The following is a 53,939-nucleotide window of genomic DNA, read 5'->3' as shown; positions in this document are numbered from 1 at the left end:
GCGCCGGCCAGCTCGAGTTCGAACTGGGCGAGAACAGCTGGCTGACCGCGCCGGCCGATGCCGAACTGCTGTTCGAGCTGCCGCTGGAGCGGCGCTGGCAGACCGCCGCCGGGCGCATCGGCGTGGACCTGTTCCGGCTCACCGACTACAGCGGGCATGCCTGAGTCCGGTGCGCCCGCGTCCGGCACCGACGCGCCCGGCGCGATCCGCCGCGACGGCACCGTGCTCGGTTTCGACGTCGGCAACCGCCGCATCGGCGTGGCGGTGGGCAGCAGCTTCGGCAGCGGCGCGCGCGCGCTGGCGGTGGTCGACGTGCATCCGCAGGGCCCGGACTGGCCGGCGCTGGACCGCCTGCACGCCGAGTGGCGCCCGCACGGCCTGGTGGTCGGCGACCCGCTGACCCTGGACGGCGCCGACCAGCCCAACCGCAAGCGCGCCCATGCCTTCGCCCGCGAACTCGGCGCCCGCTACAAGCTGCCGGTGGTGCTGGTCGACGAGCGTTCCAGCTCGGTGGAGGCCGCCAAGCGCTTCGCCGTGGACCGCGCCCAAGGCCGCAAGCGCCGCCGCGACGCCGCCGCGCTGGACGCGGTGGCCGCCGCGGTGATCATCGAGCGCTGGCTGGCCGCGCCCGACGACGCCACCCCGATTTCCTGATTCCCTCCCGGACCACGCCATGACCGCCACGCAACTCGATTCGAACGGGCGCCTGCGCCACCTGCTGACCCTGGAAGGCCTGCCGCGCGCGACCCTGCTGCAACTGCTGGACCGCGCCGGGCAGATCCGCGACGCGGCGGTGGGCCGGGTCGGCAAGCGCAACGTGCTGGCCGGCACCGCGGTGTGCACGCTGTTCTTCGAGCCGTCCACGCGCACCCGCAGCTCGTTCCAGCTGGCCGCGCAACGGCTCGGCGCGGACGTGCTGAACTTCGACGCGTCGACCTCGTCCACGCGCAAGGGCGAGACCGCGCGCGACACGCTGAAGAACCTGGAAGCGATGGGCGTGCGCGGCTTCGTCGTGCGCCATCCGGAGGACGGCGCGGTCGAGCGCCTGGCCGAGGCCGCCGGCGAGGGCACCGCGCTGATCAACGCCGGCGACGGCCGCAGCGCGCATCCCACCCAGGGTCTGCTCGACATGCTGACCCTGCGCCACGCCAAGGGCGGCGACTTCTCCAAGCTCAAGCTGGTCATCGTCGGCGACGTCAAGCACTCGCGCGTGGCGCGTTCGGACCTGCATGCGCTGCGCACGCTGGGCGCCGGCGAAGTGCGCGTGTGCGGGCCGCAGGCGCTGCTGCCCGACGACGACACCCTGGCCGGGTGCGTGGTCGGCGACGACTTCGACGCCATGCTCGAGGGCGTGGACGCGGTGATGATGCTGCGCCTGCAGCGCGAGCGCATGGAAGAGGGCCTGGTGGCGTCGCTGGAGGGCTACCACGCGCAGTACGGCCTCACCGCCGAGCGCCTGCGCCGCGCCGCGCCGGAGGCGGTGGTGCTGCATCCGGGCCCGATCAACCGCGGCGTGGAGATCACCGACGAAGTGGCCGACGGCCCGCAGTCGTGCGTGCTGCGCCAGGTCGCCAACGGCGTGGCGGTGCGCATGGCGGTGCTGGAGACGCTGCTCGGCTGAGCCGCGCTGCGCCGACCGGACCGGCGCCAGCTCGGTCTCATCGATCGCCTGCGCCGCGCCGCGCGATCCGGCAGCCCGGGCCGCATCGCGCCGAAGACGGTCGCGCCGGCATCGGCGCGGTGCGCTCGGGCGCGACGTCGCCCCGGCCGCTCCTGCCGTGCAGGCGCTTGCGTCCCCGTGCAGGCGCGGCGATAGTGCCGCGCCGCGTGCGCCCGCATGCAGGAGAAGGATCGTGCCACCCATTGCCAGCGCCACGCCGTTGCGCGTCGCGCGCCGCGCCGTTGCGCGCGCGGCCCCCTCCCTGCGCGGACGCCTGCCGCAGCGCTGGCATGCAGGCGCGTACAGCGCCCTCGCGCTGTGCCTGTTGGCCGCCGCGCCGCTCGCCGATGCCTGGCACCCGCAGTACCCGCCCTGGGCGGGTACTGCGGGCGCGGCATGCACCGTCGCGGCGCTGCAGCCGGCCGCTGGCGGCGAACGGGCCTGGGATGGGGTCACCTCGTACCGCCACGCCGGCTTGCGCCTGCAGCTCGATTTCACCGACATGCCGGCGCTGCAGCTGTTCGATGCGCACGACCGCGCGCTGACCGCGCCGGTCGCCCTGGGCGGCGCGCAGATGGGCTTCCATGGCGTGGAGGCGGTGGACCTCAACGGCGACCGGCGGCCGGACTTCATCGTCACCCTCGGCAGCGGCGGGGTCGGCCTGGCCGGCGGCAATGCCTGGCGCCGGGTGCTGCTGTCCGATGGCAGCGGCTATCGCTCGATCGAGGTGGAGACGCACGAGCCCACCGCCGACGATTACCGCGTGCTGCCGCATCGCGCCGGCTGCGGACTGCTGCAGCTGGTGCCGGTGTGGGGCGACGCCTCGTCGACCCGCGACCGCAAGCCGCACCTGTTCTGGGTCTACCGCATGCTGCGCTTCGAGCGTGGCCGCGCCGCCTATGCCGACGCGCAGCTGCCGGGCTTGCCCAAGTGGATCCTGTACACCGCGCGGCCGCACAACAGCCGCGCCAGCGGCCTGCTCGGCCCGGCGCAGAAGCGCCAGCTGTGGTCGGCGCGCGAGCACGGCAGGATCACGCCGGCGCCGGTGGACCCGTAGCGGCGGGTGCAGTGCCTGTGCGTGGCTGCGCTGCGGTGTGCTGCACGCGCAGCATCGACGCCGCGCACGCTGCGGCGGCAATGACGCGCGGCTGTCCCGGCCGTGCCTGCGCCACGCACGCCCAACGCGCGCGATGGCGGCCGAGGCACGGCTGCCGCACGCGTCCGGCCGATGCGCTGCGATCGAAGCGATACGCCCGCGCGCGGCTGTCTGCGGCTGTCGTTGTCTGTCCCCGGCTGTCCGTTCGTGTCCGTTTTTCGTGTCCCGCGCGCCGATCGTAGGATCGGATCTAGCTTCCGGATTTCGTCGATTGCGTCGCCGCACGGCGCGGGCGAAGACTGCGCCCGGCCCCCACGCCCCCGTGCGTTCGCCAGCGCCTTTCGCGCGGCGCGACGCGCCTTTCGCTGCAAGATGGGAGAGTCCGATGAAGATCCAGCCCGTTACAGGCATGCTCGCCTTGGCCGCGTTGTGCTGTGCCGCTCCGGCCATCGCCGGCCCGGTCGGCTACGGCGCCGCCACCACCGGCGGCGGCAACGCCATCCCGGTCAATGTCGCCACGATGGACGCGATGCAGGCGGCGATCGACAACTACTCCGGCACCGGCGGCCTGGTGCTGAACTACACCGGCCAGTTCAACTTCGCCAGCATCGGCAATGTCTGCGCGCAGTGGCAATTGCCGGCCAGGACCGTGCAGATCAAGAACAAGAGCAACATCACCATCCAGGGCGCCCACGGTTCGTCGGCGAACTTCGGCCTGTGGGTGGTGGGCAACGCGCACAACATCATCATCCGCAACATGACCATCGGCCTGCTTCCCGGCGGCGAGGGTGCGGACTCGATCTCGCTGGAGGGCAACTCCACCGGCGAGCCGTCGAACATCTGGGTCGACCACAACACGCTGTTCGCGTCGCTGACCAAGTGCGCAGGCGCCGGCGATGCGTCGTTCGACGGCGGCATCGACATGAAGAAGGGCGTCCATCACGTCACCGTGTCGTACAACTACGTGCACGACTACCAGAAGGTGGCGCTCAACGGCTACAGCGACAACGACACCAAGAACGCCGCCGCCCGCACCACGTACCACCACAACCGCTTCGAGAACGTGGAGTCGCGCCTGCCGCTGCAGCGCCGCGGCCTGAGCCACATCTACAACAACTACTTCAACAACGTGCTCACCTCCGGCATCAACGTGCGCATGGGCGGCGTGGCGCTGATCGAAGCCAACTACTTCGAGAACGTAAAAAACCCGGTGACCTCGCGCGACAGCACCGCGATCGGCTACTGGGACCTGATCAACAACCACGTCGGCGGCGGCATCACCTGGAGCGTGCCCGAGAGCACCAGCAAGCCCTACGCCAACGCGACCACCTGGATCTCGTCGAAGGCGTTCCCGGAACCGCTCGGCTACCTGTACACCGCGATCCCGGCGGCGCAGGTCAAGGCCAAGGTGATCGCCACGGCAGGGGCGGGGACCCATCTGGCGGAGTAGCCGAACGGCTGGACGCGCCCGCTGGGCAGGCTCGGCGGATCCGGGGCCGGTCCGCGCGGACGCACGGGGTTGGTCGCTGCATGGCGATGCGACCGTCCGCGTCCGCCATCCGCGGCGAGGCTGCGCGGCGCAGGCCGCGCAGTGGGCCGGCGGCCGCCGGCTGGCGGGCAGGGATCCGTCGGCGACGGCGCTATGCTGTGGCGGTCTGTCCCATCGCGCGTCGGCGGCGCATGCCCATGAGCCTGCATACCTGGTGGTTGTTCTTCGCGACGGTGTTCGTGCTCTCCGGCACGCCCGGGCCGAACATGCTGCACGTGATGACGCGCAGCGTGAGCTACGGCGTGAGGCGCAGCGTGGCGGCGATGGCCGGTTGCCTGGTCGCCGTGGTGCTGGTGCTGGCCGCGTCCGCCGCCGGGCTCGGTGCGTTGCTGGCGACCTCGCCGCGGCTGTTCGAAGCGCTGCGCTACGTGGGCGTGGCCTACCTCATCTGGCTGGGGATCAAGGCCTGGCGCAACCACGAGGCGCCGCTGGACGTGGGCGCGGCGGCGCTGGCGCCGGCGGTGTCGCGCGCGCGGCTGTTTCGCGGCGGGCTGCTGATCGGGCTGAGCAATCCCAAGCTGCTGCTGTTCGCGGCGGCGTTCCTGCCGCAGTTCGTCGACCCGGCGCTGCCGCAGTGGCCGCAGTTCGCGCTGCTGGTGGCGACCTTCGCGCTGTGCGAGCTGTTCTGGTATGCGATGTACGGACTGGGCGGGCACCGGCTGCGCGTCTACCTGGCGCGTCCGGCGCTGCGGCGGCTGTTCGACCGCCTCACCGGGGCGATCTTCGTCGGCTTCGGGGTGCTGCTGCTGCGCTTCCGCCCGCACTAGCGGCGGGCCGGACCGGCAGCGCACGCCGCGCGCCGACGCGGTATCGTGTCGCGTTCTCCGACTGCCGACCCTGCCGATGTCGCCAACGCCCGTGCCCCTCGAAGTGAGCCGTTCCTCCTCGCCGCAGCTGGGGCATGCGCTCAAGCCGCGCCAGCTGATCATGATGGGCCTGGGCAGCGCGATCGGCGCCGGGCTGTTCCTGGGCTCGGGCGTGGGGGTGCAGGCGGCCGGCCCGGCGGTGCTGATCTCCTACCTGGTGGCCGGCGCGCTGGTGATCATCGTGATGAACGCGCTGGGCGAGATGGCCGCGGCCAAGCCGGCCAGCGGCGCGTTCTCGGTGTACGCCGCCGATGCGATGGGCGCCACCGCCGGGGCGACGGTGGGATGGCTGTGGTGGCTGCAACTGGTGGTCGTGATCGCCGCCGAGGCGGTGGGCGCGGCCGGCCTGCTGGCCACGGTCTGGCCGGCGTTGCCGGTGCCGCTGACCGCGGTCGTGTTCATGGCCGCGTTCACCGCGATCAACCTGCTCGGCGTGCGCAGCTTCGGCGAATTCGAATTCTGGTTCGCGATCCTCAAGGTGGTGGCGATCGTCGCCTTCATCCTGATCGGGGTGGCGCTGCTGGCCGGCTGGCTGCCGGGCGTGGCCTCGCCGGGGCTGTCCAATTTCACCGGCAACGGCGGTTTCGCGCCCAAGGGCATCGCCGGGATCGGCGCGGCGCTGCTGGTGGTGGTGTTCGCCTTCGGCGGCACCGAGATCGTGGCGGTGGCGGCGGCCGAGACCGCCGACCCGGAGCGCAGCATCGCGCGCGCGATCCGCACCGTGGCCTGGCGCATCCTGGTGTTCTACATCGGCTCGCTGAGCGTGATCATCGCGGTGGTGCCGTGGCAGAGCCAAGCGCTGAGCTCGCCGTTCGCCGCGGTGCTGCAGGCGGCCAGCATCCCCGGCGCGGCCACCGGCATCACCCTGATCGCGGTGATCGCGCTGTTGTCGGCGCTCAACGCCAATCTCTACGGCGCCTCGCGGATGATCTTTTCGCTGGGCCAGCGTGGCGAGGCGCCGCGCGCGCTGGGCCTGACCAACCGCCGCCAGGTGCCGGTGCCGGCGGTGCTGGCCAGCGTGCTGTTCGGTTTCGTCGCCGCGGTGCTGGAGCTGGTCTATCCCGGCCGCGTGCTGCCGGTGCTGCTGAACGTGGTCGGCGCCACCTGCCTGCTGGTGTGGACGATCTCGCTGTTGTCGCAGCTGATCCTGCGCGCGCGCGCCGATCGCGCCGGCACGCCGCTGCCGTTCCGCATGCGCGGCTACCCGGTGCTGACCGTGCTGGCGCTGGCGATCCTGGTGCTGATCTTCGGCCTGCTGGTGTCCTCGGCCGATACGCGCACGCAGTTCCTGTCGATGGCCGCGCTGACCGCGGCGATCGCGCTGGTCAGCGGCGTGGCGCGGCGGCTGCGCGGGTAGGGCAGGGCGCTGCGCTCCTACACAGGCGCGGTGGCGGCTCAGCCCAGCAGCAGGCGCGCGCCCAGCGCCGCCAGCAGCGCCGGCGGCATCACCACCAGGCCGATCTTCAGGAAACGCCAGAAGCCCACGTCCTCGCCTTCGCGGCGGATCGCGGTCAGCCACAGGATGGTGGCCAGCGAGCCGGTGATCGACAGGTTCGGGCCCAGGTCCACGCCGATCAGCAGCGCGTCGACCACCAGTTGCGGCGGATGCGCCTGGGCGATCGTGGTGCTGGCGATCAGCCCGGCCGGCAGGTTGTTGGTCAGGTTGGTCCCGAACGCCAGCAGCGTGCCGGCGAGGGCGGCGGTGGCCTGCGGCGAATGGCCGGCGGCGTCGGCCAGCCAGCGCGCGAGCATGCCGATCACCCCGGTGCGCGCCAGCGCCTCGACCAGCACGAACAGCCCGCCCACCAGCGGCAGCACCGTCCACGACACCGCCCTGGCCAACGGCAGCGGCGATTGCCGGCCGCCCACGCATACCGCCGCCAGCGTAGCCAGGCCGGCCAGGCAGGTGGGCAGGCCCAGGTCCAGGCCCAGCGCGGAGACGCCGACCAGCAGCGCCGCGGTGGCGAGGATGCCGGCCAGCGCGAAGGCGCCGCCGCGGCCGAGCGGTACCGCGTCCACGCGCTCGGCGCAGCGCCCGGCCAGGTCCTTGCGCTCGGCCCAGCGCAGCATGACGAAGGTGACGCCGATGGCCAGCAGCGACGGCAGCGCGAACGCGGCCAACCACGCGCCCAGCGTCGGCATCGTGCCGCCGTACAGCACCAGGTTGGCGGGGTTGGAGATCGGCAGCACGAAGCTGGCGGCATTGGCGATCAGCGCGCAGGCGAACAGCAGCGGCAGCGGCTTGGCCCGGGCCTTGCGCGCGGCGGCATAGACCGCCGGGGTCAGCACCACCGCGGTGGCGTCGTTGGACAGGAACGCGGTGACCACGACGCCGACCGCGAACACCAGCGCGAACAGGCGCCGCGGCGAGCCCTTGGCCAGGTTCACCGCATGCATCGCCACCCAGTCGAACAGGCCTTCGGCGCGCGCGGTCTCCGACAGCAGCATCATCCCGATCAGGAACAGGTAGACGTCGTGGCCCTTCAGCACCGCCTGCCAGGCCTCGGTGCCCGGCATCAGGCCGAGCGCCATCAGCAGCAGCGCGCCGGCCACCGCCCACAGCGCCTCGGGCAGCTTGAACGGCCGCGCGATCACCCCGGCGGTGGCCAGCGCGCAGATGCTCCAGATGGCGAGGTTCGCCGCGTGCGCGCCTGGCATCGTCTAGGTGGCCGCGCGCCGCGGCACGCCGGCGCCACGCGGCGCGGCATTCGCTGCACGCGCGCGATGGAACTCGAGCGTCGGCGCGAAGGTGCCGCGGCCATCGCCGGCGCGCGCGTGCGCGGTGCTCGCGCCGCATGCCGTCAGGCCGCTGATCCGGGCCGGACGTGGTGATCTCGCCGCAGGAAAGAAGTGCATGGGCAGCGTGCGGTCCGCGCAGCGGCGGCGTCTGGAAAGACGCAAGAATACCAAGCCGGTCGCGCCGGCGAGACACCGACGGGCACGCGCGAGGAGGCGCTGTCGGAGGCCGGGCCCGCATGCGGCATCGAGCGGTGCCGGCGATGGGCCAGGCGCTGCGGCCGGTCATTGCGCCTGCCAAGAAGGGCCGCACGCCCGGGCGTGCGCTTCGGCTCCGATCCCTCCGGTGGCGGGCGTGGCCACGTGCCCGGGCCAGGCCGGGCCGGCCGGGCCTGGAGCGGTTCTCCGCGTGCTGGCCGCGGACGAATCGATGCGTCGTTTCCACAGACGCTTCGGGATGCGGCTGGATGCATCGCGGGAGGGGCTTCAGTCCCGAAGCGTGCGAGGCGATGGAGCATTCCGTTGCGTCCCGTCGCGACCGAAGCCGTTCCCGCAGGAGCCGCTTCGGACGGCGTCGGTGTACCGCTGGGTGCACCGCAGTGCCGTGGCCGCGATCGGACGGCGCTGCGCGCGACCCACCCCTGTAGGAGCGGCTTCAGCCGCGACCGGCGCTACCGAGGATGCCGGTCGCGGCTGAAGCCGCTCCTACAGGAAGCAGCGAGGCCGGCGTGCGCTATCGCCCTACAGCCATGCCCACCACGGCCAGCGCAGGCGCACGGCGGCCATCACACGGGCGACCACGTAGACCAGGAACGCCACCCCGGCGGCGGCGAACAGGCGGCCGACAGGCGAGAGGGGACGGGAACGCACGTAGGGCTTCGGCCCGGCGACGCCTTAGCCCGGCTGTTTCGGCACATGCGTGGCCAGCCAGCGCTCCACGAACGCGGCCGGCGTCGTGCGTGGCGGCAGCGGCAGGCCCGCGCTGCGCACGAACCCGGCCGCCGCCTGCGCCAAGGCCTGTTTCGCGCGCCGCGCCGCCTGCTGCGCGGCGGCCTGCCGCTGCCGCAGCTGCACGAGGTGCAGCGACGGGCGCCCCGGCGGCGCGAACTTCTGGTCGCGGCGCAGCGCGTCTTCGGACAGCGTGGTGGCCTGCGCGGCCAGCTGCATCGCCTGCCTGGCCTTGAGCAGCTGCAACAGCCAGCGGCCGGTTTCGGTGAGTTCGCGCGGCGCACCGGCGCCGGCGCCCGACGCGCGGCTCAGCAACGACGCCGGCGCGCTGCCGGCGAGCGTGGCGATGGTTTCGTCGCAGCTTTCGAGCCGCGCGATCAGGTCCGTGTCGATAGGAGCGGTCATGGGCATGCCTGGCGAAAACGCGACTGTACCCAGGTTGCGCAGCAGGCGCGCGGCGGACGGCATGCAGGCGGGCGCAAGCGGGACGCCGCGTCGGCCGCCGATGCGTGCGGCCGGGTCACGGCTGCTTGTCCCGCGCTTCCAGCCGGGCGATGTAGTCCAGTTCGTGGAGCGCGGTGCGGTTGCCCGGTTCAAGCTGCAGCGAGCGCTGGAAGCTGGCGCGGGCGCCGGCAAGGTCCTGCTGGTCGATCAGCATCGAGCCGATGCCGCGCAGCGCCAGGGGCTGCACCGCTCGCGCGAGCGGATAGGTCTCGCTCAGCTGCAGCGCGTGCCGATAGCTGGCGATGGCCTCGTCGGTACGGCCCAGCTTGGCCAGCACGTAGCCGCGCTCGGTGTAGGCGGGGGCGAAGTACGGCCCCAGCGCGATCGCCTGCTCCAGCCAGTCCAGCGCCTGCGGCCACTGCTGCTTCGCCGCGGCGGCATAGCCGCGCATCTGCAACGCGGTGACGCAACTGACGTCGATCCATTCGGTGGGCTGGCCATCGGCATGCGCGGCAAGATAGTCCTCGTACTCCCGGGTGTCGGCCACGCTGACCGCGCGCAGGCCCGGCCGCTGGTGCGCGCGGCAGTAGCTGGTTACGCGGTCCAGCAGCCGCGCGTCGTCGCCCTGGCCCTTGTCCAGCCGGACCAGCAGCTCGACCAGCTCCTTGCGGTACTCGTGGCCCGGACGCTTGGCCGCGGCACCGGCCAGATAGCTGCCCACCTGCGCGCTGGTCGCTTGCGCCAGCAACCCCGACAGCAGCAGCGCGCCGACGCGCGCCGCGGCCTTCCATCGCGTATTCCCGTGCATGCGCTTCCCCCGATGCAACGACCTGCGCGCATCATTTGGCCGATCGGCGGCGGGCTGTCAAGCCGGGCGCGGCGAACGCCGGCAGCGCAAGCGGCTCAGTTCTGGCCGGAGGCGGCGGCGGGCGCGCGCTTCTGCGCGAACAGCCACTGCCACATCTGCGGGTCGCGGTAGGTGGCGTCCCAGGCGTTGTGGTTGCCGTCGGGATACTCGGTGTAGCGGATATCGGCGCGCAGTTGCTTGAACGCGCGGTAGATCTTGCGGTCGTCGTGCGGCAGCACCACGTCGTCCTTCGCGCCATGGAACATCCACACCGGCACGTGCTGCAGCCGCTGCGCCAGCGCGCCGTAGGGGTCGGGCAGGTCGGCCACCGGCGTCACCACCAGGTATTCGCGGTCCTCGCGCGGCGACAGGATCGCGCCGCACACCGGCACCAGCGCGGCGAAGCGCTGCGGTTGCAGCAGCGCGATCTCCCAGGTGCCGTAGCCGCCCATCGACATGCCGGTGAGATAGGTGCGCTGCGCGTCGCCGCCGAATTCGGCGCTGGCCGCGTCCAGCGCCTGCAGCGCCACCGTCGCGTTGCTGCCGTTCCATTCCTGGTCCTCCGGCACCTGCGGCATCACCACCAGCGCCGGGAAGTCGGCCAGATGGCGGCGCAGGTACGGCCCCAGCCCGGCGCCGGCCTGCTGCGCGCCGTCGCTGCCGCGTTCGCCCGAACCGTGCAGGAACAGCACCACCGGCAGCGGCCGCTGGCGATGCGCCGGCGCCGGCACGAACACCTGGTAGCGGTACACGCGCCCGTCGAGGATGAGCTGGCGGGCGACGAAGTGGCCGCTGGCCGGATCGCGGGGCAGGCTGGCGCAGCCAAGCATCGATGCGCAGAGCAGCAGCATCAGCAACGAACGCAGGAACATGGGCGACCCTCGGTCTCGGGGGCCCCAGTATCGGCCGGCGCACGCCGGTCCGGCACCTTGCAGCGCGGGATCGGCCGCGGTCCGGACATGCGCCAGTCAGCCTCGCCGCGCGCCTACAGCAGCACCAGCGTGGCCAGCCCGAGGAAGCTGAGGAAGCCCATCACGTCGGTCAGCGTGGTCAGGATCACCCCGCCGGCCAGCGCCGGGTCGAACCCGAGCCGCTTCAGGGTCAGCGGCACCAGCACGCCGCCGAGCGCGGCGGTGAGCAGGTTGATGGTCAGCGCCGAGCCGATCACCAGCGACAGCAGCGGCTGGCCGAACCACAGCAGCACGATCAGGCCCAGGCCGATGCCCAGCGCCAGGCCATTGATCAGCGCCACCGCCAGTTCCTTGCGCAGCAGCACGGTGACGTTGGACGCGCCGATCTGGCCCAACGCCAGGCCGCGCACCATCAGCGCCAGCACCTGGGTGCCGGCATTGCCGCCCATGCCGGCGACGATCGGCATCAGCGCGGCCAATGCCACCAGCTTGGAGATGGTGCCCTCGAACTGGCTGACCACGCTGGAGGCGATGAACGCGGTGCCCAGGTTGATGGTCAGCCACAGCAGGCGGCGCCGGAACGCGCGCCGCACCGGGCTGAACATGTCCTCGTCCTCGTCCAGGCCGGCGGCGCTGAACGCCTGGTGCTCGGCCTGCTCGCGGATGATGTCGACCACGTCGTCGATGGTGATGCGGCCGAGCAGGATGTTGTTGTCGTCCACCACCGGCGCGGAGATCCAGTCGTGGTCGGAGAACTGGCGCGCCACTTCGTCGGCGCCTTCGCCCACGTCGATGGCCGGCTGCTGGTCGTCGATCAGCCGGTTGATCGGGGTGGAATCCTCGTGCGTCACCAGCGCGGCCAGCGACACGCGGCCCAGGTACTGGTGGCGGCGGCTGACCACGAACAGGTGGTCGGTGTGGTCGGGCAGCTCGCCGCGCAGGCGCAGGTAGCGCAGCACCACGTCGACGTTGACGTCGGCGCGCACGGTGACCACGTCCGGGTTCATCAAGCGGCCGGCGCTGTCCTCGGGATAGGACAGCACCTGCTCCAGGCGTTCGCGGTTCTCGCGGTCCATCGACCGCAGCACCTCGTCGATGACCGTGTCGGGCAGGTCCTCGACCAGGTTGGCCAGGTCGTCGATGTCCAGGTCTTCGACCGCGGCGATGATCTCGTCCGGGTCCATGTCCGCGAGCAGGCTCTCGCGCACCTCGTCGCCGACGTGGACCAGCACCTCGCCGTCGTCTTCCGGGTCGACCAGGCCCCACACCACCACGCGCTTGCCCGGCGGCAGCGACTCGAGCAGGTTGCCGATCTCCGCCGGCGCCAGCGTGTTGACCAGGCGCCGCACCGGGCCCAGGCGCCCGCTGTCCAGCGCGTCGGACAGCAAACGCAGCTGTCGCGCGGTCTTGTCGTGGCGGACGGCATCGGCCATGCGCTGCTCCCAGAAGTAGAGGGCCGCGCTCCGAAGGCTCGCGGTCGGTCAGATGTTCATCGCGACATTATCGCCTGCATGTTGCGGGAAGCACAGCGGCGATGGAGCCGGGACTGGGGACCAGGGACCGGGGACCCGGAAGAGCAAAAGCAAAAACGGAGTTGCCGATCGCGTTGGGCGACCGGCGTTTCGTTTGGCAGTGCGGCGCGCGTGGATGACGGAGATAGTGTCGTAGTGCAGAGGACGCACGCACTCGCGATCAAGCCCCCGGGTCCCTGGTCCCCGGTCCCCCGGTCCCGGCTCAACCAGCCAACCAGCGCTCGATCCCCTTCCGATCGCGCGCCTGCAGCAGCTTCGCGCCGCGCGCGCGCAGCGCCTGCAGGTCGGTGTCGCGGATCGCGCGGCGCACTTCCAGCATCGTCGCCGGGTGCAGGCTGAACTCGCTCAGGCCCAGCGCCAGCAGCAGCGGGGTCAGCAGCGGGTCGCCGGCGATTTCGCCGCAAACCGCCACCGGCTTGCCGTGCGCCTGGCCGAGCGCGATCACCTGCGCGATCAGCCGCAGCACCGCCGGGTGCAGCGGCGAATACAGCTCGCCCAGCGCCTCGTTGTTGCGATCGACCGCGAGCAGGTACTGCACCAGGTCGTTGGTGCCGATCGACAGGAAATCGATGTCCTCGATGAAGGTGTCCAGCGCGATCGCCGCGGCCGGCACCTCGATCATCGCGCCGACCTGCACCTGTTCGGCGATGGCGTGGCCCTCGCGGCGCAGCTGCGCGGCGATACGCTTGAGGTGGCGGCGCATCGCCATGATCTCCTCGCGCAGCCCGACCATCGGGATCAGCACCCGCACCGGGCCGTAGCCGGAGGCGCGCAGGATCGCGCGCAGCTGCGTGTCCGAGACCTTCGGCCGTGCCAGCGACAGGCGCACGCCGCGCAGGCCCAGCGCCGGATTCTGTTCGTTGCTCAGGGTCAGGCCGGTGCGGTCGGCCTTGTCCGCGCCCAGGTCCAGCGTGCGGATCGTCACCGGGCGTCCGCTCATGCCCAGCACCGCGTCGCGGTAGGTACGGAACTGCTCTTCCTCGTCCGGCAGCGCGTCGCGCTGCAGGAACAGGAACTCGGTGCGGTACAGGCCCAGGCCGTCGGCGCCCATCGCATGCGCGCGGGCGATGTCCTCGCGCGACTCGGCGTTGGCCAGCAGGGTGATGTCCACCCCGTCGCGGGTGCGGCTTGGCTTGGAGCGCAGCCGGCCCAGGCCGCGCTGCACCTTGGCCAGGTCGCGCACGCGGGCGCGGTAGTCGTGCAGATCGTCCGGCGTCGGGTCGACGATCACCGCGCCCTGCGCGCCGTCGACGATCAGCACGTCGCCGTCGTTGATCTTCTGCAGGGCGTCGGCCACGCCGACCACCAGCGGCAGGTGCAGGCTGCGCGCCAGGATCGCGCTGTGCGACAGCGCGCTGCCGGCGCTGGTGACGATGCCGACCACGCCCTGCGCCTGCAACTGCGCCAGTTCCGACGGGGCCACGTTCTCGCACACCAGGATCTCGCCGGCCAGGCCGGCGCTGTCGGGCTGGCGCTTCTGCAGGTAGGCATGGATGCGCCCGATCACATGGTCCAGGTCGTCCATGCGGCTCTTCAGGTAGGCGTCTTCCATGTCGTCGAACACGGTCGCCAGCCGGTCGCGCTGCAGGCGCAGCGCGTAGTCGGCGCTGTAGCGGCCGGTGCGGATCAATTCGTCCAGGCCGTGCAGCAGCTCCGGGTCGTCGAGCAGCAGCGCGTGCAGGTCGAGGAACTCGCCGACCTCCTTGGCCAGCGCGCCGTGCAGGCGCTGGCGCAGGCCGTGCATCTCCTCGCGCGCGGCGTTCACCGCCAGGTGCAGCCGCTCCAGCTCCCCGGCGACCTGCGCCGCGTCGATGCGCTGCTCGGCCACGTCCAGCGCATGCGGCAGGCGCACGCGGGCGCGGCCGAGCGCATTGCCGCGCGATGCGCCGTGGCCGGCGATGCGCAGCATCGTCACCGCGCGCGTCCGCCGCGGCGGGGTGCGGCCGTCGTCAGCGGGCGCCAACGACGCATGCTCAGCTGTCCTCGTCGAAGCGGCGTTCGAACAGCGCGGCCACCGCGTCCAGCGCCTGCGCCTCGTCGGCGCCGTCCACGCGCACGGTCACCGGCGTGCCCTGCGCGGCGGCCAGCAGCATCACGCCCATGATGCTCTTGGCGTTGACCTCGCGGCCCTTGGCCGCCAGCGTGGCGTTGCAGCGGAACGAGGACAGCGTCTGCACCAGCTTGGCGGTCGCCCGGGCGTGCAGGCCCAGGCGGTTGGACACGATGAGTTCACGTTCAAGCATCGTCGATCACCACTCCATTGCGTGAGCCTGCGGCCGCGGTCGCAGGCAGTTGGTCCAGGCCCTGTTCGGGATAGTTCATCACCCGCAGCAGCATCGGCAGGCTCAGCGCGGAGACGCGGCGCACCGGCGTGCCCAGCCGCGCCAGCCGCGCGGCCAGGTTGCTGGGGCTGGCGCCGTACAGGTCGGTGATCACCAGCACGCCGTCGCCGCCGTCGACCCGGCGCAGCGCCGCGGACGCCTGCGGCAGCAATGCGTCCAGCTCGCTGTCGAACGGGACCTCGAACGCTTCGGTCTTCAGCGGCAGCTGCCGCAGCAATCCGGTGGCCACGCTCAACAACGCCGCGCCGATACCGGGGTGAGTGATCAGGAGAATGCCACAGGCCATGGGGGAACGTTAACAGGTCGTGCAGGGCGCAGGGAATGGTGAAGCGGGGACCAGGGACCAGGGACCGGGGACCGGGGACCCGATCGCGAGCGCAAGCAATCGCGGCGCCGAGACGCTCTTGCCGCATCACCCGCCTCGAGTGTCGCTTTGGCTTTCCGGGTCCCTGGTCCCCGGTCCCCGGTCCCGGCTCTCAGTCCAGCTCCCGATGAAACGTCGCCACCTCCGGCCAGCCCTGGTCGCGCGAGCGTTGCGCCAGTCGCTCGGCCAGGTACACCGAGCGGTGCTTGCCGCCGGTGCAGCCGAAGGCGATGGTGACGTAGCTGCGGGTGTCGTTGCGCAGCCGCGGCAGCCAGGTGTCGAGCAGGTCGGTGATCTGCGCGGCGTACTGCTGCACGTCCGGCTGCGCGTCCAGGTATTCGCGCACGCCGCCGTCGCGGCCCGACAGCGGCCGCAGTTCCGGGTCCCAGTGCGGGTTCGGCAACACCCGCGCATCGAACACGAAGTCGGCCTCGGCCGGCACCCCGCGCTTGTAGGCGAAGGATTCGAACAGCAGCGACAGGGTCTTGTCCTGGTCGTGGCCCAGCGCGAACTCGGTGGTGACCCGGCGGCGCAGCTGGTGCACGTTGAGCGCGCTGGTGTCGATCACCGCATCGGCGGCCAGGCGCAGCGGCGCGGTGATCTCGCGTTCGCGCACGATCGCCTCGGGCAGGGACAGGCCCTGCCGCGACAGCGGATGGCGCCGGCGGGTGTCGGCGTAGCGCTTGATCAGCGCCTCGTCGGTGGCGTCGAAGTACAGCAGTCGCGCGTCCAGGCCCAGCTGCGACACCGCTTCGCGCCAGCGCGGCAGCTGCGCCAGGTCGCTGTGGCGGCTGCGCACGTCGATGCCCACGGCCAGCTTGCTTGGGCCGTTGCCCTCGCGCAGCAGGCTCTTGACGAACTCCGGCAGCAGTTCCACCGGCAGGTTGTCGACGCAGTAGTAGTCCAGGTCCTCGAAGGTCTTCAGCGCCACCGACTTGCCCGAGCCGGACAGGCCGCTGACGATGATCAGGATCGAGGTGTTGGCCACGCTGCTCATGGGCTGCGCCGCTCCAGCAGGTTGCTGTGGCGGGCGATGAACATCGCCGCCGGGTCGATGCCCTTGGTGCGCAGGATGTGCAGGCGCGTGGCGGCCTCGGTCAGCACCGCCAGGTTGCGGCCCGGCATCACCGGCAGGGTGATCAGCGGCACGTCCAGGTCCAGCACGTGGCGGGTGCCGGAGTCGCCGGTCAGGCGTTCGTAGCCATGCGGGGTGGGTTCGGTCATGGGCCGGGTCAGGTGCACGATCAGGCGAAGGTACTTGTTCTTCTTTACCGCGGTGTCACCGAACATGTCGCGCACGTTGAGCACGCCCAGGCCGCGCACCTCCAGCAGGTCCTGCAGCAGCTCCGGGCAGGTGCCGTCGAGCATGTCCGGCGCGATCTGGGTGAACTCGGGCGCATCGTCGGCGACCAGGCGGTGGCCGCGGCTGAGCAGCTCCAGCGCCAGCTCGCTCTTGCCCGAGCCGGCTTCGCCGGTGATCAGCACGCCGATCGAGTAGATCTCCATGAACACCCCGTGCAGGGTGACCCGCGGCGCCAGCGTGCGCGCCAGGTGGTAGGAGAGCTGGTTGAGCAGTTCGTGGCCGCGCTTGGGCGAGATCCACAGCGGCGTGTCCGATTCGTCGGCGGCCGCGCGCAGGTCTTCCGGGCAGGACTGGTTCTTGGTGATCACCAGCGCCAGCGGCCGCACCTGCACGATCTTCTCGATCGTCTCCCAGCGCTGGCGCGCGTCCAGCGAATCCAGCCAGGCCAGTTCCTCGGTGCCGAGGATCTGCACCTTGTTCGGATAGATGGCGTTGAGGTAGCCGGCCAGCGACGGCCGCCGCGCGACCGCGTTGCCGGCCTCCAGTTCGCGGTGTTCGCCCTTCTGCCCGGCGATCCAGCGCAGCGCCAGCTTGTCGCGCTGCTGGTCGAACAGTTCGCGTGCGGTGATGCTGGTATTCATGCGGCGCTGGCCCGCGGCGAGCCGCCGAGCAGCGCGTGCAGCGCGGCGGCGTCGGGCGCGCGCCGCAGCGCGTCGCGGAAGCCTTCGTCGGAGAACTGTTCGGCCAGTTCCGACAGCAGCATCAGGTGCTGGTGGGTGTAGTGGGCCGGTACCGCCATCGCGAACACCAGGTCCACCTGGGTGCCGGCGCCGTCGAAGTCGACCGGCTGGTCCAGCCGCAGCAGCGCGCCGCGCGGTTCGGTGAGGTGCGGCGCGCGGCCGTGCGGGATGGCGATGCCATGGCCGATGGCGGTGCTGCCGAGCTGCTCGCGCTCGCGCAGGCTGGCGAAGAGTTCATCGGAACCGGCCTGAGGACAGGCCAGCAGGCCGGCGGCGGTGCGTAGCAGGGTGTCGCGATCGGCGGCCGGCAGCACCTGGGTGCGCACGGCCGCCATCAGATCGGTCAAAGGCATGTCAGACCAACGTGTGAAGGGTCACACGATATTGTCGCGCACCTCGGCCGCGTGGTGGTCCTGTTTCTTTTCCTTGTGCTTGATGATCAGCCGGTCGAGCTTGTCGGCGAGCAGGTCGATCGCCGCGTACATGGTCTGTGCGCTGGCATCGGCGTGCAGGGTGCGCCCCGGCACGTTGACGGTGGCCTCCACGTGGTGGTCGGGCTTGCGCAGCGCGAGCTGGGCACGGACCTCGATGGTCTCTTCGTAATGCCGCTTCAGGCGCTGCAGCTTGGTTTCCACGTATTCCCGCAGGGCGGGGGTGACTTCGATCTGCTGGCCGTAGGTCTCGATGCGCATCGGATACTCCTTGGTTCGGGATTCACCTATGAACCATTGCCGCCACCGCGACGCCCGACCGATCCAACTCAACCGATGCGGACGCGTTCGTGCGAGGCGGAAATGTTCATGGCCTCACGATACTTCGCAACCGTGCGCCGCGCTACGGGTACGCCGGCGCTTTTCAGCAGGTCGGCCAGCTTGGCGTCAGAAAGCGGCTTGCGCGGGTTCTCCGCATCGATCAGGCGCCGAATCATCGCCTGAATAGCCGTGCTGGAGGCCTCGCCGCCGCTATCGGTGTCGATGCCGGAGGCGAAGAAGGCGCGCAGCGGGATGGTGCCGCGCGGGGTGCGCACGTACTTGCGGGCGATGGCGCGGGAGATGGTGGACTCGTGCAGGCCCAGTTCGCCGGCGATCTCGCGCAGGGTCAGCGGGCGCAGCGCCTGTTCGCCGAACTCCAGGAACCCGGCCTGCTGGCGCAGCAGGCAGCGGGTCACCCTGAGCAGGGTCTCGCCGCGCGCCTCCAGGCTCTTGAGCAGCCAGCGCGCCTCCTGCAGCTGGCCGCGCAGGTAGCCGGCGTCGCTTTCGCCGCACTGGCGGATCAACTGCTCGTAGCCGCGGTGGATGGTGACCTTGGGCCGGGCGTGTCCGGCCAGCGCGGCGTGCCAGACCCCGCGCTGGCGCCAGACCACGCAGTCGGGCACCACGTAGGTGTCGGCGCCGAGGTCGCCGATCTGCTTGCCCGGACGCGGTTCCAGCGAACGCAGCAGGTTCACCGCCTCTTCCACCGCCGAGGCCGGGCGCTTGAGGTCGTGGGCGATGCCGGCGATGCCGCTGCGCGGCAGCTTTTCCAGCGGGCCGTTGGCGATGGTGCGCGCCAGTTCGCGTCCCGGGGTGTCCTCGGGCAGCACGTCCAGCTGCAGGTTGAGGCACTCGCCGAGGCTGCGCGCGGCGATCCCGACCGGATCGAAGCGCTGGATCTGGTGCAGCACGGTGAGGATCTCCTCCTCGTCGGCGACGATGTCCGGCAGCAGCGTCTCGGCGATCGCGCTCAGCGGCTCGCGCAGGTAGCCGTCGTCGTCCAGCGCGTCGATCAGCGCCGCGCCGATGCTGCGGTCGCGCGGCGACAGGTGCGACAGGTGCAGCTGCCACAGCAGGTGGTCGATCAGGGTGTCCGGCTCGGCCACGCGCTCGGCGGCGCTGCCCATGTCGTCGTCGTCGTCGAAGGAGCCGCCGCTGCCGCCGCTCCACGCCGGTTCGTCCGGCAGCCAGTCGTCGGACGAGGTGGTGTCGCGCGGATCGTCGCTTTCCGGCGCGTCGCCGGCGGCCGGCGTGGCCCCGGCCTCGCCGCCGCCGGCGAGGTCCAGGCCCGGCGCGGCGTCCTCGGCCCATTCCAGCAGCGGGTTGCTTTCCACCGCCTCGGCGATCTCCACCTCCAGCTCGGCGCTGGACATCTGCAACAGCTTGATCGCCTGCCGCAACTGCGGCGTCATGACCAGATGCTGTCCCAGCGATGTCTGCAACCGTGCTTTCATGCCTGTGCCGAACGAAGGGAGCGTGTCGAGACGGCCGCGCGGTCAGAGCCTGAAGGTTTCCCCCAGGTACACGCGGCGCACATCGGTATTGGCCAGCAACGCGTCCGGCGACCCCTGCGCCAATACGCTGCCTTCGTTGAGGATATACGCACGATCGCAGATTCCCAAGGTTTCGCGCACGTTGTGGTCGGTGATCAGCACACCGATGCCGCGTTGCTTGAGATGGGTGACGATACGCTGGATTTCGCCGACGGAGATCGGGTCGACGCCGGCGAACGGTTCGTCGAGCAGCATCAGCCGCGGCTTGGCCGCCAGCGCGCGGGCGATCTCGCAGCGGCGGCGCTCGCCGCCGGACAGGCTGGCGCCCATCTGCTCGGCGACGTGGCCGATCTGCAGTTCGTCCAGCAGCGAGGCCAGTTCGCGTTCCTGGCCGGCGCGGTCCAGGTCCTCGCGCAGTTCCAGCACCAGGCGGATGTTGTCGGCGACGCTGAGCTTGCGGAACACCGACGGTTCCTGCGGCAGGTAGCCGACGCCGAGCTTGGCGCGCGCGTACATCGGGTCGGCGGTCATGTCGCGGCCGTCGAGCACGATGCGCCCGGCGTCGGCCTCGACCAGGCCCACGATCATGTAGAAGCAGGTGGTCTTGCCGGCGCCGTTGGGGCCGAGCAGGCCGACCACTTCGCCCGCTTCCAGGGTCAGGCCGAAGTCGCGGACCACCTCGCGCTGCTTGTAGCGCTTGCGCAGGCCCTCGGCGAGCAGCATCACTGGCCTCCCTGCGATGCCGGGGCGGTCTTGGCCGGCGCCTTGCCCGCCGGGGCCTTGGCCGGCGCGGCGGCGGGCTTGGCCGCCGGCTTGGCGCCGGACGCCGGCGCCGGGTTCTTCGGCTGGATCACGGTGCGCACGCGGGTGCCGTCGCCGCCGCCCTGCATGTTGCCGGTCTTGGTGTTGTAGACCATGCGCTGGCCGGCGTTGGTGCCCTTCGGCGAGGTCATGCGGTAGTTGCCGGTCAGCACGATGGTGTCGGTGGACACCTTATAGTCCAGGTTGTCGGCGACCGCGTCCATCGGCGAGCCGTCGTCCAGTTCCTGCTTCAGCGTGGCCTGCTTGCCGTTGAGCACGACGCGGTCGACCTCGCCGTTGCTCTGGAAGATGTCGGCGGTGTCGGCATGGATCTCCAGCGTGCCCTGGGTGATGACGACGTTGCCGGCGAAGCGGCACTTGCCGTTGTCGTTGGTCAGGTTGCAGTCGTTGGAGTTGGCGTCGATGTTCATCGGCTGGTTGCGGTCCGATGTCTTGGCCATGGCCGCTGCGGGCAGCAGCAGGGCGAGCAGCGCGAGCTTAGCGGGCAGCGTTCGGTTCATAGCGGGTCTTGACCTGTGAGAGGAGCTTGTACTGCTGGGTCTTCAAGTTGGCTTCGAAGCCGACGCCGGTCTGCATGATACCGGGTCGGGTCATGGTCACCGGCGCGGCGGTGCGCGCCAGGTTGGTCCGCGGGAAGACGTCCAGGCTCTGGGTGCGGAAGGTCGTGGGCGGAATGCTGGGGACCTTGGGGCTGTCGCCGGCGACATTGCCGCGCAAGCGCAGTTCGTCGCCATCGGCGCTGACCCAGCCAGTGTCGCCGCGCATCTCCCAGTGCTGGCCGCTGGCGTCGGGCAGCAGGAACAGCGGGGTCACGATCGACAGGGTCTGGTCGGCGCGGCTGCGCTCCATCTGCGGCGCGCGCAAGGTCATCGATTCCTTGCCCTGCTTGTCCAGGGTGATGATCTCGAAGTCGCGCGCCACGTAGTCCGAGCGCGCCTCCTCGCCGGCCTCGGCCACCGGCTTGGCGCGCTGCCGCCATGCCGACCAGCCGCTGACCACCGCTGCGACCAGCAGCACGCCGCCGAGCACGCTGCGCCAGTTCATGCGCCGTGCTCCTGCAGCAGGGCGGGGACATGGCCCTGCGCGGCGAGCAGCACGTCGCACAGCTCGCGCGCCGCGCCTTCGCCGCCGCGCGCGCGGGTGCGCCAGTGCACGTGCTCGGCGGTCCACGGGTGCGCGTTGGACGGCGCCACCGCCAGGCCGACCGCGCGCAGCGGCGCCAGGTCGGGCAGGTCGTCGCCCATGAAGCACACCTGGTCCAGGCCCAGCCCGCGCTCGTCGCACAGCGCCCGCACGCCGGCGAGCTTGTCCTTGACCCCGATCTGCACCAGCAGGCCCAGCTCCTGGCCGCGCTTTTCCGCGGCCAGGCTGGGCCGGGCGGTGATCAGCGCGACCTCGATGCCGTGCCGGCGCAACTGCACCAGCCCCTGGCCGTCGAGCACGTGGAAGGCCTTGCTCTCGTTGCCGTCGCGGTCGTAGTACAGGCGGCCGTCGGTCAGCGTGCCGTCGACGTCGAAGCACGCCAGCCGGATCCGTTCGGCACGGGCGATCAGTTCGGAAGGGAAGTCGGCAAGCGGGGAATAAGGCATCGGTCAGCAGGATGGGGGCGGGGAGGACGGCTTTCCAGGCGCCGGCCAGACGGCGCGGCGGGGGCGGAAAGGCGCAACGGGTTCAGGCTGTTAAACCACCCTGGCACGCAACAGGTCGTGAATGTTCAAGGCGCCGACCGCGCGGCCGTCGCCGTCGACGACGATCAGGCCGTTGATCTTGTGGGTTTCCATCAGCCGCGCCGCCTCGGCGGCGAGCTGGTCGGCGCCGATGGTGCGCGGCTGCCGGGTCATCACGTCGGCGATGCGGGTCTGGCGCACGTCCAGCGGGCTGTCCAGGGTGCGGCGCAGGTCGCCGTCGGTGAACAGGCCGAGCAGGCGGTCGTCGCGGTCGACGATCGCGGTCATGCCCAGGCGCTTGCGGCTCATCTCCACCAGCGCCTCGCTGAGGCTGGCGTCCTCGCCCACCTTGGGCAGCTCGTCGCCGCCGTGCATCACGTCGGTGATGTGCAGCAGCAGGCGCCGGCCGAGGCTGCCGGCCGGGTGCGAGCGGGCGAAGTCGTCGGCGGTGAAGCCGCGCGCGTCCAGCAGCGCCACCGCCAGCGCGTCGCCCAGCGCCAGCGAGGCGGTGGTGCTGGAGGTCGGCGCCAGGTCGAGCGGACAGGCCTCGGCGGGCACGCTGACGTCCAGGTGCAGGTCGGCCTCGCGCGCCAGCGTGGATTGCGCGCGGCCGGTCATCGCGATCACCGCGTTGCCCTGGCGCTTGAGCACCGGCAGCAGCATCAGGATCTCGTCCGATTCGCCGGAATAGGACAGCGCCAGCACCACGTCGGCGTCGGTGATCATGCCCAGGTCGCCGTGCCCGGCCTCGCCCGGATGCACGTAGAACGCCGGGGTGCCGGTGGAGGCGAGGGTGGCGGCGATCTTGCGCGCCACATGTCCGGACTTGCCCATGCCGGTGGCGACCACGCGTCCGCGCGAGCCCAGGATCAGCCGGCACGCGGCGGCGAACTCGGCGCCGATGCGCGCGCCGACCGCGCCCAGCGCGGCCTGTTCGATCTCGACCACGCGGCGGCCGCTGGCGACCAGGCTGGCATCGCCGACGGCGTCGGCGGAAAGGGGCGATACAGCCATGCGGATGCCGCTCGGAGGGTAGAATGGCCGATCATTTTATTAGGAAAGCCCGTTGGACGCCGAAACCATCCGTAAACTGATCGAGGCCGGCCTGCCCGGCGCGCGCGCGCAGGTGCAGGGCGACGATGGCGTGCACTTCGAGGCGACCGTGGTCTGCGAGGCCTTCGCCGGCAAGCTGCCGCTGGCGCGGCACCGCATGGTCTATGCCACGCTGGGCGATCTGATGGGCGACGCGATCCACGCGCTGGCGCTGACCACGCTCACGCCCGACCAGGCCGCCTGACCGGCGCGCAGCCCCCTGCGCGCTCCCGTTCCTGTTTCCTCACATCCCCCGAGACCATGGCCAAAATCGTAGTGACCGGCGGCAACGCGCTGCACGGTGAAGTGAACATTTCCGGCGCCAAGAACGCGGTGCTGCCGATCCTGTGTGCCACGTTGCTGGCCGATGCGCCGGTGGAGATCACCAACGTGCCGCACCTGCACGACGTGATCACCACGGTGAAGCTGCTCGGCGAACTGGGCGCCGAAGTCACCATCGACGAAGGCACCCTGGCGCGCGGCAGCGCGATCACCGTCGATCCGCGCAAGGTCGACCAGCACGTCGCGCCGTACGAACTGGTGCGGACCATGCGCGCCTCGATCCTGGTGCTGGGCCCGCTGCTGGCCAAGTTCGGCGCGGCCGAGGTGTCGCTGCCGGGCGGCTGCGCGATCGGCTCGCGTCCGGTGGACCAGCACATCAAGGGCCTGCAGGCACTCGGCGCGGAGATCGGCGTGGAGAACGGCTACATCAAGGCGACCAGCAACGGCCGGCTGAAGGGCGGCCGCTACGTGTTCGACATGGTCAGCGTCACCGGCACCGAGAACGTGCTGATGGCCGCGGCGCTGGCCGACGGGACCACGGTGCTGGAGAACGCGGCGATGGAGCCGGAGGTCACCGACTTGGCCGACTGCCTGATCGCGCTCGGCGCCAGGATCGAAGGCGCCGGCACCTCGCGCATCGTGGTGCAGGGCGTGGAGCGCCTGTCCGGCGGGCGCCATGCGGTGCTGCCCGACCGCATCGAGACCGGCACGTTCCTGGTCGCCGCGGCGATGACCGGCGGCAGCGTCACCGTGCGCCGCGCGCGTGCCGACACGCTCGACGCGGTGCTCGACAAGCTGGCCGAGGCCGGGGCGACCATCGAGACCGGCGCCGACTGGATCCGCCTGGACATGCACGGCAAGCGCCCGCGCGCGGTCAGCCTGACCACCGCGCCGTACCCGGCGTTCCCCACCGACATGCAGGCGCAGTTCATGGCGCTCAACTGCGTGGCCGACGGCGTGGGCGTGATCAACGAGACGATCTTCGAGAACCGTTTCATGCACGTCAACGAACTGCTGCGCCTGGGCGCGGACATCCAGGTCGAGGGCCACACCGCGATCGTGCGCGGCCACGAGCGGCTCAGCGGCGCGCCGGTGATGGCCACCGACCTGCGCGCGTCGGCGTCGCTGATCCTGGCCGGCCTGGTCGCCGACGGCGACACCACCATCGACCGCATCTACCACCTGGACCGGGGGTACGAGAACATCGAGGAGAAGCTGGGGGCGCTGGGCGCGTCCATCCGGCGCATCGCATGATCCTGCGCGGACGCTTCACCCCCCGGCGCAAGGTGCTGCTGGCCATCGTGGTGCTGCTGCTGGCCTGGGTGGCCTATGCCTGGCATGCCGGCATCGCCATCACCCAGGGCATCGAGCAGCGCGACATGGACTGGAACGGCGACGGCCAGGTCAGCCGCAGCGAGATCGCCCAGGCGTTCTACGCGGTCGGCGTCAGCCGCACCGAGGAAGGCCCGCGCCAGTGCAGCGCGTTCTACTGGCGCGGCAGCGGCGAGCAGATCCGGGTGGACTGCCGCACCGTGTTCGCGCCGGCCGCAGACGCGAAGAAATAAGGCCAGCGGGCGCTGCTCCCGCCCGCGCGTTGGCGGGCGTCGGCGTCAGCCGCACACGGAACCTGGCCTCGATGCACACGGGGTCGACGCTGCGAATGGCGGCCAAGCCGGGCGCGCCCCCGAGCGCACAACAAAAAGGGCGGACCGATCGGTCCGCCCTTTTTTGCGTTCGGTGGAATTCCCGCGATACGCGGCCGGCGCCCGCGCGCCGCACCGCTCAGCGCAGCGACTTGATCGTCAGGTCCAGCGCGTCCTGGCCGTTCTCGCGCTGCAGGATGCGCACCGGCACCGGCATGTCCGGCACGATCCAGGCGACGATCTCCTTGGAGCCGTCGCTGCGGGTCACCTTGGTGGCCTGCTCGGTCTTGCCGTTGACGGTGATGTTCTCCTTGCCGGCGACGCGGTAGGTCATCGGCTTGGCGCGGCCCTCGTCGACCATGCGGTAGCTGGGGGTCTTGCCGGCGTTGACGTCGCGCGCGACCGCCAGGTTGATCAGCAGCGCGTCCATGTCGCCGGGCTGCAGCTTGACCGGCCCGCGGCGCTCGGGCTTGACGTCGCCGGCCCAGGTCGCCTGCGAGGTGCTCCAGTCGTAGTTCGCGGTCACCGCCTTCTTCTTGACCAGGAACACCGAGCGGTCGTCGCTGCTCAGCGGCCGCATCTGCCCGCCCTTTTCCTCGAACACGGTGCTCTGGCTCAGGTCGGCGACCTGGTTCTTGATCGCCAGGCTGTAGCGCCAGCGGTTGGCGCCTTCGCTGGTCAGGGTCATCACGCCATTGGCCTGCATGCCCATGTAGTTGGCCTGGTAGTCCGCCTTGAACGGTTCCAGCGCCAGGGCCGGCAGGCTGGCCAGGGCCAGCGCCGCGGCGGCCAGCGCGGTCAGGGGACGGGCGATGCGTTTCATGGGTCAGACTCCTTGGTATTCGGTCAGGCGCAGGTCGATGCGGTCTTCGCCGTCTTCGCGCTGCAGGATGCGCACCGGCGTGGGCACGCCATTGGCGATCCACAGGATGGTCTCATTCCTGCCGCCGTTGGTGCGCGACACGCGCAGCGCGTCGTAGCTCAGCTCGCCGACCTGCACCGTCTCGGTCTGCTCGGCGGCGTGGTAGACGTGCTCGCGCACGCGGCCGACGTCGACGTAGCGGTAGGTCATGGTCTTGCCGGGCTGCGCATCGCGCATGATCGACAGGTTGAGCAGCAGCGCGCTCTGGTCGCCGGGCTGCAGCGGGATCGGTTGCTGCCGGTCCTTCTTCAGGTCGCCGTCCCAGTGCGCCACGCCCTGGCTCCAGTCGTAGACGCCGGTGACCTTCTTGCCGAAGAAGATGGCCTTCTTCACCGTGCTCTGGCTCTGCGGCACGTAGCGCCCGTCCTGCGCCTTGAACACGGTGCTCTGCTCCAGGTTGAGCCCGAGCACGCTGGCGAAGCCGCTACGCCCCTGCACGCCCAGGTCCACCCGCCACTGGTCGCCGCCGGTGTGGGCGACTTCCATGCGCGCGTCGCCGGCCTGCTTGCCCTTGTAGAAGGCCTGGTAGGTGGCGACGAAGGGCTGCAGCGGCGGCGGCGTCCACGCCGTGGCGTCCGCGGCCGGCGCGGCCGGCGCCGAGGCGGGCAACTGCTGCGCCGATCCGCCGACGGCCGGCAGCAGCGCGCACAGCGCGGTCGCGGCGAGGAAGGCGAACGGGCGCGGGAAGGGCTTCATGGGGGTCGCTGGGAAAGGAGGAGGCCGGACAGGATGGCGTGCTGTTGTGACGGACGGGTTCAACGCATTCAGCTTGTCAGCTTACCCGTGCAATCTAGGCGCAGGGGACTAAACCGGCACTGACCGTCCACCCAGGCCCTGCCGTCCCGTTCAGCCAGGCGCCCGGCGGCGGCCAGTTTCAGCACTTCGCGCAGCAGCCGGTGTTCCTGCGGCAACAGGCGCTGCGCCAGCGATTCCGGCGTGTCGTCGGGGCGCACCGGGATCGGCGCCTGCGCGATCACCTCGCCGGCGTCCAGCGCCGGGGTCACGAAATGCACGCTGGCGCCATGTTCCCGATCGCCCGCGGCGAGCGCGCGCGCATGCGTGTGCAGCCCGGGATACTTAGGCAGCAGCGAGGGATGGATGTTCAGCAGCCGCCCGGCGAAACGCTGCACGAAGCCGTCGCCGAGGATGCGCATGTAGCCGGCGCACACCACCCAGTCCGGACGCGCAGCGGCGACGGCGTCGCCCAGCGCCAGGTCGAACGCCGCGCGGTCGGCGAAGGCCCTGGGCGCGGCCGACCAGCGCAGCGCCGCCGGCACCTTCGCCAGCGCCGGCGCCTGCGGGCGGTCGGAGAACACGCCGACCGGCTGCGCGTCCAGCTCGCCGGCGGCGATCGCATCGAGCAGCGCCTGCAGGTTGGAGCCGCGGCCGGAGACCAGCACCGCCAGGCGCATCGCCATCGGCTACGGCTTCCCGAACAGCGCGGCGGTGGCCGGGCGTTGCAGCGCCAGCAGCGTCCATATGCCCAGCACCGTGCCCAGCGGGAAGCCCAGGCAGGTCACCACCGCGGTGACGTTGCACAGCAGCAGCCGCTGGCGCCGGCGCAGCGCGCGCGCGGTCAGCGTCTTCAGCACCAGCGAAACCAGCCCCACCAGCAGCAGCACCGACAGCAGCCCGATCGCGAACATGCCGGCGGCGGCCTGGTCGGCGCTTTGCCCGCTGGCGTTGAGCGTGGCCTCGCGTTGGACGCCGAAGGCCAGCAAGCCGCCCACCAGCAGCAGCATCAGGCCCTGCAGCGCGGCCATCACCGTGTACAGGGTCGCCAGGGTGTGCAGCTCGGATTCGGCGCGCAGGGATTCTGCGCGGTCGATGCCCGAAACGGGCAGGGGCGGGGGCAGGGACATCGTCGGGTCTCTAGCGCGGCGAGGGAAGGGGACGGCCGGCACGGCGCCACGGCCAGGCGCTCGCGCAACCCAGCGTGGCCAGCAGCATGTCGATGTGCGCATCCCACGGATCGCCCTGCTGGCCGTTGTAGGACTCGGCCTGCTCGGGCGACAGCAGCAGCGCGATCAGCCATTCCATCCATTCGTAGACCAGGCTCGCGCACATGATCGCCATCGTCGCCAGCACGAACGCCTGGCGCGGCGACAGCGCCGGCCAGCGCTGCCGCGCATGGTCGCGCAGGGCGGGGGCGAAGCACAGCCCGAACAGCAGGTGGATCAGCCGGTCGGCATGGTTGCGCTGCCAGCCGAACGTCGCGTTCGGCGACCAGCCGATCGTCGCGCGCAGCCATTGGTCGTACGGCACGTTGGAATACAGCCAGTGCGCGGCGATGTTGTGCACGCTGATGAACGCGCAGATCGCGGCGAACTGGACGCTGCGCAGCGGCCAGCGGCGGTCGTGCCAGACCAGCCAGGCGATGCCGAGCACCGCCAGCGAGCTGTGCAGCGCCTGTTCGGCCGGCCACAGCGGGCGGATCCAGCTCATGGCGAATATCGCCAGCGTCAGCGCCAGCCATGCGCGCTTGCTCGCCGCCATGCGGCTCAGCCGATATGCACGCGTTCGCCGTCGCCGGCGGCGGCGACCACCTCGCCGATCGGCCAGTGCGCAAGACCCAGCGCGTCCAGGCTGCGGCCCAGCGCCGCGGCCTGCTCGGGCGCGGCCACCAGCACGAAGCCGATGCCGCAGTTGAAGGTGCGCCACATCTCGCTGTCGGCCACCGCGCCTTCGCGCTGCAGCCACTCGAATACCGGCGGCGGGGTCCAGGCGCTGGCGCGGATGTCCAGGCCCAGGCCGTCGGGGATCACGCGGATGATGTTCTCGGTCAGGCCGCCGCCGGTGATGTGCGCCATGGCGTGGATGCCGTCGGCATGCTCGCCGCGCAGCAATGACAGGATCGGCTTGACGTACAGCGCGGTCGGCGCCATCAGCGCGTCGGCCAGGCGCGTGCCGCCGACCTGCAGCTCGGCCGGACGCCCGGCGCGGTCGTAGATGCGGCGGATCAGCGAGTAGCCGTTGGAATGCGGGCCGCTGGAGGCGATGCCCAGCAGCACGTCGCCCTGGCGCACCCTGGCGCCGTCGAGCAGCTGCGACTTCTCCACCGCGCCGACGGTGAAGCCGGCCAGGTCGTACTCGCCCGGCGGGTACATGTCGGGCATTTCCGCGGTCTCGCCGCCGATCAGCGCGCAGCCGGCCAGTTCGCAGCCGCGGGCGATGCCGCCGACCACCGCCACGGTGGTCTCCACGTCGAGCTTGCCGGTGGCGAAGTAGTCGAGGAAGAACAGCGGCTCGGCGCCCTGCACCAGCACGTCGTTGACGCACATGCCGACCAGATCGATGCCGATGGTGTCGTGGCGGCCGAGCTGTTGCGCCAGCTTCAGCTTGGTGCCCACGCCGTCGGTACCGGACACCAGCACCGGCTCGCGGTACTTGCCGGACAGGTCGAACAGCGCGCCGAAACCGCCCAGCCCGCCCATCACCTCGGGGCGGAAACTGCGCTTGACCAAGGGTTTGATGCGTTCGACGACGGCATTGCCGGCATCGATGTCGACGCCCGCGTCGCGGTAGGTCAACGGAGTGGCGGCGGGAGGCTGGGGAGTGGTCACGGGCGGTGGCGGTGGCGGAAAGACGGCGATTTTAACAGGCCACGTTGGCGCTACGGCCGCATTCGGGCAACAATTCGCCCCGGATACGCCCAGCAATGGAAACTTCGATGCGCCGCAGCCTTGCCTTACTCCTGTCTTTCGCGTTGTGCCTCCCCGCCGCGGCCGCCCTGGCCCAGGCCGGTTTGCGCACCGAAGGCGACGTTGCCGGTGCGCAAGGTCCCTACGATGCCGAGGTGCCGGTCAACAGCCAGAGCGAGGGCGACCGCAACGGCGCCCTGGCGCGCGCGCTGGGCAGCGTGCTCGGCAAGATCTCCGGCGACCGTTCGGTGATGTCGCGCCCCGGCGTGGGGCCGGCGCTGCGCAACGCCAAGAACTTCGTCGACAGCTACGACTACCGCCAGGACCAGGGCACCTCGCCCAGCGGCGCGCCGACCTTCCGCACCACCCTGGTGGCGCGCTTCCGCCAGGACGACGTCGACGGGCTGGCCGCCGCGCTCGGCCTGCCGATCTGGCCGCAGCCGCGGCCCAAGCCGGTGGTGTGGCTGGCGATCGACGACGGCAGCGGCCCGCGGCTGGTCGGGGTGCAGCAGTCCAACGCCGCGCGCAGCCTGCTGGACCGGGCGATCGAGCGTGGCTACCGGCTCGGCCTGCCCACCGGCAGCGCCGCCGAGCAGGCGCTGGTCGGCGCGATCTGGCGCCAGGACACGGCGGCGGTGGCCAGCGCCTCGGCGCGCTACAGCCCGCCGATGCAACTGGTCGGCAAGCTGTACCGCGGCAAGGCCGGCGGCTGGACCGCGGACTGGGTGTTCGTCGACGGCGGCAAGGTGCTGGCGAACTGGTCGATCAGTGATCCCGACGCGCGCCGCGCGATGGCGGCCGGCGCCGACGGCGCCGCCGATGCGCTGGTCCGGCGCTATGCCAAGGCCGCCAGCGCCGGGCCGGCCGGCGTCTACCGCGTCAGCGTCACCGGCATCGGCAGCGCCGACGACTACCTGCGGCTGTCCTCGGTGCTGCAGAATACCTCGGTGGTGCGGCGCATCGTGCCGGTCCAGGCCAGCGGCGACCGCCTGGAGCTGGACCTGGACCTGCTCAGCGGCATCTCCGGGCTGAACCGCATGCTCGGCAGCGATGGCCCGTTGCAGCCGGTGTCGGTGCCGACCGAAGGCCCGGTGATCCTCAATGGCGAGCGCGCGGAGTACCGCCTCAAATGATGCTGTCACCGGAAGCGGAAATCGCGCTGTTCCTGCGCCGGCTGAAGGTCACCGCGGTGATCCTGGGCGTGTTGTGGGTGATCTGGCTGCTGGCGCCGATCCTGACCCCGTTCGTGCTGGCGCTGCTGCTGGGCTGGCTCGGCGACCCGCTGGTCGACCGGCTGGAACGCGCCGGGCGCTCGCGCAACATGGCGGTGACGCTGGTGTTCGTGCTGATGCTGCTGCTGCTGACCCTGGCGCTGGTGATCCTGGTGCCGATGCTCGAGCGGCAGATCGTCACCTTCATCGACGTGCTGCCGCAGGCGCGCGACTGGTTCATCAGCACCGCGATCCCGTGGGCCGAGCAGAAGACCGGCCTGCAGCTGATGGCCTGGCTGGACCCGGAGCGGCTGATCGACTGGATCCGCGGCCACTGGCAGCAGGCCGGCGGCGTCGCGGCGACCTTCTTCGGCTACCTGTCGCGCTCGGGTTTCGCGATGGTGACCTGGGTGGTGAACCTGGTGCTGCTGCCGATCCTGACGTTCTACTTCCTGCGCGACTGGGACCTGCTGGTCGAGCGCGTGGCCGCGACCATCCCGCGCAACCACATCGGCACCGTCAGCCGCCTGGCGCAGCAGTCCAACGACGTGCTCGGCGCGTTCATCCGCGGCCAGTTCCTGGTGATGCTGGCGCTGGGCGTGATCTACGCTGGCGGCCTGTCGCTGGTCGGGCTGAAGCTGGGCCTGCTGATCGGCATCGTCGCCGGCCTGATCAGCTTCATCCCGTACCTGGGCGCGACCACCGGCATCCTGCTGGCGATCCTGGCCGCGCTGGTGCAGGCCAAGGGCTTCGACCTGCAGCTGATGATCCTGGTCGGGGTGGTGTTCACCGTCGGCCAGCTGCTGGAGAGCTACGTGCTGACCCCGCGCATCGTCGGCGACAAGATCGGCCTGCATCCGGTGGCGGTGATCTTCGCGGTGATGGCCGGCGGCCAGCTGTTCGGCTTCCTCGGCATGCTGCTGGCGCTGCCGGTGGCGGCGGTGGCCAACGTGCTGTTGCACTACGTGCACGCACGCTACAAGCAGAGCGAGCTGTACGCCGGCGAGCCGTCGGCGATCCTGCTCGATTCCAGCGATCGCTCGGTGATCGAATCGCCGCCGCGCGATTCCGATCCGGCGTGAGCGTGCCGCAGCTGCCGCTGGCCTTGCGCTATCCGCCGGAGCAGCGCCTGGAGCGCTACGTCGGCGCGCCGGACGGGCTGCTGGCGCAGCTGCAGGCGCTGGCGAGCGGGCAGGCGCGCGACTGGGTGTACCTGGCCGGTGCCGGCGGCACCGGCAAGACCCACCTGGCGCTGGCGCTGTGCGCGGCCGCCGAACAGGCCGGACGCAGTTCGGCGTACCTGCCGTTGCACGCGGCCGCCGGGCGTCTGCGCGATGCGCTCGAGGCGCTGGAAGGGCGCGAGGTGCTCGCGCTCGACGGCCTGGAGGCGATCGCCGGGCAGCGCGAGGACGAGGTGGCGCTGTTCGATTTCCACAACCGCGCGCGCAGCGCCGGCGGCACCGTGCTGTACACCGCGCAGGCGATGCCCGACGGGCTGGCGCTGAGCCTGCCGGACCTGCGCTCGCGGCTGTCGCAGTGCACGCGCATCGCGCTGTCGCCGCTGGACGATGCCGGCCGCGCGGCGGTGCTGCGCGAGCGCGCGCAACGCCGCGGCCTGGTGCTGGAGGACGCGGCGATCGACTGGCTGCTGACCCACGCCGAGCGCGACCTGGCCAGCCTGGTCGCGCTGCTGGAACGGCTGGACCGCGAATCGCTGGCGGCGCAGCGGCGGGTCACGGTGCCTTTCTTGCGGCGGGTGTTGGAACGGTCGGGACTCGGGACTCGGGACTCGGGACTCGGCAAAAGCTGAATCCCATCGGGCTCACGTCAGCGCGAGGTCGACGATCGAATTCGGTTCTGGAAAAGCCCCCCAGCCGCGGCATGGCTTCGCCTGTACGCTCAGCTTTTCCCGAGTCCCGAGTCCCGAGTCCCGAGTCCCGGCTCCCCCCCCAGCTCCCCTTCCAATTCCGCCAGCCGCTGCGGCGTGCCGACGTCGGTCCAGCGGCCGCGATGATGCAGGCCCCGGATCAGGCCGTCGGCCATGCGCGCGCGCAGGATCGGCGCCAGCGCGAAACGCGGCGGCGTGCCGTGCTCGGCGGGCGGCACGTCGAACGCCGCCGGCCAGTCGCGCAGCAGCGCCGGCCGGTACACGCCGATGCCGGCATAGGTCAGCAGCGGCGCGCCGTCGCTGCGTAGCGTGCCGTCGGCGTGCAGCGCGAAATCGCCGTGGCTGGCGTAGGCCGGCGGATCGACCATCGCCAGCTGCGCCAGGCCGTCCGGCGCCGGCGACAGCCGCGCGAAATCGAAGTCGGTCCAGATGTCGCCGTTGACCAGCAGGAATGGCGCCTCGTCGCCGAGCAGCGGCAGCGCGTGCAGCATGCCGCCGCCGGTTTCCAGCGGCGTGGCGCCTTCGTACGAATAGGCGATGCGCAGGCCGAACGCGGCGCCGTCGCCGAGCGCCTGCGGGAACTGCGCGGCCAGCCACGAGGTGTTGATCACCACCTCGCGCACGCCCAGCGCGGCCAGCTTGCGCAGGTGCCAGACGATCAGCGGCGTGCCGCCCACCGCCAGCAGCGGCTTGGGCGTGCGTTCGGTCAGCGGGCGCATGCGTTCGCCGAAACCGGCGGCGAAGATCAGCGCCTTCATGCCTGCGCCGCCGCGCGCTGCGCCAGGGCCGGCTTGATCCGCGCGTCCAGCAGCCACGCCAGCGGCTGCAGTTCGGGATGGCGCGGCAGCACCTCGTCCAGGTAGCCGATGAAGCGCGGCACGTTGGCCATGTACCAGGCCTTGCCGTCGCGGTGGTTCAGGCGCGAGAAGATGCCCAGGTTCTTCAGCTGGCGCTGCACGCCCATCCAGTCCGCGTCGCGCAGGAAGCGCGGCAACGGCGGCAGCGGTATCCCGGCCTGCGCGGCGCGCGCGTGGTAGCCGGCGAGCCAGGCGTCCACGCGCGCCAGCGGCCAGCTGACCGTGGTGTCCTTGAACAGGCTGATCGGATCGTAGGCCACCGGCCCGAGCACGCAGTCCTGGAAATCCAGCACCGCCGGGCCGTCGGCGACCGGCATCAGGTTGCGCGGCATGAAGTCGCGATGCACCAGCACGCGCGGCTGCGCCAGCGCGTTGTCCATCAGCCGGCGCTGGACCAGCTCCAGCGCGTCCAGTTCGGCGCAGTCCAGCTGCAGGCCCAGATGCCGGCGCAGGAACCATTCCTCGAACAGCCCCGCGTCGCGTTGCAGCAGCGCCTCGCCGAACACGCCCAGCTCCGGCGGCGGCGCGATCGCCTGCAGCCGCAGCAATTGCCCCAGCGCCGCGTCGAAGTGAACGTCGGCCGAGGCGTCGTCGAGCACCTGCGCCAGCGTCGGGCCGCCCAGGTCTTCGAGCAGCAGCAGGCCGGCGTCCGGATCGGCGGCCAGTATCGCCGGCACGCGCACGCCGCCTTGCCGCAACAGCGCGTGCATGCGCAGCCATGGGCGCACGTCCTCCAGGTCCGGCGGCGAATCCATCAGTATCCGGCTGGAGCCGCCGCCCTGGCTGCGCCAGTAGCTGCGGAAGCCGGCGTCGACCGAGGCGCGGTGCAGCGTCGCGCCGGCGTCGCCCAGCACGCTGCGCGCCCAGGCCAGGCGCAGGTCGGCGCGGGAGTCGGTGACGTCGGGAGTGGCACTCATCGGGAAGCCGGCGGTGGAACGGGCCGCACAGCGTAAACGCGCGGCCGCGGCGTGGCGAGCCGCCGCGCTCAGCGCTTGCCGAGGAACAGCCGCAGCACCGCCAGCAGGGCGATGGCGCCGAGCAGCGCGCCGAGGAAGCCAGCCGGTTCGCCGCGGCTGTACCAGCCCATGTAGTGGCCGAACCAGCCAGCCACCAGCGCGCCGGCGATGCCGAGCAATACGGTGAACAGGCAGCCGGAGCGGCCGCCGCTCGGGCCCAGGAAGCGCGCCAGCAGGCCGACCACGAATCCGACCAGGATGACGTACAGCCAGCTGTCGCTGCCGAACAGGTTGTGCATGGAGGCGTACCGAACGCGGAAGGTGAAGCGGATCGTGCCAGATCCGGACGCGGCGCGGCGTGCAGGCAGGCGCCGCCGGCGACGCGCTTAAGCGCCCGTGCAGGCGCGGCCGACCCCGCGCGGGGCGGCTATAACGCGATCGGATAGGCCACGCTGCGCTTGGGCGCGCCCGGTGCGGCGTCATCGCTCGGGTCTTATCTGCATAAGCTCCCTCGCTCTTGCTTGCACCGCACGCGCCCAAGCACGGCGTGGCCTATCCGATAGCGTTCACAGGCCCTAGTCCGACATCGAAGCGCGAAGCGGGCGCGGCCACCGCCGTCGCCCGCTCAGCAGCAGCCGTGGTCGCCGTGCTGCTCGCCGCCGGCCACCGCGGCGCTGCCGGTGGTCTCGCCGCGCACGCTGGCCGCGCGGTGCTCGGCGATGACCTTGGAGACGCACGCGGTCACCCGCTTGCCCATCGGGATGTGCAGGAACTCGTTCGGACCGTGCGCATTGGAATGCGGGCCAAGCACGCCGGTGATCATGAACTGCGCGCCGGGGAACTTCTCGCCGAGCATGCCCATGAACGGGATCGAGCCGCCTTCGCCCATGTACATCGCCGGCTTGCCGAACGCCGCCTGCGAGGCGGCCTCGATCGCGCCGGTCAGCCACGGCGACTGTGCCGGCGCGTTCCAGCCCGACGAGGATTTCTCCAGCGCCAGCGACACCTCGGCGCCGTAGGGCGGGTCGCGCAGCAGCACTTCCTTCAGCAGCTCGCCGGCGCGCTTGCCGTCCAGCGTCGGCGGCAGCCGCAGCGACAGCTTCACCGCGGTTTCCGGGCGCAGCACGTTGCCGGCCGAGGCCAGCGCCGGCAAGCCGTCGGCACCGGTCACCGACAGCGCAGGGCGCCAGGTGCGGTTGAGCACCAGTTCGGTCAGGTCCTCGTGCATCGGCGTCATCCCCGGCAGGAACGGGAACTTGCTGTAGACCTCATCGCCTAGCACCTCGGCGACCTTGCGCGCCTGCGCCAGGCGCTCGGCCGGGATGTCCGAATACAGGCCCTCGACGCGGATCTTGCCGGTGGTCTCGTCCTCCAGCCGGGACAGCAGCGCGCGCAGCACGCGGAAGCTGGACGGCACCACGCCGGACGCGTCGCCGGAGTGCACGCCCTCGCTGAGCACCTTGACGCTGAAGTTGCCGCCGGCCAGGCCGCGCAGCGACGTCGTGCACCACAGCTGCTCGTAGTTGCCGCAGCCCGAGTCCAGACACACCACCAGCGACGGCTTGCCGATGCGCGCGGCCAGGTGGTCGACATAGGCCGGCAGGTCGTAGCTGCCCGATTCCTCGCAGGCCTCGATCAGCACCACGCAGCGCGCATGCGGCACGCCCTGGTCCTGCAGCGCCTGGATCGCGGCCAGCGAGCCGAAGATCGCGTAGCCGTCGTCGGCGCCGCCGCGCCCGTACAGGCGGTCGCCCTTGAGCACCGGCGTCCAGGGACCCAGGTCGGCGTCCCAGCCGGTCATCTCCGGCTGCTTGTCCAGGTGGCCGTACAGCAGCACCGTGTCCTGGCCGGTCTCCGGCCCGCTGGCCGGCACCTCCAGGTAGATCAGCGGCGTACGGCCTTCCAGCCGCACCACCTCGACCTGCAGGCCCAGGATCGCCTGCGCGCGGGCCCAGCGCTCCATCAGCGCCACCGCATCGTCCATATAGCCATGGGCGACCCAATCGGTGTCGAACATCGGCGATTTGTTGGGGATACGGATGTAATCGACCAGTTGCGGGACGATGTCGTCGTCCCACTTCTCGCTCAGGAAACGGTCGATCTTGGCGCTGTCCATGGGCTGCTCCGATGCATGCATAAAGTGGATGCGCCCATTCTACGCCGCAGGGGCTTTGTAGGATTTTTCCTACACGGCTGCGCGCTGTTTACCTGCTGTTTTGCCGGCAGCCCGGCGATAGGCTGTACCCATGTGGCGAGCGATGCTTTCTACGCCGGCAGGAGTCGCCGGTGAAGATCTCATCCCAGCCACAAGGAGTGTTGCAATGCAGTCTTTTATCGTGACCCTGAAGTCTCTGGTCCTGATGTTGCTGCTGACCGGCTCGGCGTTCGCCGCCGACAAGGTCAACATCAATTCCGCTAGCGCAGCGGAGCTGGACCGGGTGTTGATGAATGTGGGGGCCTCCAAGGCCCAGGCGATCGTCGATTACCGACAGGCACACGGACCTTTCAAGAGCGTCGAGGACCTGGCGCTGGTGAAGGGAATCGGGCTCAAGACGGTCGAACGGAACCATGACCGGATCGAAGTGGGCGCCACGAAGGCACCCACGCAGACGGCCGCCAGGACGGCAGCCGCCAAGCCGGTGGAAAGGCGTTGAAGGGACAAGGGATACGGCTGGCGCTGGATGCGCGGTCGCGACCTCACTGAGCCAGGACGCACAGGGGGAAGGCAGGAAGCCGACAAGGAGGTACATCGTCGCCCGGTGTTGCACATTGACGTGCAGCCGGGCGATGTCTTTTGTGGGGCAGGGATTCGGGAGTGGGGATTCGGGATGGGCGCTTCGGCCTGTACGCCAGCGTCCATCGCGCAAGGCGTGACGCCATCGCCTCTGACCGCGTTCGGCACGGCCGAGCGCAGTAGCAGTCGCCGGACAGCGACCCGGTACCTGCCTGGCGTAGCCGGGGCGGAACTTCGGATTCGGGGGGCGAGGCTTCGGTGCCGGCGGGATGCGACATCGCGCCGTCTGCATGGGATCTCACGGGATCCGCCTCGTCGTTGGCCGGCGATTGGCCAGCGCCCTCCGCACCATCGATCGCCGCATGCGTTGCCGGTGCGCCTGCCCGCGATCATGCAAAAATGCATCGATGGACCTGAGCCACGTGCCTTCGCGGGTGATTCCCGCCAACGACTACCGCCGCGAACGCTGGCGCAACGGCCTGGGCTGGACCCGCGAGATCCTGCGGCTGCCGGCGCAGGGCGAGGACTGGCTGTTGCGGCTGTCGATCGCCGAGATCGAGCAGGATGCGGCGTTTTCGGCGTTCCCCGGAATAGAACGCGAGCTGGTGCTGCTTCGCGGCGCCGGTCTCCGGCTGCGTTTCGACGATGGCCAGACCCAGCTGCTCGAACCGCCCCACGACCGGTTCCGCTTCGCTGGCGAACGCGCGCTGGTCGGCGAACTGGTCGACGGCCCGACCCACGATTTCAACCTGATGTGGCGCCGCGACCGCCTGCGCGCGGAACTGCTGCATCGGCCGCTGGTCGGGCCGATGCTGTTCTTCGCCGACCCGGACGTCTGTTGGGCCGTTCATCTTCTGGCAGGGCAGGCGAGCTTCGACGTGGGGTCCGGATTGCCGCCGCTGGCGGCCGGCGACAGCGCCTGGTTGGCCGCGCCGGCCCGGCGGCGCTTCGCTTTGAGCGGTGGCGGTGAGCTGCTGGCGATCCGGATCGAGCAGCAACTCGCGCCTTCCGACTGACCCGAGGGACTGGTAGCGAAACGCTTGCGGCGTCGGCGCCTACCGCGTCCAATGCGCCAATGCGGCCATCCCGGAGCCGTGGATCGGAACGACACAGGTGGCCTCTGACAACAGCAGGTGGTTGGCGAAAGTCCTGGTAGTGGACGACGACGCGGCCTTGCGCGACCGGATCGGCGAATATCTGGCCCGTTTCAACTTGCAGGCGCACGCCGCCGACGACGGCGTGCAGATGTATGCGCGGCTGGCGGGCGAACGCTACGACGCGGTGCTGCTGCAGGCGAGCCTGGGCGGCGGCGAAGGACTGACCCTGTGCCGGCAGCTGCGCGACCGCGGCGGCATCGCGATCGTGATGATGTCCGACCATGCCGAGCCGGTGGATCGCGTCGTCGGCCTGGACCTGGGCGCGGACGACTATCTGAGCCGGCCGCTGGATCTGCGCGAACTGGTCGCGCGCCTGCACGCGGTGCTGCGGCGCACCCGCGCCGCCGCGGCCGCGGCCGCGGTGCCGGACGCCGGCGACGGCCGCTGGCAGGTCGACGCCTACCGGCATCAGGCCGTGGCGCCGGACGGCCGGGCCATCCCGTTGTCGCCGAGTGAGTTGCGCCTGATGGCGGTGTTCCTGGAGCAGCCCGGCAACGTGCTCAGCCGGCAGGACCTGCGCGCGGCGATCGGCGAGGGCGACAGCGCCGGCGGCAATGCCGGCACCGCCGGCAACGGCGGGCGCGGCATCGACCTGCAGGTGTCGCGGCTGCGGCAGAAGCTGGGCGACGATCCGCTGGTGCCGCAATGGATACGCACGGTCCGCGGCAAGGGCTACCTGTTCGAGCCGCAGCGCCAGGCGCCGCAGGGTCATTGAGCGCCTGGACGCGGGTGCCACCGGCATCGCGAGCGGTTGCAGCTGCGTTCCGCGCGGGCGTGCCATCCCTGTCGCAGGCGATGGCGATGGGACGGATCCCGCGCGCGGTCGACCATTTCCGTGCCGACGCGCGCATGCCGCTGCGGCCAGACGGCGCGCTGGCGAGTGGAGCCGCCGGCCACTGAGTTCATGGCTTCTCGCCGCCGCCTCCATGCGCGCAAGGCGCACGCATTGCAGTGAGTGCATCAAGCGCGCCGGGCGCTGTCGATGGCGACTATGGCGGGCTGGCGCGCTTCGAATGGCAGGCGCTGGCACGTGGTCGGCGCCTACCCGCCGGAGCTCGCGGACCGCTGCTGGTGAATCTTGCGTGCCGCTTGCGGGCGTGGTGGCAGGTTCGGTGCTTCGGGCACCGTGGTGGCCGCAGGCGGACGGTTCCAGTTCGAACGTCCAGTTCAAGCCGTCATAACGGCACGCAGCCGGCGTGCGTTGCTGGCGAAGTTGCGCTGGGCCAGTGCCGCAGCGACCACCGGGAATGTTTCGCCAGGCGCGCAGCAGGCAGCGGCGGCGCCGCTGTTCCGGACCGATGGATTGCCGCGATCGTGCTTTCCTGGCATGGGTGGGAGGGACTTCAGCCCCGACGGGCGGTACGAGCCGTGGGGACTGAAGGCTCTCCATGCATCCGCGCGTTGCGTCGAAGGTCTGCCCGGCCGGATGTCGGGTTTGCGCTCGATGCAGGACCGGCTCGCGCGGGCGCGGGGATATACCGGCCTTGCCGCCCGCCGGCCTTCAGTACACGTCGCGCCGGTAGCGGCCTTCCAGCAGCAGCGCTTCCTTGCCCAGGCGGCCGAGCACGTCCTCCAGGACCGCGTCCACGCCGGGCGCCATGCCGCGCAGGCTGCCGCACACGTAGATCGCCGCGCCTTGCGCGACCCAGTCCTGCAGTGCCGGCGCGGCGGCACGCAGCGCGTCCTGCACGTAGCGATGCGCGCCGCCGTCGCGCGAGAACACCGCGTCCAGCCGTTGCAGCGCGCCTTGCGCATGCCAGCGGCGCAGTTCCTCGCCGTAGTGGTCGTCGTGCGCGGCGTGGCGTTCGCCGTAGAGCAGCCAGTTGCGCGTGGCGCCGGCATCGATGCGCGCGCGCAGGTGCGCGCGCAGGCCGGCCACGCCGGTGCCGTTGCCGATCAGGATCAACGGCCGCGCGGGTTCGGGCGCGTGGAAATTCGGATTGCTGCGCAGGCGCAGCGCGATCGGGCCGCCGATCGGCGCCGCATCGCACAGCCAGCCGCTGGCCAGGCCCGGCGCGCCGTCGCTGCGGACGGTGCGGCGCACCAGCAGCTGCAGCGCACCGTCGCTCGGCATCGAGGCGATCGAATATTCGCGATGGGGCAGCGGGTGCAACTGCGCGCGCAGCGCGTCGGGCGCGAGGCCGCGCGCCTGCGCCGGATCGGGCAGATGGCTGCGCGCGAGCGACGCCGCCAGCGTGTCCGGCGCTTGCCCTGCGCGCTGCAGCGGGGTTTCGCCGTCCAGGCCGGCGGCCCGCAACCATGCGTCGACGTCGGCGGCGCCGTGGCAGGGGCCGATCTCGACCAGGTCTCCGGCCTCCCATGCCGGCAACGCGCCGTCGGCCGGGGCCAGCGCGAGCTGGAACACCGCCGCGCCGACGCTGCCCGGATTGAGCTGGCGGCGCTGCAGCAGGCGCCAGTGCTGGTAGACCGGCGGGCTCCAGTCCGGTTGTTCGCTGCCGCCGGCAAGCTGTCCGAGCAACTGTTGCCAGTGGCGCAGCGCGGCGTCGTCGGCGTTGTCCACCTCGACGCGGTCGAACAGCGGATGCGCGTCCTGCTGGCGCAGCCATGTGTCCAGGCGCCGGCCGAACGCGGCGTAGCGGTCGTAGCTGCGGTCGCCCAACGCCAGCACCGCATAGCGCAGCTGCGGCAGCGCCAGTTCGTGCGCCATCACCTGGCGCACGAACGGCAGCGCGTGGTCGGGCGCATCGCCTTCGCCGGTGGTGCTGACCACGAACAGGGCCTGGGTGGCGTCGGCCAGATCGCCGCTACCGACCTTGTGCAACGGCAGCACCCGCACCGCCTGGCCGGCCGCGCGCAGCGCGTCGGCGCTGCGCAGGGCGATCTGCTGGGCGAAGCCGGTCTGGCTGGCCCAGGCCAGCAGCAGCGGGGTGCCGCCCGCGCGATCCGCGCCGTGCCGGCGCTCGCGTGTGCGCCACCACAGGCCCAGGCAGCCGGCGGCGTAGAGCGCCAGCGCCAGCGCGGCCAGCACGCTGCGCTGCCGCGGCGGCGCGCCGTTCCACCACGGTTGCGGATGCAGCCGCAACAGCGCGTAGGCGATCGCCGCAAGCAGGACGATCACCGCGAACTGCCCGAGCGCGTTCCAGCCGCGGCGCGGGCGTGGCGAGGCCGGCCGGTTCATGCGTCGAGCAGGCGCGCGAAGGCCGCGCTCATCCGTTCCTGCACGCCGCCGTCCTCGCGCAGCAGGAAACGCACCGCCAGCTGCTCGCGCTCGGCGCAGGCCAGGCCGGCGTCCGCGCCGAGAACGGTCAGTGCGGTCGCCCATGCATCGGCATGCATGGCATCTCCGGCGACGACGCTGACCGCAGCGGGCGCCGCGGCGACCGGCGCGCCGGTGCGCGGATCCAGGGTATGGCTGTAGCGCCTGCCGTCCTGCTCGAAGCGGTGCCAGCGGTCGCCCGAGGTGGCGACCGCCAGGCCGTCGAGCGCGATCACCCTGGGCGGCGTCGGCGCCCGTGCGTCCTCGTCCGGCGCCGATTCGACCAGTACCCGCCACGGCTCGCCGTCGGGCTTGCGCCCGTAGCCGAACAGTTCGCCGCCGACCTCGACCAGCGCGCCGGCGACGCCGTGTTCGCGCAGCGCGGCGGCGGCACGGTCCACGCCATAGCCCTTGGCGATCGCCGACAGGTCGAGCTGCAGGCCGCCGGGCTGGCGCAGCATTGCCTCGCCGGCCTCCCAGTGCAGCCGCCGCCAGCCGGCGGTGGCGCGGGCCCGGCTGGTTTCTTCGGCCTGCGGCACGCGCTGCGCGGCGGCACCGGCGCCGAACCCCCACAGCGCCACCAAGCGGCCGACCGTCGGGTCGAACGCGCCGTCGCTGCGCCGGGCCACGTCCAGCGCGCAGCGCAGCACATCGCCGAACTCGCCCGGCAGCGGCTGCGCGCTGCCGGGCGCGGCGCGGTTGTAGCGGCTGATGTCCGAGTCCGGTTCCCAGGTACTCATCTGCGCGACCACCCGGTCCAGCTGCGCCTGGACCGCCGCATGCAGCGGGTGCAGGTCGCGCCGCCGGCGCACGACCAGCCTGGCGCTCCAGGTGGTGCCCATGGTCTGCCCGCCGAGTGTGGCGATCTCGGTATCGGCGTCGGCCGCGACGGGGGTGGACGCAGGCGTCATCGCCGCTCCACGCCACGCCCGATGCGCAGCGGATGCACGGCCACGCCGCCAGCCAGCACGATCATCCAGCGCGCATCGGCGCGCCGCCGCACGCCGGCCGCGCGCGCGGCGGCACTCGCCGCCATCGCCGCGTATCCGGCGGTGGCGCGCGGTCCGCCGCTGGCCCGCGCCGGCGTCACTGCGGCAGCACTTCCAGCGTCGCCACGTAGCTGAGCCGGCGCTGCTTGGCCTGCGGCAGCGAGGTCTTGGCATCCTCGCTGGCGGTTTCCAGCCAGTACATGCCCGCTTCCGGCCAGGTCACGCTGAAACCGCCCTGCGCATCGGTGGTGAGCTTGATCTCGTCCTGGCCGTTGCGATAGCGCGTGCCGCCGCGCACGATCTCCACCGCCAGCCCGGCCGCCGGCTTGCCGTCGATCTGCAGCTTGAACGAGGCCTTCTCGCCGGCGAACAGGTCGTTGGGGTGGGTCACCGGCACCAGTTCCAGGCCCTGGCCGCTGGGGGTGAGCGCGGTCTGGTTCGGCGCGCCGTTGGTGACGAAGGTCTCCACCCGGCCGAGCGACTGCGTCACTTCCAGGCCCTGCGCGTTCTTCGGCACTTCGCTGGCGAAGCCGGCGGCGTTGCCGCGCCAGCGCTTGCGCTGGCCGTTCTCGGTCCAGTTGGCGAACAGCCCGTTGTTGACCAGCGCCAGGCGGTAGGTGCCGGCCTGCTTCAGCTCCACGTCGAACACGCTGCGGAACTTGCCGGTGGCCGGGTTCTGCGCCTGCACGGCGCTGCCGTCGGGCGCGGTGATGGCCAGGTTGTCCAGGCGCAGCGGCACGTGGTTGAAGTAGAACAGGTCGTTGGAGACCGCCGCGTCCACGGTGATCCACGGCTGGGTGCCGGCGACGACGGTCTGCGACGGCAGCAGCCACAGCTTGTGGGCGAGGGCGGAGAACGGCAGCGCGGCGGCGATCGCCACGGCCAGTACGAGGGAACGCTTCATCATCCGGGTGCTCCTGGGGAATGGGGGTTTCACGGCTTGGCGGTCAGGCTGACCGCGCCGAGTTCGCTGCTGCCCTGGGCCTTGCCCGACTGCGCGGTCCTGGCCGGCCAGGCGAAGGGGATCTTCAGCAGTTCGCGGCCGCCGACTTCGCGCGCGGCCTCGACCACCAGCGTGTACTGGCCCGGCGCCAGGCCCTTGAGCTGCTGCGCGTCGGTGAACGCCAGCGCGTGCTTGCCGGCCGGGCGGGTCGGGCCGCTGACGCCGTCCACCGGCATCTGCAGCGTGCGCCCGCTGCGCCGCCACCACTGTCGCAGGTCCGGCAGCCACTTGGTGCCGTGGCCTTCTGCGCTGTCCTTGGACTGGTACCAGACCGCCAGGTTGCGCGCGACCTGCTGGTCGGCGCCTTCCACCCAGATCGCGACATAGGGGCGGTGGTATTCGGCGACGTTGAGCTTGGGGATCTCTACCTCTAGCTCCAGCGTGGCCGCGTAGGCCGGCATCGTCAGCAGGCCGCTCAGGGCGATGGTCAAGGTGGCGCGCATGCGGGTCTCCGTGGGTGGGCAGGAAGGGTCAATGGATCAGCAGCAGGGCGATCAGCAGCGGGATCAGCAGCCCCAGTCCGACCAGCGGCCAGGTCAGCCGCCGCTGCCGCGCGTGCAGCTGCAGCAGGAACAGGCCGGTGATGCAGAACACGGTGCAGGCCACCGCGAACACGTCGATGAACCAGCCCCAGGCCGGGCCGGCGTTGCGGCCCTTGTGCAGGTCGTTGAAATAGGAGATCCAGCCGCGCTCGGTGCGCTCGTATTCCACCGCGCCGCTGCCGCGGTCGATGCTCAGCCATGCGTCGGTGCCGGGGCCGGGCATCGCCAGGTAGACCTCCTCGGCTGACCATTCCGCCTCGCGCCGGCCGATGCCCAGCCCCAGCTCGCGTTCCAGCCATGCCGACACCGGGCGCGGCAACGGCGCCTGGCCGTCGGCGCGCGCGCCGAGCCGCGGCAGCAGCGAGGCCGGCAGTTGCGCGGTGCGGTTGAGCACCTGCGGGCTGGCCTCGATGCGTGCGGCGTGGTTGAGGGTGAGCCCGGTGGCGGCGAACGCCAGCATGCCGACCAGGCACACCGCCGAACTGATCCAGTGCCACTGGTGCAGCGTGCGCAGCCAGAAGCCGCGGCGCTGCTGCGCCGTGGCCGGATCGGGAGAGGAGGAGTCGGACAACGCGGCAGTCGAGTGGGCGAGGGCGGTTTGCATTCTACATAGATGAGAATTAGTCGCAATTGCGGCCGGGCGCTGCGGCAGGCGGCCTGCGCGCCGTTGCGGTCGGAAACGCCCCGGCGCCGGATACGCCGCCGCGGCGGGTCAGGTCTCGGACCAGTCGCGCAGCAGGTTGTGGTAGACGTTGGTCAGCCGCAGCAGCGATGCGCTGTCGGCGCTGGTCGCGGTCAGCGCCTGGATCGAGGTGTCCAGTTCCAACAGCAGCTGCCGGCGGCCGGCGTCGCGCACCAGGCTCTGTACCCAGAAGAACGAGGCCAGCCGCGCGCCGCGGGTGACCGGGAGCACGCGGTGCAGGCTGCTGGACGGATACAGGATCAGGTCGCCGGCCGGCAGTTTCACTTCGTGCTCGCCGTAGGTGTCGCTGACGACCAGTTCGCCGCCATCGTAGTCCTGCGGCGCGGACAGGAACAGGGTGCAGGAGATGTCGGTGCGCAGGGTCAGCGCCGGCTGGGTGGCGGTGGCCGCCAGGGTCATCACCGCGCCATCGACGTGGAAGCCGTATTCGCCGCCGCCCTCGTAGCGGTTGAAGCGTGGCGGGATCGTGCGCAGCGGCAATGCCGCGGCGAAGTACAGCGGGCTGCGCGCCAGCGCGTTGAGCACCGCCTTACCGAGTTCGTGCTTCAGCGGCGAGGCGTCGGGCAACTGCAGGTTGCGCTTGACCTGCGCGCCCTGCGCGCCGACCGTCTCGCGGCCGTCGGTCCAGTCGGCGCCGTCGAGCGCCTGGCGCATGCGCGCCACTTCGTCGGCGCTCAGGATGTCGGGGATGTGCAGCAGCATGGGGCGCTCCGGCAATGGCCGCCTTCCGGCGGGGAAGGCGGCCATGCCCGTCGGTGGCGAAGCCGCGGTCAGAACTTGAGGTTGGCGGTCAGCAGCGCCGAGCGCGGGGCGCCGGGCGTGTAGCGGAAGCCGCTCTTGTTGATACCGGCGACGTAGTCCTTGTCGAACACGTTGTACACGTTCAGGCGCAGATCGAAGTGGTCGTTGATGGGATAGCTCAGCACCGCGTCCCATACGGTATACGACTTCACGAACGCCGGCGTGCCCACCGCGCCGTCGGTGCCGCGCTTCATTTCGCCGGAGTAGCGTGCGCCGCCGCCGACGGTCAGGCCGAACGGCAGGGTGTAGGTGCTCCACGCGGTGAACGCGCTGTCCGGCGTATAGGCCAGATCCCGGCTGCCATCCTGCGACACGTTGGCGCCTTCCTTCACCTGCGCGTCCAGCTTGGTGTAGCCGGCGGAGACCGACCAGTTGTCGCTGAGCTTGCCCACCGCTGACAGCTCCACGCCCTGCACCCGCTTCTCGCCGCTCTGGTAGAAGAGCCCGTCGCTGCCCTGCGCGATCTCATTGGTGACGTCGGTGCGGAACAGCGCCATGGTCACGAACAGGTCGTCGCCGAGGAAGTTCCACTTGGTGCCGACCTCGGCGGTCTTGGCCTTCTGCGGGTCGAAGGTGGGGTTGTTGGCGTTGTTGGCCGATGCGCTCAGCTCCAGCGAACTGCCGCCGGGCGGCTGCTGCGAGGTCGCGTAGTTGGCGTACAGGCTGATGTTGTCGGCCGCCTTGTAGACCGCGCCGAGCTTCCAGCTGAACAACGTGTCGGAGACCTCGGTGTCCACGCCGACCGCGGTGGTGCAGGGCACGGCGGTGGCCGTGGCGGTGGTGCAGGTCAGGCTCTCGAAGTCGGTCTCGTAGCGGTCCACGCGCACGCCGGCGGTCAGCAGGAAACTCTCACCGAACTTCAGCGTGTCGAAGGCGTAGGCCGAGAACGTGGTGGTGGTGCCCTTGCTGTGGGCGCCGTTGCGCGCGGTCGCCAGCGGCGTGGTGTTCCAGTCCGGGGCGTAGACGTTGGCCGGGTTGGCGGCCAGCCAGGCGGCGCGGCCGACGATGTTGTGGCCCCAGCTCTCCAGTTCCTCGCGCGCGACTTCCACGCCGGTGCTGAGGTTGTGCCGCACCGCGCCGGTGGCGAAGTCCACGCGCAGGTTCAACTGGTCGGTGGCGATGGTGTACTGCTGGTCCTTGAACGTGGGCAGGCTGCGCGCCACGGTCCAGGTCGAGGTGTCGCCGGGGTTGGGCGTGCGCAGGTTGGCGGTGTTGGGCATGAACGCGAACAGCAGGTAGTCCTGCTCGTTGCGGCCCCAGCGCGCGGTGTTGGTCAGCTTGACCGTCTCGGAGAAGTCGTGCTCGAAGCGGAACGTGGCCATCTTCGCGGTCACGTCGTCGTGGTCGTAGCGGGTGCCGTAGAAGTTCTCGCTGTCCACGCGCGGGGCGGTGGACAGCCACGGACGCGCGGGGTCGGGCGAGGAGTAGCCGGGCAGGCCGAGGGTCGGCACGCCGCCGTCGGGCACGTTGTCCTGCTTCACGTACAGCAGGTCGAGGAAATAGCGGGTGTCGCTGTCGAGCCCGAAGCCCAGCGACGAGGCCACGCCCCAGCGCTTGTTGTTGACGTGGTCGCGGCCGATCGCATCGCTGTCCTGGCCCATGACGTTCACCCGCAGCGCGCTGCTGGCGCCGAGGGTCTGGTTCCAGTCCGCGGTCACCCGGCGCTGGTCGTCGGTGCCGCCGGACAGCGCCGCGCTCACCGCGTCGGTGGTGTACGCCTGCTTGGTCACCAGGTTGATCGCGCCGGTCGGCGCGCTGCGGCCGTTGTCGGTGCCGGCCGGGCCCTTCTCGACCTCGATCTGCTCGATGTTGAAGACGTCGCGCGAGATCGAGCCGAGGTCGCGCACGCCGTCGACGAAGATGCTGCTGGAGCTGTCGAAGCCGCGCATGTAGATCGCATCGCCGGTGGTGGTGTTGCCGTTCTCGCCGACGTAGAAGGTGCCCACGCCCGGGCTGTTGCGCAGCGCCTCGGTGAGCGTGGTGGCGCCCTGTTCGGTGAACAGGTCCTTGCTGATCACGGTGATCGTCTGCGGCGTGTCGAGCAACGGCTGGGTGAACTTCGGCGAGGCCGGCGCTTCCACCAGGTAGCGCTTGGCGCGCTGGGCCTCCACGTCGACCTTGTCGAGCGTGGTCGGCTGGTCGGCGGCCGCGGCATCGGCGGCGAGCGCGGGGGAGGAGAGCAGGCTCAGGCCGCCCAGCAGCGCGGCGGCGGTGAGGGTCTGCGCGGACACCTGGCGGGAAGCGGCGTGCTTGCGGCTCTTGATCGGGGTGGTCATTGACGGTTCGGCCATGCGGGAAAGGAGGGAGGACTGCCGCGCGACCAGGGACACCCGCTCGTGAGAGGGCAGGGCCGCCGCTGGATCGAACGGGCGCCAGACGAACTGGCTGCCTCTGGCCGCGGAATGCGGTCATCCCGCCTATTTCGACGCAAATGCGAATTATTTGCAATACCTTTCGTAACATTGCGTCACACGACGGCAATTCCCGTCATCGAACGGCGCGCAAAAAGCTGCTCTTCAGGTCCCGAAAGGATGGGAAGCGCTGGATCAATCCGCTGCGCAGGCTGTCAGCCGCGGTCGTCGCGGGTCCAGATCCCGCCATGTTCGGACTTGACCGGGAACTTGGGCACCGGGCTGTAGGCCGGGGCGCACAGCGGGCGCCCGTCGCGGATGTCGAAGCGCGCGCCGTGCAGCACGCATTCGATGCTGCCCTCGGCGGGGTCGAAGCTGCCCGGCGACAGTTCGTAGTCCTCGTGGCTGCAGCGGTCCTCCAGCGCGTAGAACGTGCCGTCGAAGTTGAACACCACGATCGGCGTGGCGGTGACCTCGTCCCACACCGTCTTCATCTCGCCGGGCAGCAGTTCGCCGTCGGCGCAGACGAAGGTCCAGGCCTCGCTCATGCCGCGCCGCCCAGCGGCTTCTCCAGCACCTCGAAGCGCAGGTCGTCGCGCTTGGGGGTGCCGAAACGTTCGTCGCCGTAGGGGAACGGCTTCTTGATGCCGGTGCGGCGGTAGCCGCGGCGCTCGTAGAACGCAATCAGTTCCTCGCGCAGGTCGATCACCGTCATCTGTATCGCCGGCAGCTTCCATTCCTGCCAGGCGATGCGCTCGGCTTCGGCGAGCACGGTCTTGCCCAGGCCGTCGCCCTGCGCCTGCGGCAGCACCGAGAACATGCCGAAGTAGCCCATGCCCTGCGCGTCGGCGATGTGCGCGCAAGCGACCAGTTCGCCATCGCGCTCGGCCAGCAGCACCAGGCTGCGCGGGCGCAGGATGTCCTCGCGCAGCACCTGGGGGTCGATGCGGTTGCCGTCGAGCAGGTCGGCCTCGGTGGTCCAGCCCACGCGGCTGCTGTCGCCACGATAGGCGGCGGTGACCAGGGCGGCGATGGCGTCGATGTCGTCGACGGTGGCGGTGCGGAAGGTTAGGGTTTGCATGGGGGGATTTTATGTCAGGGAACGGGGCTCGGGACTGGGGACTCGGGACTCGATTCAAGAATCCCTGCGACATTGTCGCGCGTGCCCAGTGCAGACCGTTCTCCGGTTGCAAAGTGCTGCTTTTCCGAGTCCCGAGTCCCGAGTCCCGGGTCCCGAACAAATCAGCCCAACAACTTCCGCACCTTCAGCAACGCCGCCACGAAGCGCTCGATCTCCGCATGCGTGTTGTAGAACGCCAGCGACGCGCGGCAGGTGGCGGCCACGCCGTAGAACTGCAGCAGCGGGTGCGCGCAGTGCTGGCCGGAGCGCACCGCCACGCCTTCCAGGTCGAGCAGGGTGGCCAGGTCGTGCGCGTGCGCGCCCTCGACCAGGAACGACACCACCGCGGCCTTGCCCGGCGCGGTGCCGAAGATGCGCAGACCGTCGACCTGCTGCAGTTCCTCGGTGAAATGCGCCAGCAGTTCGGCCTCGCGCGCTTCCACCTGTTCCAGGCCCAGCGCGGTCAGGTAGTCCACCGCCGCGCCCAGGCCGACGAAGCCGGCGATGTTCGGCGTGCCGGCCTCGAACTTGTGCGGCGGGTCGTTGAATACGGTGCCGTCGAAGCTGACTTCCTTGATCATCTCGCCGCCGCCGATGAACGGCGGCATCGCCTGCAGGTGCTCGCGCCGCGCCCACAGCGCGCCGGTGCCGGTGGGGCCGCACATCTTGTGCCCGGTGATGGCGTAGAAGTCACAGCCGATCGCGGCCACGTCCAGCTTGCGGTGCGGCGCGGCCTGCGAGCCGTCGATGACGCTGACGATGCCGCGCTTGCGCGCCTCGCGGCAGATCTCGCGCACCGGGTTGACCGTGCCCAGCACGTTGGAGACGTGGGTCAGCGCCAGCAGCTTCACGTCCGGGGTCATCGCCGCGCGCAGCGCGTCCAGGTCCAGCGCGCCGTCGGCGGTGATCTCGGCGACCTTGATCGTGGCGCCGGTGCGCTGCGCGACCAGTTGCCACGGCACGATGTTGGCGTGGTGTTCCATCCGCGACACCAGGATGCTGTCGCCGGCCTTCAGCCGCGGCAGCGCCCACGAGTAGGCCACCAGGTTGAGCGCGAAGGTGGTGCCGCTGCACAGCACCAGTTCGTCGGCGCGCACGTTGAGGAAGCGCGCCAGCTTGTTGCGCGCGCCCTCATAGGCGTCGGTGGCCTCGGTGCCGAGCGCATGCACCGCGCGGCTGACGTTGGCGTTGTAGCGCCGGTAGAACTCGTCCAGCGCGGCGATCACCTGCAGCGGCTTCTGCCCGGTATTGGCGTTGTCGAAATAGATCAGCGGCTTGCCGTGGACCTGCCGCATCAGCAGCGGGAAGTCGGTGCGCACCTTGTCCCAGTCCGGCGCCTGGTTCGGCTGCGCCTGGGTGGCCACGCCGCTCATGCCACGCCCGCGGCGGCGAGCGCCTGGTCCAGCCGCGCGACCAGGAACTCGGCCAGCGGCGCATCGAGCACGCGCAGCGGCTCGTGGCAGAACGCGGCGGTCAGCAGCTGTTGCGCGCGTTCGCGCGGCAGACCGCGCGAACGCAGGTAGAACAACGCGTTGCTGTCCAGCTGGCCGACGGTGGCGCCGTGCGCGGCCTTGACCTCGTCGGCGTCGATCACCAGCACCGGCTGGGTGTCGATCTCGGCGTCGGCCGACAGCAGCAGGTTCTTGTTCGACAGGTTGGCATCGCTGCCGTCGGCGCCCTGGCGGATATGGATGCCGCCATGGAACACCACCCGGCTGCGCGCCGCGGCCGCGCCGCGCCACAGCAGCTCGCAGGCGGTGTCGCGGGCGATGTGCTCGATGCCCAGCCGCGTGTCGACGTGGCGGCGGCCGTTGCCCAGCAGCACGCCATTGGCGGTGAGCCGCGCGTTGTCGCCTTCCAGGCGCACGTTGAGCTCGTGCCGCGACAGCGCCGCGCCCAGCTCCAGGTCGATGCGGCGGTACTGCGTTTCGCGTGCCAGCACCGCGTCGGTGCGCAGCAGCGCGGTGATGGCGGACGCGTCGGCCTGCACCCGCGCGTGGGTCAGCTGCGCGCCGGCGGCCAGGTGCACGTGCGCCAGGGTGTTGCTCAGGTGCGCCGCGTCGCCGGCGTGCAGGTGGTGCTCGACCAGCGACAGCGACGCGTCCTGGCGCAGTTCGATCAGGTGGCGATGGTGCCAGGCATGGTCGCCATCGCCGGCGGTGGAGACGAACACCAGGTGCAGCGGCAGCGCCACGGCGACGCCGGCGTCCACCCGCAACACCACGCCTTCGTCGGCCAGCGCGGCGTTGAGCTGGGCGAACACCTCGTCGCTGCGCTCGAAACGGCGGCCGAGGAAGCGCATCGCGTCGTCGCCGCTGCGCAGGATCGCCGACAGGCGCTGCAGTTCGACCCCGGCCGGCAGCTCGCGCAGGTCGCTCAGCGCGTCGCTGGCGCGGCCGTTGACGAACACCAGCCGCGGCGCGGGAATGCCGTCGACGATGGAAGCGTCCACGTCCGCCGCCGCGCCTGGCGCGGGGCTGAAGCTGCGCCGCTCCAGCGCGCGCAGCGAGGTGTATTTCCACGCTTCGCTGCGCGGGCCGGGCAGGCCTTCGCGCAGCGCCTGTTCCAGCGGCGCGCGGCGCGCGCCGTCGCCGTGGAAGGCGGCGGTCAGGGAGTCGAGCAGGGCGCTCATCGGACCGCCGCCTCCGGCGCCACGCGGTCCTTCAACCAGGCGTAGCCGTGCGCTTCCAGCTCCAGCGCCAGCTCCGCGCCGCCGGTCTGCACGATGCGGCCGTCGGCCAGCACGTGCACCACGTCCGGCTTGATGTAGTCGAGCAGGCGCTGGTAGTGGGTGATGACCAGGAACGCACGGTCGGGCGAGCGCAGCGCGTTGACGCCTTCGGCGACGGTCTTGAGCGCGTCGATGTCCAGGCCGCTGTCGGTTTCGTCGAGGATCGCCAGCTTCGGCTCCAGTACCGCCAGCTGGAAGATCTCGTTGCGCTTCTTCTCGCCGCCGGAGAAGCCTTCGTTGACGCCGCGATGCAGCAGCTCGTCCTTCAGGTGCAGCACGGCCAGCTTCTGCCGCACCAGCTTCAGGAACTGCATCGAGTCCAGCTCGGCCTCGCCGCGCGCCTTGCGCTGGGCGTTGAGCGCGGCGCGCAGGAAATAGGTGTTGTTGACGCCGGGGATCTCCACCGGGTACTGGAAGGCCAGGAACAGGCCGGCGGCGGCGCGTTCCTCCGGTTCCAGGTCCAGCAGGTCGGCGCCTTCGAAGCGCACGCTGCCTTCGGTCACTTCGTAGCCGTCGCGGCCGGCGAGGATGTTGCCCAGCGTGGACTTGCCGGCGCCATTCGGGCCCATGATGGCGTGCACTTCGCCGGGCTTCACGTCCAGCGACAGGCCCTTGAGGATTTCTTTGCCGGCGACGCTGGCGTGGAGGTTTTCGATAGTGAGCATGAAGAGGGTCCGTCGGAATTCTGTAGATAGCCCCTCTCCTGCCGGGAGAGGGGTTGGGGTGAGGGTGCGGGCGAAGCCTCATGGAATTCAGGTGCACGAGGCTTCGCCCGTACCCTCATCCGGCGCTTCGCGCCACCTTCTCCCGATGGGAGAAGGGAATCTGCGTCAGCCGACCGAGCCTTCCAAAGAGACTTCGAGCAGCTTCTTGGCCTCGACCGCGAACTCCATCGGCAGTTCGCGGAACACCTGCTTGCAGAAGCCGTCGACGATCATCGACACCGCGTTCTCCTGGTCGATGCCGCGGGTGCGGCAATAGAACAGCTGGTCGTCGCTGATCTTGGAGGTGGTGGCCTCGTGCTCGACCGTGGCGGTGGGGTGCTTGACCTCGATGTACGGGAAGGTGTGCGCGCCGCACTGCTTGCCGATCAGCAGCGAATCGCACTGGGTGTAGTTGCGCGCGCCCTCGGCGCTGCGCTCCACCTTGACCAGGCCGCGGTAGGTGTTCTGGCCGCGGCCGGCGCTGATGCCCTTGCTGACGATCTTGCTCTTGGTGCGCTTGCCGATGTGGATCATCTTGGTGCCGGTGTCGGCCTGCTGGCGGTGATGGGTCAGCGCCACCGAATGGAACTCGCCGACCGAGTCGTCGCCGATCAGCACGCACGACGGGTACTTCCAGGTGATCGCCGAGCCGGTCTCGACCTGGGTCCAGGTGATCTTGCTGCGCGCGCCGCGGCATTCGCCGCGCTTGGTCACGAAGTTGTAGATGCCGCCGCGGCCTTCCTCGTCGCCCGGATACCAGTTCTGCACCGTCGAGTACTTGATCTCCGCGTCTTCCAGCGCTACCAGCTCGACCACCGCCGCATGCAGCTGGTTCTCGTCGCGCATCGGCGCGGTGCAGCCTTCCAGGTACGACACGTAGGCCTTGTCCTCGCACACGATCAGGGTGCGCTCGAACTGGCCGGTATGGCCGGCGTTGATGCGGAAATAGGTGCTCAGTTCCATCGGGCAACGCACGCCCTTGGGGATGAACACGAAGCTGCCGTCGGAGAACACCGCCGAGTTGAGCGCGGCGAAATAGTTGTCGCCGACCGGCACCACGCTGCCCAGGTATTGCTTGACCAGCTCCGGATGTTCGCGCACCGCCTCGCTCATCGAGCAGAAGATCACGCCCTTCTCGGCCAGTTCCTTGCGGAACGTGGTGCCGACCGAGACCGAGTCGAACACCGCGTCCACCGCCACGCCGGCCAGCCGCGCGCGCTCGTGCAGCGGCACGCCGAGCTTGTCGTAGGTGTCCAGCAGCTCCTTGGGCACGTCGTCCAGCGACGCGTACTTCGGCCCCTTCGGCGCGGAGTAGTAGCTCAG

The 53,939-nt window shown here is 70.9% G+C and carries 58 protein-coding genes and 1 pseudogene (2 of these 59 running past the window's edge); 16 read left to right on the top strand and 43 right to left on the bottom strand.

The window, feature by feature from the left end:
- The 7 genes from JR065_RS04225 to JR065_RS04195 form a co-directional block, all read left to right on the top strand.
- On the top strand, nucleotides 1–164 hold the final stretch of the coding sequence (locus JR065_RS04225) for a YqgE/AlgH family protein (protein ID WP_206232391.1). It extends 403 nt beyond the left edge of the window; only the last 164 of its 567 coding nucleotides appear in the window; its start codon lies off the left edge, out of view; it ends in the stop codon at nucleotides 162–164.
- Nucleotides 157–654, top strand: a complete 498-nt coding sequence (gene ruvX / locus JR065_RS04220) for a Holliday junction resolvase RuvX (RefSeq protein ID WP_206232389.1) — start codon at nucleotides 157–159, stop codon at nucleotides 652–654. The genes JR065_RS04225 and ruvX overlap by 8 nt, the downstream gene beginning before the upstream one ends.
- A gap of 19 nt (nucleotides 655–673) precedes the next feature.
- Nucleotides 674–1,621: an aspartate carbamoyltransferase catalytic subunit gene (locus JR065_RS04215; RefSeq protein WP_206232388.1), complete on the top strand. Its 948-nt coding sequence runs from the start codon at nucleotides 674–676 to the stop codon at nucleotides 1,619–1,621.
- Nucleotides 1,622–1,853: 232 nt separating this feature from the next.
- On the top strand, nucleotides 1,854–2,717 hold the full coding sequence (locus JR065_RS04210) for a hypothetical protein (protein ID WP_206232386.1): 864 nt from the start codon (nucleotides 1,854–1,856) through the stop codon (nucleotides 2,715–2,717).
- Between the two features lie 424 nt (nucleotides 2,718–3,141).
- Nucleotides 3,142–4,206 carry a pectate lyase family protein gene (locus JR065_RS04205; protein ID WP_206232384.1) on the top strand — a complete coding sequence of 355 codons (1,065 nt, stop codon included), beginning with the start codon at nucleotides 3,142–3,144 and terminating at the stop codon, nucleotides 4,204–4,206.
- Between the two features lie 236 nt (nucleotides 4,207–4,442).
- Nucleotides 4,443–5,072 (top strand): LysE family translocator, encoded by a 630-nt coding sequence (locus JR065_RS04200; RefSeq protein ID WP_206232382.1) that lies wholly within the window; start codon nucleotides 4,443–4,445, stop codon nucleotides 5,070–5,072.
- A 76-nt stretch (nucleotides 5,073–5,148) separates the two neighbouring features.
- Nucleotides 5,149–6,528: an amino acid permease gene (locus JR065_RS04195; RefSeq protein ID WP_206232381.1), complete on the top strand. Its 1,380-nt coding sequence runs from the start codon at nucleotides 5,149–5,151 to the stop codon at nucleotides 6,526–6,528.
- A gap of 38 nt (nucleotides 6,529–6,566) precedes the next feature.
- Here the strand turns inward: JR065_RS04195 and JR065_RS04190 are convergent, their stop codons facing one another.
- From JR065_RS04190 to JR065_RS04105, 19 genes and pseudogenes are all read right to left on the bottom strand, one after another.
- A complete protein-coding gene (locus JR065_RS04190; protein WP_206232379.1) occupies nucleotides 6,567–7,829 on the bottom strand; it encodes an arsenic transporter in 1,263 nt (420 codons plus the stop codon).
- 825 nt (nucleotides 7,830–8,654) lie between these two features.
- Nucleotides 8,655–8,777, bottom strand: a pseudogene (locus JR065_RS21680) (DUF3817 domain-containing protein); the annotation flags it as partial.
- Between the two features lie 24 nt (nucleotides 8,778–8,801).
- Nucleotides 8,802–9,260 carry a hypothetical protein gene (locus JR065_RS04185; protein ID WP_241093366.1) on the bottom strand — a complete coding sequence of 153 codons (459 nt, stop codon included), beginning with the start codon at nucleotides 9,258–9,260 and terminating at the stop codon, nucleotides 8,802–8,804.
- 115 nt (nucleotides 9,261–9,375) lie between these two features.
- Nucleotides 9,376–10,107 (bottom strand): tetratricopeptide repeat protein, encoded by a 732-nt coding sequence (locus JR065_RS04180; RefSeq protein ID WP_206232376.1) that lies wholly within the window; start codon nucleotides 10,105–10,107, stop codon nucleotides 9,376–9,378.
- A gap of 95 nt (nucleotides 10,108–10,202) precedes the next feature.
- A complete protein-coding gene (locus JR065_RS04175; RefSeq protein ID WP_206232374.1) occupies nucleotides 10,203–11,018 on the bottom strand; it encodes a prolyl oligopeptidase family serine peptidase in 816 nt (271 codons plus the stop codon).
- A gap of 113 nt (nucleotides 11,019–11,131) precedes the next feature.
- A complete protein-coding gene (mgtE, locus tag JR065_RS04170; protein WP_206232372.1) occupies nucleotides 11,132–12,490 on the bottom strand; it encodes a magnesium transporter in 1,359 nt (452 codons plus the stop codon).
- 301 nt (nucleotides 12,491–12,791) lie between these two features.
- Nucleotides 12,792–14,498, bottom strand: a complete 1,707-nt coding sequence (ptsP, locus tag JR065_RS04165; protein WP_206232534.1) for a phosphoenolpyruvate--protein phosphotransferase — start codon at nucleotides 14,496–14,498, stop codon at nucleotides 12,792–12,794.
- A gap of 64 nt (nucleotides 14,499–14,562) precedes the next feature.
- Nucleotides 14,563–14,832 (bottom strand): HPr family phosphocarrier protein, encoded by a 270-nt coding sequence (locus JR065_RS04160; RefSeq protein WP_206232370.1) that lies wholly within the window; start codon nucleotides 14,830–14,832, stop codon nucleotides 14,563–14,565.
- On the bottom strand, nucleotides 14,825–15,217 hold the full coding sequence (locus tag JR065_RS04155; RefSeq protein WP_206232368.1) for a PTS sugar transporter subunit IIA: 393 nt from the start codon (nucleotides 15,215–15,217) through the stop codon (nucleotides 14,825–14,827). The genes JR065_RS04160 and JR065_RS04155 overlap by 8 nt, the downstream gene beginning before the upstream one ends.
- Nucleotides 15,218–15,407: 190 nt before the next feature.
- Nucleotides 15,408–16,292, bottom strand: coding sequence for an RNase adapter RapZ (gene rapZ / locus JR065_RS04150; RefSeq protein ID WP_206232366.1), 885 nt, complete (start codon nucleotides 16,290–16,292; stop codon nucleotides 15,408–15,410).
- Nucleotides 16,289–17,239 (bottom strand): HPr(Ser) kinase/phosphatase, encoded by a 951-nt coding sequence (gene hprK, locus JR065_RS04145; protein ID WP_206232364.1) that lies wholly within the window; start codon nucleotides 17,237–17,239, stop codon nucleotides 16,289–16,291. Before hprK ends, rapZ begins: the two co-directional genes overlap by 4 nt.
- Entirely contained in the window at nucleotides 17,236–17,691 is a 456-nt protein-coding gene (locus JR065_RS04140) for a PTS sugar transporter subunit IIA (RefSeq protein ID WP_206232362.1), read from the bottom strand. The genes hprK and JR065_RS04140 overlap by 4 nt, the downstream gene beginning before the upstream one ends.
- Before the next feature lie 21 nt (nucleotides 17,692–17,712).
- Nucleotides 17,713–18,030 (bottom strand): ribosome hibernation-promoting factor, HPF/YfiA family, encoded by a 318-nt coding sequence (hpf, locus tag JR065_RS04135; RefSeq protein WP_003478125.1) that lies wholly within the window; start codon nucleotides 18,028–18,030, stop codon nucleotides 17,713–17,715.
- A 68-nt stretch (nucleotides 18,031–18,098) separates the two neighbouring features.
- Nucleotides 18,099–19,502 carry an RNA polymerase factor sigma-54 gene (locus JR065_RS04130; protein ID WP_429001836.1) on the bottom strand — a complete coding sequence of 468 codons (1,404 nt, stop codon included), beginning with the start codon at nucleotides 19,500–19,502 and terminating at the stop codon, nucleotides 18,099–18,101.
- A gap of 84 nt (nucleotides 19,503–19,586) precedes the next feature.
- Nucleotides 19,587–20,306 carry an LPS export ABC transporter ATP-binding protein gene (lptB, locus tag JR065_RS04125; RefSeq protein ID WP_206232359.1) on the bottom strand — a complete coding sequence of 240 codons (720 nt, stop codon included), beginning with the start codon at nucleotides 20,304–20,306 and terminating at the stop codon, nucleotides 19,587–19,589.
- Nucleotides 20,306–20,905 (bottom strand): lipopolysaccharide transport periplasmic protein LptA, encoded by a 600-nt coding sequence (gene lptA / locus JR065_RS04120; protein ID WP_206232357.1) that lies wholly within the window; start codon nucleotides 20,903–20,905, stop codon nucleotides 20,306–20,308. Before lptA ends, lptB begins: the two co-directional genes overlap by 1 nt.
- Complete coding sequence (lptC, locus tag JR065_RS04115; protein ID WP_206232355.1) at nucleotides 20,883–21,449, bottom strand: LPS export ABC transporter periplasmic protein LptC; 567 nt, start codon at nucleotides 21,447–21,449, stop codon at nucleotides 20,883–20,885. The genes lptA and lptC overlap by 23 nt, the downstream gene beginning before the upstream one ends.
- Entirely contained in the window at nucleotides 21,446–21,994 is a 549-nt protein-coding gene (locus JR065_RS04110; RefSeq protein WP_206232354.1) for a KdsC family phosphatase, read from the bottom strand. Before JR065_RS04110 ends, lptC begins: the two co-directional genes overlap by 4 nt.
- A 90-nt stretch (nucleotides 21,995–22,084) precedes the next feature.
- Nucleotides 22,085–23,086 carry a KpsF/GutQ family sugar-phosphate isomerase gene (locus tag JR065_RS04105; RefSeq protein WP_206232352.1) on the bottom strand — a complete coding sequence of 334 codons (1,002 nt, stop codon included), beginning with the start codon at nucleotides 23,084–23,086 and terminating at the stop codon, nucleotides 22,085–22,087.
- A gap of 52 nt (nucleotides 23,087–23,138) precedes the next feature.
- Between JR065_RS04105 and JR065_RS04100 the strand changes: the two genes are divergently transcribed.
- From JR065_RS04100 to JR065_RS04090, 3 genes are read left to right on the top strand one after another with little or no spacing between them, the layout of a single operon-like run.
- Entirely contained in the window at nucleotides 23,139–23,369 is a 231-nt protein-coding gene (locus JR065_RS04100; RefSeq protein ID WP_206232350.1) for a BolA family protein, read from the top strand.
- 56 nt (nucleotides 23,370–23,425) lie between these two features.
- The gene (gene murA / locus JR065_RS04095; RefSeq protein ID WP_206232349.1) at nucleotides 23,426–24,700 is read left to right on the top strand and encodes a UDP-N-acetylglucosamine 1-carboxyvinyltransferase; all 1,275 of its coding nucleotides are present in this window, start codon (nucleotides 23,426–23,428) and stop codon (nucleotides 24,698–24,700) included.
- Nucleotides 24,697–25,011, top strand: a complete 315-nt coding sequence (locus JR065_RS04090) for an EF-hand domain-containing protein (RefSeq protein ID WP_206232347.1) — start codon at nucleotides 24,697–24,699, stop codon at nucleotides 25,009–25,011. Before murA ends, JR065_RS04090 begins: the two co-directional genes overlap by 4 nt.
- A gap of 217 nt (nucleotides 25,012–25,228) precedes the next feature.
- Here the strand turns inward: JR065_RS04090 and JR065_RS04085 are convergent, their stop codons facing one another.
- The 6 genes from JR065_RS04085 to purM all read right to left on the bottom strand — a co-directional run bounded on the left by JR065_RS04085 (nucleotide 25,229) and on the right by purM (nucleotide 29,574).
- On the bottom strand, nucleotides 25,229–25,912 hold the full coding sequence (locus JR065_RS04085) for a DUF3108 domain-containing protein (RefSeq protein WP_206232345.1): 684 nt from the start codon (nucleotides 25,910–25,912) through the stop codon (nucleotides 25,229–25,231).
- Between the two features lie 3 nt (nucleotides 25,913–25,915).
- A complete protein-coding gene (locus JR065_RS04080; RefSeq protein WP_206232343.1) occupies nucleotides 25,916–26,707 on the bottom strand; it encodes a DUF3108 domain-containing protein in 792 nt (263 codons plus the stop codon).
- A 68-nt stretch (nucleotides 26,708–26,775) separates the two neighbouring features.
- Entirely contained in the window at nucleotides 26,776–27,429 is a 654-nt protein-coding gene (gene purN / locus JR065_RS04075) for a phosphoribosylglycinamide formyltransferase (RefSeq protein ID WP_206232341.1), read from the bottom strand.
- A 3-nt stretch (nucleotides 27,430–27,432) separates the two neighbouring features.
- Entirely contained in the window at nucleotides 27,433–27,873 is a 441-nt protein-coding gene (locus tag JR065_RS04070) for a hypothetical protein (RefSeq protein WP_206232339.1), read from the bottom strand.
- Between the two features lie 10 nt (nucleotides 27,874–27,883).
- The gene (locus JR065_RS04065; protein ID WP_206232337.1) at nucleotides 27,884–28,507 is read right to left on the bottom strand and encodes a DUF2238 domain-containing protein; all 624 of its coding nucleotides are present in this window, start codon (nucleotides 28,505–28,507) and stop codon (nucleotides 27,884–27,886) included.
- 5 nt (nucleotides 28,508–28,512) lie between these two features.
- On the bottom strand, nucleotides 28,513–29,574 hold the full coding sequence (gene purM, locus JR065_RS04060; RefSeq protein WP_343237243.1) for a phosphoribosylformylglycinamidine cyclo-ligase: 1,062 nt from the start codon (nucleotides 29,572–29,574) through the stop codon (nucleotides 28,513–28,515).
- Nucleotides 29,575–29,669: 95 nt separating this feature from the next.
- On the opposite strand from purM, the gene JR065_RS04055 reads away from it, so the two are divergent.
- Genes JR065_RS04055 through hda form a run of 3 tightly spaced genes read left to right on the top strand, consistent with a single transcriptional unit; the run spans nucleotide 29,670 to nucleotide 32,673 of the window.
- Nucleotides 29,670–30,785: a DUF2066 domain-containing protein gene (locus tag JR065_RS04055; protein WP_206232336.1), complete on the top strand. Its 1,116-nt coding sequence runs from the start codon at nucleotides 29,670–29,672 to the stop codon at nucleotides 30,783–30,785.
- Entirely contained in the window at nucleotides 30,782–31,945 is a 1,164-nt protein-coding gene (locus tag JR065_RS04050) for an AI-2E family transporter (protein WP_206232334.1), read from the top strand. The genes JR065_RS04055 and JR065_RS04050 overlap by 4 nt, the downstream gene beginning before the upstream one ends.
- Complete coding sequence (hda, locus tag JR065_RS04045; RefSeq protein WP_206232332.1) at nucleotides 31,942–32,673, top strand: DnaA regulatory inactivator Hda; 732 nt, start codon at nucleotides 31,942–31,944, stop codon at nucleotides 32,671–32,673. The genes JR065_RS04050 and hda overlap by 4 nt, the downstream gene beginning before the upstream one ends.
- Nucleotides 32,674–32,762: 89 nt before the next feature.
- Here the strand turns inward: hda and murU are convergent, their stop codons facing one another.
- The 4 genes from murU to JR065_RS04025 form a co-directional block, all read right to left on the bottom strand.
- A complete protein-coding gene (murU, locus tag JR065_RS04040) occupies nucleotides 32,763–33,509 on the bottom strand; it encodes an N-acetylmuramate alpha-1-phosphate uridylyltransferase MurU (RefSeq protein ID WP_206232330.1) in 747 nt (248 codons plus the stop codon).
- On the bottom strand, nucleotides 33,506–34,525 hold the full coding sequence (locus JR065_RS04035) for an aminoglycoside phosphotransferase family protein (protein WP_206232328.1): 1,020 nt from the start codon (nucleotides 34,523–34,525) through the stop codon (nucleotides 33,506–33,508). Before JR065_RS04035 ends, murU begins: the two co-directional genes overlap by 4 nt.
- A gap of 68 nt (nucleotides 34,526–34,593) precedes the next feature.
- Nucleotides 34,594–34,863 carry a GlsB/YeaQ/YmgE family stress response membrane protein gene (locus JR065_RS04030; protein ID WP_206232327.1) on the bottom strand — a complete coding sequence of 90 codons (270 nt, stop codon included), beginning with the start codon at nucleotides 34,861–34,863 and terminating at the stop codon, nucleotides 34,594–34,596.
- A gap of 326 nt (nucleotides 34,864–35,189) precedes the next feature.
- Nucleotides 35,190–36,680 carry a M20 family metallopeptidase gene (locus JR065_RS04025; protein WP_206232325.1) on the bottom strand — a complete coding sequence of 497 codons (1,491 nt, stop codon included), beginning with the start codon at nucleotides 36,678–36,680 and terminating at the stop codon, nucleotides 35,190–35,192.
- A 130-nt stretch (nucleotides 36,681–36,810) separates the two neighbouring features.
- Between JR065_RS04025 and JR065_RS04020 the strand changes: the two genes are divergently transcribed.
- The 3 genes from JR065_RS04020 (at nucleotide 36,811) to JR065_RS04010 (ending at nucleotide 39,170) form a co-directional block, all read left to right on the top strand.
- Nucleotides 36,811–37,218, top strand: a complete 408-nt coding sequence (locus JR065_RS04020; RefSeq protein WP_206232323.1) for a ComEA family DNA-binding protein — start codon at nucleotides 36,811–36,813, stop codon at nucleotides 37,216–37,218.
- Nucleotides 37,219–37,705: 487 nt separating this feature from the next.
- Nucleotides 37,706–38,314, top strand: a complete 609-nt coding sequence (locus JR065_RS04015; protein WP_206232532.1) for a HutD/Ves family protein — start codon at nucleotides 37,706–37,708, stop codon at nucleotides 38,312–38,314.
- A gap of 121 nt (nucleotides 38,315–38,435) precedes the next feature.
- Nucleotides 38,436–39,170 carry a response regulator transcription factor gene (locus tag JR065_RS04010; RefSeq protein WP_241093365.1) on the top strand — a complete coding sequence of 245 codons (735 nt, stop codon included), beginning with the start codon at nucleotides 38,436–38,438 and terminating at the stop codon, nucleotides 39,168–39,170.
- Nucleotides 39,171–39,956: 786 nt separating this feature from the next.
- Here the strand turns inward: JR065_RS04010 and JR065_RS04005 are convergent.
- The 14 genes from JR065_RS04005 to sufB all read right to left on the bottom strand — a co-directional run.
- Nucleotides 39,957–41,594, bottom strand: a complete 1,638-nt coding sequence (locus JR065_RS04005; RefSeq protein ID WP_206232320.1) for a sulfite reductase subunit alpha — start codon at nucleotides 41,592–41,594, stop codon at nucleotides 39,957–39,959.
- The gene (locus tag JR065_RS04000; protein ID WP_206232319.1) at nucleotides 41,591–42,583 is read right to left on the bottom strand and encodes an FAD:protein FMN transferase; all 993 of its coding nucleotides are present in this window, start codon (nucleotides 42,581–42,583) and stop codon (nucleotides 41,591–41,593) included. Before JR065_RS04000 ends, JR065_RS04005 begins: the two co-directional genes overlap by 4 nt.
- On the bottom strand, nucleotides 42,580–42,708 hold the full coding sequence (locus JR065_RS21675; protein ID WP_277420123.1) for a hypothetical protein: 129 nt from the start codon (nucleotides 42,706–42,708) through the stop codon (nucleotides 42,580–42,582). The genes JR065_RS04000 and JR065_RS21675 overlap by 4 nt, the downstream gene beginning before the upstream one ends.
- A 50-nt stretch (nucleotides 42,709–42,758) precedes the next feature.
- Nucleotides 42,759–43,565: a DUF4198 domain-containing protein gene (locus JR065_RS03995; RefSeq protein ID WP_206232317.1), complete on the bottom strand. Its 807-nt coding sequence runs from the start codon at nucleotides 43,563–43,565 to the stop codon at nucleotides 42,759–42,761.
- Between the two features lie 29 nt (nucleotides 43,566–43,594).
- Entirely contained in the window at nucleotides 43,595–44,107 is a 513-nt protein-coding gene (locus JR065_RS03990; RefSeq protein WP_206232315.1) for a DUF2271 domain-containing protein, read from the bottom strand.
- A gap of 28 nt (nucleotides 44,108–44,135) precedes the next feature.
- Nucleotides 44,136–44,810: a PepSY-associated TM helix domain-containing protein gene (locus tag JR065_RS03985; RefSeq protein WP_206232313.1), complete on the bottom strand. Its 675-nt coding sequence runs from the start codon at nucleotides 44,808–44,810 to the stop codon at nucleotides 44,136–44,138.
- A 108-nt stretch (nucleotides 44,811–44,918) separates the two neighbouring features.
- On the bottom strand, nucleotides 44,919–45,611 hold the full coding sequence (locus JR065_RS03980) for a Fe2+-dependent dioxygenase (protein ID WP_206232311.1): 693 nt from the start codon (nucleotides 45,609–45,611) through the stop codon (nucleotides 44,919–44,921).
- 68 nt (nucleotides 45,612–45,679) lie between these two features.
- Complete coding sequence (locus JR065_RS03975; protein ID WP_206232308.1) at nucleotides 45,680–47,986, bottom strand: catecholate siderophore receptor Fiu; 2,307 nt, start codon at nucleotides 47,984–47,986, stop codon at nucleotides 45,680–45,682.
- Between the two features lie 290 nt (nucleotides 47,987–48,276).
- Nucleotides 48,277–48,609, bottom strand: a complete 333-nt coding sequence (locus tag JR065_RS03970) for a non-heme iron oxygenase ferredoxin subunit (protein ID WP_206232307.1) — start codon at nucleotides 48,607–48,609, stop codon at nucleotides 48,277–48,279.
- Complete coding sequence (locus JR065_RS03965) at nucleotides 48,606–49,142, bottom strand: GNAT family N-acetyltransferase (RefSeq protein ID WP_206232305.1); 537 nt, start codon at nucleotides 49,140–49,142, stop codon at nucleotides 48,606–48,608. The genes JR065_RS03970 and JR065_RS03965 overlap by 4 nt, the downstream gene beginning before the upstream one ends.
- 161 nt (nucleotides 49,143–49,303) lie before the next feature.
- Nucleotides 49,304–50,554: a cysteine desulfurase gene (locus JR065_RS03960; protein WP_206232304.1), complete on the bottom strand. Its 1,251-nt coding sequence runs from the start codon at nucleotides 50,552–50,554 to the stop codon at nucleotides 49,304–49,306.
- Nucleotides 50,551–51,813, bottom strand: a complete 1,263-nt coding sequence (gene sufD, locus JR065_RS03955; RefSeq protein ID WP_206232302.1) for a Fe-S cluster assembly protein SufD — start codon at nucleotides 51,811–51,813, stop codon at nucleotides 50,551–50,553. Before sufD ends, JR065_RS03960 begins: the two co-directional genes overlap by 4 nt.
- Nucleotides 51,810–52,577: a Fe-S cluster assembly ATPase SufC gene (gene sufC / locus JR065_RS03950; protein ID WP_206232301.1), complete on the bottom strand. Its 768-nt coding sequence runs from the start codon at nucleotides 52,575–52,577 to the stop codon at nucleotides 51,810–51,812. Before sufC ends, sufD begins: the two co-directional genes overlap by 4 nt.
- A 165-nt stretch (nucleotides 52,578–52,742) precedes the next feature.
- Nucleotides 52,743–53,939 carry the 3' portion of a Fe-S cluster assembly protein SufB gene (gene sufB, locus JR065_RS03945; RefSeq protein ID WP_206232299.1) on the bottom strand. Its footprint extends 246 nt past the window's final position, so only the last 1,197 of its 1,443 coding nucleotides appear in the window; its start codon lies beyond the right edge, outside the window; its stop codon occupies nucleotides 52,743–52,745.

It is taken from the genome of Xanthomonas sp. (genome assembly GCF_017163755.1).
GTDB lineage: Bacteria > Pseudomonadota > Gammaproteobacteria > Xanthomonadales > Xanthomonadaceae > Xanthomonas_A.
The sequence above is the reverse complement of the archived record's forward strand: the minus strand, read 5'-3'. Positions and strand labels throughout refer to the sequence as shown.

Bases quoted from the DNA above. Each gene is read 5' to 3' on its own strand.
- ruvX (WP_206232389.1), top strand. From the start codon at position 157: ATGCCTGAGTCCGGTGCGCCCGCGTCCGGCACCGACGCGCCCGGCGCG.
- JR065_RS04215 (WP_206232388.1), top strand. From the start codon at position 674: ATGACCGCCACGCAACTCGATTCGAACGGGCGCCTGCGCCACCTGCTG.
- JR065_RS04205 (WP_206232384.1), top strand. From the start codon at position 3,142: ATGAAGATCCAGCCCGTTACAGGCATGCTCGCCTTGGCCGCGTTGTGC.
- JR065_RS04200 (WP_206232382.1), top strand. From the start codon at position 4,443: ATGAGCCTGCATACCTGGTGGTTGTTCTTCGCGACGGTGTTCGTGCTC.
- JR065_RS04195 (WP_206232381.1), top strand. From the start codon at position 5,149: ATGTCGCCAACGCCCGTGCCCCTCGAAGTGAGCCGTTCCTCCTCGCCG.
- JR065_RS04190 (WP_206232379.1), bottom strand. From the start codon at position 7,829: ATGCCAGGCGCGCACGCGGCGAACCTCGCCATCTGGAGCATCTGCGCG.
- JR065_RS04185 (WP_241093366.1), bottom strand. From the start codon at position 9,260: ATGACCGCTCCTATCGACACGGACCTGATCGCGCGGCTCGAAAGCTGC.
- JR065_RS04180 (WP_206232376.1), bottom strand. From the start codon at position 10,107: ATGCACGGGAATACGCGATGGAAGGCCGCGGCGCGCGTCGGCGCGCTG.
- JR065_RS04175 (WP_206232374.1), bottom strand. From the start codon at position 11,018: ATGTTCCTGCGTTCGTTGCTGATGCTGCTGCTCTGCGCATCGATGCTT.
- mgtE (WP_206232372.1), bottom strand. From the start codon at position 12,490: ATGGCCGATGCCGTCCGCCACGACAAGACCGCGCGACAGCTGCGTTTG.
- ptsP (WP_206232534.1), bottom strand. From the start codon at position 14,498: ATGCTGCGCATCGCCGGCCACGGCGCATCGCGCGGCAATGCGCTCGGC.
- JR065_RS04160 (WP_206232370.1), bottom strand. From the start codon at position 14,832: ATGCTTGAACGTGAACTCATCGTGTCCAACCGCCTGGGCCTGCACGCC.
- JR065_RS04155 (WP_206232368.1), bottom strand. From the start codon at position 15,217: ATGGCCTGTGGCATTCTCCTGATCACTCACCCCGGTATCGGCGCGGCG.
- rapZ (WP_206232366.1), bottom strand. From the start codon at position 16,292: ATGAGCAGCGTGGCCAACACCTCGATCCTGATCATCGTCAGCGGCCTG.
- hprK (WP_206232364.1), bottom strand. From the start codon at position 17,239: ATGAATACCAGCATCACCGCACGCGAACTGTTCGACCAGCAGCGCGAC.
- JR065_RS04140 (WP_206232362.1), bottom strand. From the start codon at position 17,691: ATGCCTTTGACCGATCTGATGGCGGCCGTGCGCACCCAGGTGCTGCCG.
- hpf (WP_003478125.1), bottom strand. From the start codon at position 18,030: ATGCGCATCGAGACCTACGGCCAGCAGATCGAAGTCACCCCCGCCCTG.
- JR065_RS04130 (WP_429001836.1), bottom strand. From the start codon at position 19,502: ATGACGCCGCAGTTGCGGCAGGCGATCAAGCTGTTGCAGATGTCCAGC.
- lptB (WP_206232359.1), bottom strand. From the start codon at position 20,306: ATGCTGCTCGCCGAGGGCCTGCGCAAGCGCTACAAGCAGCGCGAGGTG.
- lptA (WP_206232357.1), bottom strand. From the start codon at position 20,905: ATGAACCGAACGCTGCCCGCTAAGCTCGCGCTGCTCGCCCTGCTGCTG.
- lptC (WP_206232355.1), bottom strand. From the start codon at position 21,449: ATGAACTGGCGCAGCGTGCTCGGCGGCGTGCTGCTGGTCGCAGCGGTG.
- JR065_RS04110 (WP_206232354.1), bottom strand. From the start codon at position 21,994: ATGCCTTATTCCCCGCTTGCCGACTTCCCTTCCGAACTGATCGCCCGT.
- JR065_RS04105 (WP_206232352.1), bottom strand. From the start codon at position 23,086: ATGGCTGTATCGCCCCTTTCCGCCGACGCCGTCGGCGATGCCAGCCTG.
- murA (WP_206232349.1), top strand. From the start codon at position 23,426: ATGGCCAAAATCGTAGTGACCGGCGGCAACGCGCTGCACGGTGAAGTG.
- JR065_RS04090 (WP_206232347.1), top strand. From the start codon at position 24,697: ATGATCCTGCGCGGACGCTTCACCCCCCGGCGCAAGGTGCTGCTGGCC.
- JR065_RS04085 (WP_206232345.1), bottom strand. From the start codon at position 25,912: ATGAAACGCATCGCCCGTCCCCTGACCGCGCTGGCCGCCGCGGCGCTG.
- JR065_RS04080 (WP_206232343.1), bottom strand. From the start codon at position 26,707: ATGAAGCCCTTCCCGCGCCCGTTCGCCTTCCTCGCCGCGACCGCGCTG.
- purN (WP_206232341.1), bottom strand. From the start codon at position 27,429: ATGGCGATGCGCCTGGCGGTGCTGGTCTCCGGCCGCGGCTCCAACCTG.
- JR065_RS04070 (WP_206232339.1), bottom strand. From the start codon at position 27,873: ATGTCCCTGCCCCCGCCCCTGCCCGTTTCGGGCATCGACCGCGCAGAA.
- JR065_RS04065 (WP_206232337.1), bottom strand. From the start codon at position 28,507: ATGGCGGCGAGCAAGCGCGCATGGCTGGCGCTGACGCTGGCGATATTC.
- JR065_RS04055 (WP_206232336.1), top strand. From the start codon at position 29,670: ATGGAAACTTCGATGCGCCGCAGCCTTGCCTTACTCCTGTCTTTCGCG.
- JR065_RS04050 (WP_206232334.1), top strand. From the start codon at position 30,782: ATGATGCTGTCACCGGAAGCGGAAATCGCGCTGTTCCTGCGCCGGCTG.
- murU (WP_206232330.1), bottom strand. From the start codon at position 33,509: ATGAAGGCGCTGATCTTCGCCGCCGGTTTCGGCGAACGCATGCGCCCG.
- JR065_RS04035 (WP_206232328.1), bottom strand. From the start codon at position 34,525: ATGAGTGCCACTCCCGACGTCACCGACTCCCGCGCCGACCTGCGCCTG.
- JR065_RS04030 (WP_206232327.1), bottom strand. From the start codon at position 34,863: ATGCACAACCTGTTCGGCAGCGACAGCTGGCTGTACGTCATCCTGGTC.
- JR065_RS04025 (WP_206232325.1), bottom strand. From the start codon at position 36,680: ATGGACAGCGCCAAGATCGACCGTTTCCTGAGCGAGAAGTGGGACGAC.
- JR065_RS04020 (WP_206232323.1), top strand. From the start codon at position 36,811: ATGTGGCGAGCGATGCTTTCTACGCCGGCAGGAGTCGCCGGTGAAGAT.
- JR065_RS04015 (WP_206232532.1), top strand. From the start codon at position 37,706: ATGGACCTGAGCCACGTGCCTTCGCGGGTGATTCCCGCCAACGACTAC.
- JR065_RS04005 (WP_206232320.1), bottom strand. From the start codon at position 41,594: ATGAACCGGCCGGCCTCGCCACGCCCGCGCCGCGGCTGGAACGCGCTC.
- JR065_RS04000 (WP_206232319.1), bottom strand. From the start codon at position 42,583: ATGACGCCTGCGTCCACCCCCGTCGCGGCCGACGCCGATACCGAGATC.
- JR065_RS21675 (WP_277420123.1), bottom strand. From the start codon at position 42,708: ATGGCGGCGAGTGCCGCCGCGCGCGCGGCCGGCGTGCGGCGGCGCGCC.
- JR065_RS03995 (WP_206232317.1), bottom strand. From the start codon at position 43,565: ATGAAGCGTTCCCTCGTACTGGCCGTGGCGATCGCCGCCGCGCTGCCG.
- JR065_RS03990 (WP_206232315.1), bottom strand. From the start codon at position 44,107: ATGCGCGCCACCTTGACCATCGCCCTGAGCGGCCTGCTGACGATGCCG.
- JR065_RS03985 (WP_206232313.1), bottom strand. From the start codon at position 44,810: ATGCAAACCGCCCTCGCCCACTCGACTGCCGCGTTGTCCGACTCCTCC.
- JR065_RS03980 (WP_206232311.1), bottom strand. From the start codon at position 45,611: ATGCTGCTGCACATCCCCGACATCCTGAGCGCCGACGAAGTGGCGCGC.
- JR065_RS03975 (WP_206232308.1), bottom strand. From the start codon at position 47,986: ATGACCACCCCGATCAAGAGCCGCAAGCACGCCGCTTCCCGCCAGGTG.
- JR065_RS03970 (WP_206232307.1), bottom strand. From the start codon at position 48,609: ATGAGCGAGGCCTGGACCTTCGTCTGCGCCGACGGCGAACTGCTGCCC.
- JR065_RS03965 (WP_206232305.1), bottom strand. From the start codon at position 49,142: ATGCAAACCCTAACCTTCCGCACCGCCACCGTCGACGACATCGACGCC.
- JR065_RS03960 (WP_206232304.1), bottom strand. From the start codon at position 50,554: ATGAGCGGCGTGGCCACCCAGGCGCAGCCGAACCAGGCGCCGGACTGG.
- sufD (WP_206232302.1), bottom strand. From the start codon at position 51,813: ATGAGCGCCCTGCTCGACTCCCTGACCGCCGCCTTCCACGGCGACGGC.
- sufC (WP_206232301.1), bottom strand. From the start codon at position 52,577: ATGCTCACTATCGAAAACCTCCACGCCAGCGTCGCCGGCAAAGAAATC.